Here is a 56,083-nt window from a genome sequence, read left to right as displayed (position 1 = left end):
GAATGGGGGCCTGGAACACTTCGACTTGCTGTGCGCGGTTGTTGCTTTCGTCCGGCTGCTCGACATACACGAGGATATGGTTGCTGCTGTCCTGGACCTCGAGAAAGCGCACGTGGGGGATGCTCAAGGTCGCGCGCATGAGGCTTTCGAGCACTTCGTTATTACCGGCGATTACCCCGTATTCGGAGGCCGGGGCCAACTGGTTGGCGATCAGTTGACCGGTGTGGTTGAGCTCCTGGCGCAAATCCTGGATACGCACGAAGGTAAAGAAGCTGATCAGCAGCAGGGTCAGCAACAGGGCCGGGCCGAGGCTGATGATCTGCGTGCGGGTGTGGATGTCCCAGCTCAGGCGCCGTCTCATGGTGTGCTTTCTCCTTCGGCCAGGGCCAGGGCGGCGGCGGACGGGTCAATCGCTTCGATGCCCAGGGCGCGGGCCACCTGCTGGTTGCCGAGCACGTTGAAGTGATCCGGATAGAGCGTGCGTGGCCAGCGATTGGGGGCCTGGTTGAGCAGCCGCTCGAGCACCGCCAGCCAGTCGTCCTGATCGCTCAGGGTACTGGCCAGGGCGCCGGCCTTGACGAAGCCGGCATTAGGCCCGATCAGCGCCATTTGCCGGCCATAGCTGCTGAGCAGAACGTTTTTCGCCGTTTTCGAGTTGTACAACTGTGGATCGTCGATGCCCAGCAGTACATCGCTGTTTTGCAGAAGACTTTGCAGTGGGCGGCTGTCGCGCAGGTCTGGCCAGGCTTCGGCGATGATCTCCAGGCCCAACGGGCTGGCCGCCTTGCGCAACTCGTCGAGCAGAAACTGGCTGTGCTCGGCATACAGCACGCCCACGCGCTTGGCCTGCGGCAACAGGTAGCGGGTCAGGCGCAGCTGGCGGGCCAGCGGCGGGTCGCTCCATAGCAGGCTCAGGTAAGGCGGGCGCAGGCTGCCCAGACGCTGTTGGGCCTGGACGCGGCTGACGCGCAAGGCCAGCGCCGGTGGACCGGCGCTTTCGCTCAGGCGCCATTCGAGGCTGGCGCCATCGAGCAGGATCAAGCGGGTGGCGGCTTTAATCTGGCTCGGTCGTGGCAGCTCGGCCACCGGTACGAAGCGCACCTGGTCAGCCGGGCGGCGCTCGCGCAAGGCGTCGACGAAGCTGCGCACGCCGGGGTTGTCCTGGCTGGCAGTGAGCAGGATCTCACTGGCCGACAGGCTGCCCAGGGGCCACAGGCAGACCAGCAGCAGCCAGCGCCGCAGGCGGCGCATCAGAACGCCAGCTCCGCACTGAAAGACAGCACGTGACGGCTGTCATAGCGGTTGTCGTAGATGGTCGTCGGCTCGTCATCCAGGCGCTGCTGGAGCATGCCGGCCAGTTCCAGGCTGGTACGATTCCAGCGCAGGTGCTTGACCACGCGTAAGTCGACGCGTTCGAAGCGGTACTGGTTGAGGGCATCGTCGCCGTAGTAGAACAGCGCACTGGACCAACCGCCGCCCCAGTTCCGCAGCCAGCCGGCCGAACCGCTGTTGTGGGCGCTCAGGCGCCGGTCGGCCGGGTTGCTGGCCCAGGCATCGACGTAGGCGTAGGTCAGGCGCAGGCGATCGGCCGGGCTCAGGCGCCAGTCCAGCTGCGCTTCGCTGCCGCTGAAGCGGGCCTTGTTGCTGTTGCTGGCAATGTACTGGTTGTTGCGCAGCGGTTCGCTGATCATGCCGGTGATTTCGTCGTAGAACAGCTTGAGGTCGACGCTCAGGTCGGCATCGGCGAAGTAACCGTTATAGCCCAGTTCCCGCGAGCGCATGCGCTCTTGCTCGAGATCGCCCGGGCCGCGGGTCTTGACGAAGTAATCGGCGTCGCGCTGGCCGAAAGCGCCAGGTTCCAGGTTATTGACCCGGTAGCTCCAGTTGACGTTGTTCTCGAACATGTCCGGCGAGCGCACCGCCTCCGAGTACACCGCGCGCAGGCCATGGCGCGGGGTGATCAGGTAGTTGACCGCCACCCGCGGGGTCAGCGAGCTGCCGGACAGTCGGGCATCTTCGTACATGGCCCCGCCCTGGAGGATCCAGTGCTCGTCGGCGCGCCATTCCAGGTGGCCGAACAGGCGCCAGGTGCTGTCGTCGAGGCTGCCATTGAAGTAGGTCTGCGAGTCGGCGCGGTCGTAGCGGTAATTGGCGCCACTGACCAGGCGCAGGCTGTCGGACAGGCTCAGGGTGTCCTGCACTTCAAGGTCGTAGCGGGTTTCCCGGGTGCTCTGGTCGATATCGCCGCACACCTGCTGCGCGCCGCCGTTGCGCCATTGCTGCTGGACTTGCGTTGCCAGCGCGGTCTCCTCGCTGCTGCCGGCGGGCAGGGGTGAGGTGATGTTGCGCGCCACCTGCTCGGCGTAGTTCGGGTTCAGGCGCCAGAGCTGGGTCAGTTGCGGGCTGAACGACAGCGCCGCATCGCAGGCGCGCCACACCTGTTCACGTTCCCAGTGCTGGGCCGAGCCCTGGATGTACAGGCTATGGTTCGGGTTGAAGTCGATGTTCCAGCGCAGCGAGCCGGCGTAATCCTTGGCGTTGAGGTCGGCGTTGTTGCCGGCGGCAGTAACGTAGGGAAACACTGGTTTATAGGTATAAGGACGCTGGTCACTGCCTTCTTTGGCCGCGAACTGCCACTCCAGGCTCTGGTTGCTGGCCAGGGTGTGGCTGGCGCTGAGGTTCAGGCGGTTCAGGCGGCGGCTGTCGCGGTAGTCCTGGCCCAGGTGGTTCTGGTCGAAGCCGTCGTCCTGCATGCCCGACAATGACAGACGCAGGTCGCCACCGTCCCAGCCCAGGCCCTGGCTTGCGTACCAGTCATTGATGCCGCGCTGGCCACGGGTGACTTTCAAGCGCGTGCCGTGGCTGTCGGCCGGGCTGCGGGTAAGGATATTGACCACCGCCATCAGCGCATTGGCGCCGTAACTGACGGTGTTGGGGCCGCGGAACACCTCGATGCGCTCGATGTCTTCCATGGCCAGCGGGATATCGCTCCAGTCCACCGTGGCCAGGCCTGCGCGGTACACCGAGCGGCCGTCGATCAGCACCTGCATGCGCCGGGCATCGTTGACGTTGCTGCCGTGGTAGTTGACCGTCGGCTGGTTGCCGGCGCCGTAGCCGATCATCATCCCCGGCACCAGGCGCAGCAGTTCGGGTATGTCGCGGGCGCCGCTGGCGCGGATCAGCGCGTTGTCGAGCACGGTCATGCTGCCCGGCACCGCCGCTGGCGATTGCTTGAGGCGGGTGGCGGTGAGCACTTGCGGCAAAGCCTGGCTGTCGACGAACAGGTCGTCAGCCACACTGGGGCCGCTGAGCAGGGCAGTCAGCAGTAATAAAGGGCGTTTGCAGGTCGGGCCAAAAGACACAGTGCGGCCTTGGTAACAGGTTCAAGTCGGGCATGTTAACCGAGTGGTGGGCATTTTCCAGTCATGGCGCGACGCTTCCCAGCGGCGATTCGGTCATCTGCCACTGGCTCTGGCACCGGCGCTCCGTATAATGCGCAGGTCGCCACTTAAATTGGTTTTAACGGATTGGATATGACTGAACAGCAGCCTGTTGCAGTTCTGGGAGGCGGGAGTTTCGGCACCGCCGTGGCGAATCTGCTGGCAGAAAACGGTGTTCGGGTGCGCCAATGGATGCGCGACCCCGAGCAGGCCGAGGCCATGCGCAGCAACCGCGAGAACCCGCGCTACCTCAAGGGCATCAAGTTGCATGCCGGGGTCGAGCCGGTCAATGATCTGCTGGCGACCCTGCAGGCCTGCGAGCTGATCTTCGTCGCCTTACCTTCCAGCGCCCTGCGCAGCGTGCTGGCGCCCCACGCCCAGTTGCTGGGCGGCAAGATGCTGGTCAGCCTGACCAAGGGCATCGAGGCGCAAAGCTTCAAGCTGATGAGCCAGATCCTCGAAGAAATCGCCCCCCAGGCGCGCATCGGCGTGCTGTCCGGGCCGAACCTGGCCCGCGAAGTGGCCGAGCACGCGCTGACCGCCACCGTGGTCGCCAGTGAAGACGAGGCCCTCTGCCAGCAGGTCCAGGCTGTGCTGCACGGGCGCACCTTCCGTGTTTATGCCAGCGGCGACCGCTTTGGTGTCGAGCTGGGCGGGGCGTTGAAGAACGTCTACGCAATCATTGCCGGGATGGCCGTGGCCTTGGGTATGGGCGAGAACACCAAGAGCATGCTGATTACCCGCGCCCTGGCCGAGATGACCCGCTTTGCCGTCAGCCAGGGCGCCAACCCGATGACCTTCCTGGGCCTGGCCGGGGTCGGTGACCTGATCGTCACCTGCTCCTCGCCCAAGAGCCGCAACTACCAGGTTGGTCATGCCCTGGGCCAGGGCCTGAGCCTGGACGAGGCGGTCAGCCGCCTGGGCGAAGTGGCCGAAGGGGTGAACACCCTCAAGGTGCTCAAGGTCAAAGCCCAGGAGGTCCAGGTGTACATGCCCCTGGTCGCCGGCTTGCATGCGATTTTGTTCGAAGGCCGGACCCTGACCCAGGTGATCGAGCTGCTGATGCGTGGCGAGCCGAAAACCGATGTCGACTTTATCTCCACCAGCGGTTTCAACTAAGCAGGAGCAGGACATGAACGATTCTTCAAACCAGACCCAGCGCGAGTCGATCATCTTGCGCGTGTTGTGGATGCTGGTATTCCTGGTGGTCTGGCAACTGGCCGAACTGCTGCTCGGTGGCCTGGTGCTGGTGCAACTGATCTACCGGCTGATCTACGGCGCACCGAGCGCCAGCCTGATGAATTTCGGCGACAGCCTCAGCCAGTTCCTGGCCCAGATCGGCCGCTTCGGCAGCTTCCACAGCGACCAGAAGCCCTGGCCGTTCGCCGACTGGCCAACCCCGCGCGCGCCTGAAGGCGAGGCTGCCCACAGCGTGCCGCCGGCAGCGCACCCGGTGCGCGACGAAGAGCCGAAGCTGTGAAGTTGTGGGTGCTGCGTCACGGCGAAGCCGAGCAGCGGGCCAACACCGATGCCGAGCGCCGTCTCACCGCCCATGGCCGCGAGCAGGTGCTGCGTAGCGCGGCGCAGTTGCTCGGGCAGCCGCTGCAGGTGATTCTCGCCAGCCCCTATGTGCGCGCCCAGCAGACTGCGGCGCTGGTCCACGAAGCCCTCGGCTTCGGCAAACCGGTGCAGACCGTGCCGTGGCTGACCCCCGACAGTGACCCGCACGCGGTAATCAGCGAGCTGGAAAACCTGGGCGTGAACGAAGTGTTGCTGGTCAGTCACCAGCCGCTGGTGGGCAACCTGGTCAGCCTGCTGGCGCATGGCAGCCGCCAACCTCCGGCGCCGATGAGCACCGCCAGCCTGGCCGAACTCGAGGGTGAGTGGCCGCTGGCGGGGCTGATGACCTTGCGTGGCCTGAATCATCCATAAATCCGCTGATCGACCTAGCATTTTTACCAGTTGTCCTGCCCGGTACACCTTGTTAGCGTGCAATCAAGTTGCGGGGCAGGGTGTCCCAGGGAATTGGACTATGAGCAGTAGACATCTGGATCTGGTGTACTCGGCCGACGTGCAGCCGGCGCTCGACAAGGTGCAAAAGCACCAGGCGCTGGACTTTGCCGAGTACCGCATGTTGCAGGACAGCGCCGACGCCAAGCTCGACTACCTGCTGCGCAAGTTCGAAGGCCAGTACGAGCTGGAGCAACTGCGCCAGGCCAGCATTCGCATGTCACACCTGCTGCAGACCAGTTGCCTGGCCCTGCGCCGGCTTGAGCTCGATGTCGAAGACAAGCGTCGCGCCCGCGAAGCCCTCGAGCAGCAACTGGCCTATATGCAGGCCTGCCTGCGCCGCTCGATGGCCAGTTTCGGCGAGTATTGACCTGATTGCCGTCGCCGATGGCTTTTCCGGACATTGCCGCCACGGGTGCGGTTGCCGACAATGAGCCATCACTTCCTTCTGGATTGGCGGCCATGTCGCAGCAGATCTTCTTCGCCCATGCCAATGGCTTTCCCTCGGCCACCTACGGCAAGCTCTTTGCGGCGCTGGCGCCGGACTATCAGGTCAGCCACCTGGCCCAGCATGCCCACGATCCGCGCTTTCCGGTCAACGACAACTGGCAGAACCTGGTCGACGAGCTGATCCATCACCTGGAGCAACAGCCGGGCCCGGTCTGGGGCGTCGGGCATTCTTTGGGGGGTGTGTTGCATCTGCATGCGGCGCTGCGCTGCCCGCAGTACTACCGCGGCGTGGTGATGCTCGATTCGCCGGTGTTGACCCGGGTCGACCAGTGGCTGATCCACGCCGCCAAGCGCATGGGCTTCATCGATCGCATCACCCCGGCCGGGCGCACCCTGGGCCGCCGCGAAGCCTTTGCCGACCGTGACAGCGCACGGGCCTATTTCGCTGGCAAAACGCTGTTCCGCCATTTCGATCCCGAATGCCTGGACGCCTACCTTGAGCATGGCTTGCAGCCCGGCGCAGACGGCTTGCGCCTGCGCTTTGACCCGGCTACCGAGATCAGCATCTACCGCAGCCTGCCGCACACCAGCCCGAGCCCGGCCAAACAGCTGCAGCTGCCCCTGGCCATGGTCCGTGGCAGCCACAGCCGGGTGGTCAAGCGCCATCACGCCCTGGCCGTGCGTGGCATGCCCAGGGGCGAATACCACAGCCTGCCGGGCGGTCATATGTTTCCGCTGGAGCACCCGAGCGATACCGCCAGCCTGATCAAGGGCCTGTTCGAGCGCTGGCAGGACACCCCGACATGAGCACTGAAATGGAAGAAGTACGCCTGAACCTGGGCCATATCGAGCTGGCCGCGCACCTGTTCGGCCCGGCCGACGGCTTGCCGGTGATTGCCCTGCACGGCTGGCTGGACAACGCCAACAGCTTTGCCCGCCTGGCGCCCCGGCTCAAGGGCCTGCGCATCCTCGCCCTGGACCTGGCCGGCCATGGCCATTCCGAGCATCGCCCGGCCGGCGCCGGCTACGCCCTGGCCGACTACGCCCACGATGTACTGCGGGTGGCCGAGCAGATGGGCTGGGAGCGCTTTGCCCTGCTCGGGCACTCGCTGGGGGCGATCATTTCGGTGCTGCTGGCCGGCGCCTTGCCCGAACGCATCACCCGCCTGGCCTTGATCGACGGGGTCATCCCGCCCACCAGCGGCCCGCAGGATGCCGCCGAACGCATGGGCATGGCCCTGCAGGCGCAACTGCGCCTGGACAGCAAGCGCAAGGCCGTGCACTCGACCCTCGAGCAGGCCATCGAGGCACGCATGAAGGGCCTGGTGGCGGTCAGCCGCGAGGCGGCCGAGCTACTTGCCCAGCGTGGGCTGATGCCGGTACCCGGTGGCTACACTTGGCGCAGCGACAGCCGCCTGACCCTGCCATCGCCCACGCGACTGAACCAGGCCCAGGCCATGAGCTTCGTGCAGCGCATCGCCTGCCCGGCGAAACTGGTGGTGGCCGCCGAAGGCATGCTGGCGCGCCACAGCGAGTTGCTCGAGCAGCTACCCTTTGAGCGAGAACAACTGCCGGGCGGTCATCATCTGCACCTGAATGACGAGGCCGGCGCAACCCTTGTTGCAGACTGTTTCAATCGCTTCTTTGGCATTTCTTGACTTGTGACCGGCAACTGTCGAGGCTTGGCGGGTTGAACAGGGAGACAACCATGAACGAGCAAGACAACGCCACATCATTTGACCACCTTGACGCCCCGCGCTCGGTGACGAGCCTATGAGGCTCAAATTGCTTACCCGGGCGGCCATGGCCGGGCTCGGCGTTCTCGCCAGCCTGCCGTTGCTGGCCGACGGCCTGCCGGTTCCGCTGGACGCCAAGGTGGTCGATCAGCGCGCGGCGGTACCGCAGGAGCGCATCTACCCCTTGGGCGGCCTGCGCAAGATCAGCAATCAGCTGCGGGTCGAGGGCAAGATCGAAAGCCGCGGCCAGGTCAGCTCCACCACCTATGAGCTGCCCCGCGAGCGCAGTGCCAACGAAGCCTTCACCGCCGCCCGCGAAGCCCTGCAGAACGATGGCGGTTATCCGTTGTTCTGGTGCCAGGCGCGTGATTGTGGCGAGAACAGCCTGTGGGCCAACGAGGTGTTCAAGAACCGCACGTTGTCGGGTGCCGACGAGCAACAGGCGTTCATTCTGCTGCGCCGCTCCGCCGAGCAGAGCAACACCCTGGTCGCCCTGTACAGCATCACCCGTGGCAACAAGCGTGCTTACCTGCACGTCGAAGAGTTCGTCGCCGATGCGCCCCTGGGCGAGTTGCTGCCCACGCCAGCCACCTTGATGCGCGAACTGCTCGACACCGGAAAGCTCGACTACCCTGACTTGAACGGCGAGCCGCCTGCGGCCTGGGTCAACCTGATCGGGCGCAGCCTGAACAACAACACCACCTTGCGCGTGAGCCTGAGCGGGGCCAAGGCGCAAGACTGGCGTGAGCAACTGGTAAAGGCCGGGGTGCGTCCAGCGCGACTGGAAGTGGGTAGCGCCGAGACTGATGGTTTCCACGTCGAACTGATTCGTTGATCGAGAAACATGATGCCCAATAATGACCGCCTGCTGGTGCAGATCATCCTGCTGGCGCTGCTTGGCGCAGGCCTCTGGGTGATGGCACCGTTCATTTCGGCGCTGCTCTGGGGGGCCATCCTGGCCTACGCCAGCTGGCCGCTGATGCGTCTGTTGACGCGCCTGCTCGGCGGTCGCGAAACCCTCGCCGCAGGGTTGTTGACCACCTTGTGGATATTGCTGGTGGCGTTGCCGCTGGTGTGGCTGGGCTTCAACCTGGCCGACCATATTCGCGATGCCACCGCCTTCGTGCGCGACGTGCAGGTCGATGGCCTGCCCGATGCGCCGGGCTGGCTGGGCAGCGTGCCTTTTGTCGGCGAGCGCCTGGTGGGCATGTGGAACACCATTGACCAGCAAGGCGCGGCGTTGCTGGTCACCATCAAGCCGTATCTGGGCCAGGTCGGCAACTGGCTGCTGGCGCGCAGCGCGCAGATCGGCAGCGGCATTCTCGAGCTGACCCTGAGCCTGGTCTTCGTGTTCTTCTTCTACCGTGACGGGCCGCGCCTGGCGGCGTTTGTCCTGCGCCTGCTGGACCGCCTGATCGGCGAGCGCGCCGAGTACTACCTCGAACTGGTGGCAGGTACCGTGCAACGGGTGGTCAACGGCGTGATCGGCACCGCTGCGGCGCAAGCGGTACTGGCGCTGATCGGCTTCCTGATTGCCGGTGTGCCAGGGGCGCTGGTGCTGGGGATCGTCACCTTCATGCTCAGCCTGATTCCCATGGGCCCACCGCTGGCCTGGGTGCCGGCTACCGCCTGGCTGGCCTGGCAGGGCGAGTACGGCATGGCGGTGTTCCTCGGCCTCTGGGGTACCTTCATCATCAGCGGCGTCGACAACGTGCTCAAACCCTACCTGATCAGCCGTGGCGGTAACCTGCCGCTGGTGATCGTCTTGCTCGGGGTGTTTGGCGGCTTGCTGGCCTTCGGCTTTATCGGCCTGTTCATCGGCCCGACCTTGCTGGCGGTGGCCTACAGCCTGTTGCTCGATTGGTCGCGCAGCGGGCCGGTGGCGCCGCCGCGTACCTGAGTTGGTGGCCTAGAGCTGGGGGGCGGTGTTCTTCACCACCGCCAGCTCCGGGTGGGCGACCAGCTTGTCGATGTGCAGCTCGTCGTTGTTCATCCAGGTTTCGGTCAGCACCCGGTAGTGCTCCATGTCACGGCAGCGCATGCGCAAGCTGTAGTCGAAGTGGCCACTGATCAGCTGGCAGTCGAACACCTGCGGGCAGGCGCGCACGCAGGCCTCGAAGGCCTTTTGCGCGGCGCGCCCGCTCTGGTTGGAGAGGGCCACCAGCACCAGCAGCGACAGCCCCGGCGAAACCATCTGCACATCGATGATCGCGCCATAGCCGCGAATCACTCCGCGCCGTTCCAGCTTGCGCACCCGTTCCAGACATGGGCGAGGGGTGAGGTGCACCAGCGATGAGAGCTTTTCATAGGTGATGCGCCCGTTGTGGCGCAACACATCGATGATCGCTTCGTCGATCCGGTCCAGGGGCGGCGTGGTCTGTGGGCTGTTGACCTTGGTATCCATGCAGGTTCGGCTTCACTTCAAACGGTTGGAAAGAAATTGCTGCAGGCGTTCGCTCTGCGGCTGGTCAAGTATCTCGGCGCTTCCTTGTTCCTCGACCCGGCCCTGATGCAGAAACAGCACCTGGCTCGACACTTGGCGGGCAAAGCCCATCTCGTGGGTGACCATGAGCATGGTACGGCCTTCCTCGGCCAGCGTCTGTATGACTTTCAGCACTTCACCGACCAGCTCCGGGTCGAGGGCCGAGGTCGGTTCATCGAAGAGGATGATTTCCGGCTCCATGGCCAGTGCCCGGGCAATCGCCACCCGCTGTTGCTGGCCACCGGAAAGAAACGCCGGGTACTGGTCAGCGGCGCGGGCCGGCAGGCCGACCTTGTCCAGGTACTTGCGTGCGCGGGCTTCGGCTTCCTGGCTGCTGACCCCGAGCACCCGCCGCGGCGCCATGCAGATGTTCTCAAGCACCGTCATGTGGCTCCACAGGTTGAAGTGCTGGAACACCATGGCCAGGCGCGTGCGCAGGTTCTGCAACTGCGCCGGGTGCGGCGCCCGGCTGCCGGCGCGGCCCTGGCGCATTTCGATGGTCTGCTGATCGAGGGTGATGACCCCGGCATCGGGTTGCTCAAGGAAGTTGATGCAGCGCAGCATGGTGCTCTTGCCTGAGCCGCTGGCACCGATCAGGCTGATCACGTCGCCTTTGCGCGCCTGCAGCGAGACGCCCTTGAGCACTTCATGATCGCCGTAGCGTTTGTGCAGGTCGGCAACGCTCAGTTTTACCGTGGCGTCGGCGGCGACGCTGGCAATGCGCGGGCTTGGACGCGTGCCGTGGGTGTGCTCGCCGGTCGACAAGGCGTGTGCGGTAGTGGTCATGAGTTAGCCTCGGGCAGGAACAAGAAAACCCATCCAGCGCCGCTCGGCCAGGCGAAACAGCCCGACCAGCGCGAAGGACAGCAACATGTACAGCAGTGCCGCGGTTCCGAAGGCCTGGAAGGTCAGGAAGGTGGCGGCATTGGCATCGCGGGCGACCTTGAGGATGTCGGCGATGGTGGCGGTAAAAGCCAGCGAGGTAGCGTGCAGCATCAGGATCAGCTCGTTGCTGTAAGCCGGTAATGAGCGGCGCAGAGCCGCCGGCAGCACCACGAACAGGTTCAGCTTGCAGCCGTGCAGGCCGTAGGCCTGGGCCGCTTCGATCTCGCCATGGGGGATATTGCGAATCGCCCCGGCGAAAATCTCCACGGTGTAGGCGCAGGTATTGAGCACGAAAGCCAGCAGGGTGCAGTTCAGCGCATTGCGAAAGAACTGGTCGAGCAGGGCGTGATCGCGCACCACCTCCAGCCCGTACAGGCCGGTGTAGCAGATCAACAGCTGGATATACAGCGGCGTGCCGCGGAACACGAAGGTGTAGAACTCCACCGGCCAGCGCAACCACAGGCTGCGCGAGACCCGCGCCAGGGCCAGCGGCAGCGACAGGAAAAAGCCCAGGACCATGGTGATGACGAACAGCCACAGGGTCATGGCCAGCCCGGAAAGCCCGGCGCCGTCACTGTAGAGGTAGGCCTGGCCGTATTGCTCAAAGAGTTCGATCATCGTGCCAGCCCCTTGATACCGGTGTTGTAACGCCGCTCCAGGTGCTTGAACAGACGGTTGGAGAGGGTGGTGATCAGCAGGTACACAAGCCCGGCGATGATCAGGAAGTACAGGGTGTTGTTGGTGGTCTTGCCGGCGTTTTGTGCGGCCTTGACCAGGTCGGCCAGGCCGATGATCGACACCAGCGCAGTGGACTTGAGCAGCACCAGCCAGTTGTTGCCAAGGCCCGGCAGGGCGAAGCGCATCAGTTGCGGGAACAGCACCAGGCGAAAGCGTTGCGCGCGGCTCAGACCGTAGGCCGTGGCGGCTTCCAGTTGCCCGGCCGGGACGCTGAGGATCGCCCCGCGAAAGTTCTCGGTGAAATAAGCGCCGTAGATAAAGCCCAGGGTGATGACCCCGGCGGTGAACGGGTCGATCTCGAAGTAGTCCCAGCCGAGCAGCTCGGTCAGGTCGTTGAGCCACAATTGCAAGGTGTAGAAAATCAGCAGGATCAGCACCAGGTCCGGCACACTGCGAATCAGCGTGGTGTACAGAGTGGCCGGTACCCGCAGCAGTTTCAGCCGCGAGAGCTTGGCGCTGGCACCGAACAGGCCCAGTGCCAGGCTCAGGGCCAGCGACAACAGCGCCAGTTTCAGGGTCATCCAGGTCCCTTGCAGCAACAGCGGGCCGAAGCCCTGCAGGCTCAAGGCCTGCCAGCCATGGGAGTGAAGGAAGTCGTTCACGGGAAAAATCTCGGTAGGACGCAGGGCAAATGCGGGCGCGATCAACTCAGGGCGAACTGATCACGCCGGCACGGCTTACTCGTTGTAGATATCCAGGTCGCCGACGTATTTTTTCTGGATTTCGGCGAAGGTACCGTCGGCGTGCACCGCGGCAATGCCTTTGTCGAGCAGGGCCTTGAGCTCGCTGTCGTTCTTGCGCAGGCCCATGGCGATATCCAGGGGCAGGGTCGGGTCCTTGATCGCCGGGCCGCTCTTGAAGTCGGCGCCTTCGGGTTTGGAAAGGAAGTTGAGCTGGGCTTCGAGCTTGTCGGTCAAGGTGGCGTCGAGACGGCCGTTGAGCAGGTCGGCGTAGTTCTGGTCCTGGGCCTGATAAGCCTTGACCTGGGCCCCCAGCGGCGCCAGTTTGGCGCGGGCGTAGGCTTCCTGCAGCGAGCCTTGCAGCACGCCGACCTGCTTGCCTTTGAGCGATTCCGGGGTATCGCCGAAGTCGGCGCTCTTGCGCACGATAACCGAGGTCGGGCTGAGGAACAGTTTGGCGCTGAAATCGATCTGTTTCTGCCGCGCCGGGGTCACCGCCATCGACGACATGATCGCGTCGAACTTGCGTGCCCGCAGGGCCGGGATCATGCCGTCGAATTCGTTATGCACCCAGGTGCATTTGACCTGCAGCTTGGCGCAGATGGCGTTGCCCAGTTCGATGTCGAAGCCTTGCAGGCTGCCATCGGCGGCAACCGATTCAAAAGGGGGGTATTCGGGGTAGACGCCGAAACGGATCTCGGTCCATTCCTTGGCCTGCACCGCACTTGCGCACAGTGGCAGGAGCAGCACGCTGAGGAGCTTTCGCAGCGAAGTCATATGAGTATCCCTGAGTTTTATAGTTGATGTAGGGCAGTGGTGCGCTTCTGGTCTTTTAGTGACTCTCTGGTCGGGCTCAGAATGCGCGATGACGACGTTTTTTTTGTGTCGTTTGCGCCGGCGTCGGCTGCCGGATTTTGCTGTTAACGCGTGAATGGCAGCCGAATCGGCTGGAGCACCTCCTGTTTGAGCTTCGTGTGCAGCGGTTTCCGATCTGCCGCACCGCGGCGCGGCAGAATCGGTCGGCCTCAGGCGCGTTTTTTCTGCAGGTCTGCAACCGGGGCGCGCAGCAGCGCGAACAGGTCTTTCGGGTCCTTGAGCTCCGGCACCAGGGCAATCTCGCTGCCGATGTCCAGGGCCTTGGCGACGTCCAGCACATAGCGCAGGGCCGAGTAGTCCTCAAGAGCAAAGCCGACCGAATCGAACAGGGTCACTTGCTCGGCGCTTTCGCGCCCGGCGGCCTGGCCGTTGACCACTTGCCAGAATTCGGTGGTGGGCGAGTCGGCAGGCATTTGCTGGATTTCGCCTTCGATGCGGCTTTGCGGTTCGTACTCGACGATCACCCGGGCGCGCTCGACGATCTCGCGGTGCAGTTCGGTCTTGCCCGGGCAGTCGCCGCCGACGGCATTCAGGTGCATGCCAGGCTCGATCATGTCCGGGGTGAGGATGGTGGCGTAGGCCTTGTCGGCAGTCACCGTGGTGACAATATCGGCGCCGCGCACCGCGTCGGCGACAGAGCCGGCAACGCTGACCTTGATGGCCGGGAAGGCGGCGAGGTTGGACACCAGCTTGGCGCTGGCCGCAGGGTCCAGGTCATACAGGCGGATGTCGTCGATGCCCAGCAGGGCATGGAAGGCCAGGGCCTGGAACTCGCTCTGCGAGCCGTTGCCGATCAGCGCCATGCTGCGGCTGTTCTTGCGCGCCAGGTAGCGCGCGGCCAGGGCCGAGGTGGCGGCGGTGCGGATGGCGGTGGTCAGGGTCATCTCGCTAAGCAGCACCGGCGCGCCGCTATCAACGTCGCCCAGGGCGCCGAAGGCCATCACTGTGAGCATGCCGCGCTGGGTGTTTTTCGGGTGGCCGTTGACGTACTTGAAGGCGTACAGGTTGGCATCGGACACCGGCATCAGCTCGATCACCCCGTCGGCCGAGTGGTTGGCCAGGCGCGCGCATTTTTCGAAGTCGTGCCAGCGCAGGTAGTCCTCACGGATGTACTCGGCCATCTCGCTGATGCAGGTGCTCAGGCCTTTGCGTGCCACCAGGCGGCTGAGGTCGGTAACGTCGATATAGCGGGTCATGGTGAACTCCTTTGTTGTAATCAGTGACGGACAGGCAGGTGCACTTCGGCGAGCATGCAGCGCGCGCTGCCGCCGCCGATGCGCTCGATATGGTCGATGTTCACCACCACCGGGTGGCTGTGCTGCTCGACCTGCCGGCGTTGTTCTGGGGTGAGCGAGCGCCAGGCGCTGCGCGACATCACCAGCAGTGGCTGGCCTTGCTTGTCGTGGACTTCGAGCATGTTGCCGGCAAAACCTTCGAGCTGGTCGAAGTCCAGGGTCAGGATGTCCTTGCCGGTGTCGCGCAGCGAATGCTCCAGGGCGCGACGCTCATCGGCCTCGGGCAGCGCCTGCAGGCAGACCACCGAGAGCCCGCGGCCGACGCTCATCATCACGTTGCTGTGATAGATCGGTGCCTGGTGGCGGTCGACGGCGTGGAACAGGCACAGGCGATAATCGAGCTGTTCGGCGAACAGGCGCAGGGCCTGGGTGTGGGTGCGCCCGGAGTGGCAGGCGTAGCTGATCCGGTGTTCGCGATCGAGGACCATGCTGCCGGTCCCTTCCAGATACATACTCTGCTGTTCCAACGGGCTCAGATCGATGGTCTGACGGACGGCGAAGCGCTCTTCAAGCACCTTGAGCACGCCCTTGCTGCGCTCCAGGCGGCGGTTCTGGCCCTCCATCGGGTAGAGCACCAGGCTGCCGTCGGCGTGGCTGCTCCACCAGTTGTTGGGGAAGATCGAATCAGGGGTGTGCGGCGCCGGGGTGTCCTGCACCACCAGCACTTCGACACCGTGCTGGCGCAGGGTATCGACGTAGCCATCGAACTCTTCCAGCGCTTTCTGCTGTGCCTGCTGCGGGTCGAGCAGGGCTTGCTGGAAACGGTTGTTGAGGGCGGTGTCCGGGTTGAAGGCGAACCGCGCCGGGCGGATCATCAAGACTGTATTTGTTGTTTGCATCGAGGCACGCATCCGGGGTTGGCTGTGTGCTTATTGTCGACGTGATCAAGGATAAATCCCGGCTGAAGCGCGTTGGACGCTCAGCCGGTAAAGCTGAAATAGTGGGTTTGGCAGCGGATTCTGCTGCGACGGGTCAAGGCCGCTGTTGCTTCAAGGCGAGCAGTTGGCGCGCCAGGGTCAGGGCGGTACGGGCGCTGTGTTCGCCGGGCACGATATGGCTGAAGGGCAGGTCGATCAGGCGGTCGTCGCGCACCGCGCGCAGGTGCGAAAGCGCCGGGTGCTGGCGCAGGTAGGCGCGCTTGCCGGCGGCCGGTGACCACACCGCATCGGCAAGGATGATCACGTCAGGATCGGCGCGCAGCAGGCGCTCGGCATCGACCGTAACCCGGTTCAGCTCCACCTCGGCGTACAGGTTGCGCCCGCCTGCTGCGTCGATCAACTGGGTGATGAAACCGCGCTTGCCTTCGCTTTGCAGGCCGTTGACCTCGCTGTCGAGGTAGAACACCGACAGCGGCGGGCTGTGCCCGGCGATGGTTTTGGCGGCGGCCAGGTCCTGGCGCTGGCGGGTGATCAACTGGCTGGCCCGGGCCTCGCGCTGCAACAGGTGGCCAAGGCTGCGCAGGTCTTGTTCAATGGCGGCAAAGCCGTTTTCCGGCGCTGGCGCGCAGGCGTTTTCCAGCAGGTAGCTGGCGATGCCGTTGGCCTGCAGGGTGGTGCGCGGGGCGACCCCGTCGCGGTCACGAAAGGCGCTGGCAAAGCCGCCGACCAGCAGGTCGTAACCTTGGGCATAGACCACCTCGGTTGCCGGGTAGCGACGCGACAGCAGGGGGACGCCGCGATAGCGTCCGCTGGTCAACGCCTGGGCGTCATCATCTATATAGCTGACGGCGGCCAGCGCCGGGCCGGCGTCCAGGGCCAGCAATAGGTCGGCGGCGTGCTGGTTGAGGGCCAGGATGCGTTGCGGGCGCTCCTGTGGCAGTTGCCAGGTGTGTCCGCAGTTCTGATAGTCCAGGGCCATGGCGCTGCTGCTCAACAGGGCCAGCACGCTGGCGCCCAACCCCCTCATGAGCCCTGGCCGTTGAGCAGCAACTCGGGCACCGGTTGGCCGTCGATCAGGTGCACACGCACCAGGCGCTGAGCGTCTTCGGCGTTGGCTACCCGGTACCAGCAGCGGTCCGGATATACCGTCAGCACCGGGCCGAGGTTGCACGGGAACTGGCAATGGCTGCGGGTCAGCAGCACGCCGTCAGTGGTTTCGATGCGGTTGGCCACCAGCAGCTCGCGGCGCAGGACTTTCCACAGTGGCAGGGCACCGCGTTGTACGCAGCGCGGGCCGGTGCAGAGCATCACATGGCGGGTATGCTCGGGGATCTGCGACCACTCCGGCTTGCTCTGGATTTGCTCTTCGGCGAGGCGGCCGCGGCGACGCTTGGGGGTTGTTGCTGTCATGGACTTCTCGAAAAATATTCGCGAAGCGCACAGGAGGGCCCCGGCCAACACGCGCCAGGCAGCCGGCTCGTGCCCGCCCTCCGCAGGTTTGCCTAAGTGACTGCATGCAGTCGTGGGGCTTCAGGCCGGTCTCCGGGCTTGCGAGGCGTAAAGTCATTCGCCTTCCCGTGCCTGTGGGCACAGTGGCGTGTTGAATGCTTCACTCGCTTACCGTTGCGGGGGCAGCGCCGGACTGGTCGATAACGACGCACCGGCTTCCCGTTTCACCTGACGCACGGCGGCGGCAGGCACCTGAAACTGGCAGGCATCTGACCATCAGCCCAGGCGTTCGTCAACTGCGCCGGTATGGCCCTGGGTGTGCAGGCGCTTGTACAGGGTGGTGCGGCTGATGCCGAGGGCCCGGGCCAGGGCCGAGATATTGCCATTGAGGGCACGCAGGCGCTGGCCGAGATCGTCAGTGTTTGCCGGCGTGGCCAGCACTGGCGCGGCGGGCTTGGCCTCAGGCAGGTCGGCAAAGAAACTGTCGGGCAGGTGCTCCACGGCAATCGGCCGTTCGCCGGCCAACGCCAGGGCCACCTGCAGCACGCTGGCCAGTTGTCGCAGGTTGCCCGGCCAGGGGTGCTGAAGCAGCAGTTCCAGCACTTTGCCGGGCAATTGCGTCGGTGCCCCCGGTTCGCGGTACTGCTGGTGGAGCTGTTCGATCAGGGCCAGGCGGTCGCTGCGTTCGCGCAGCGCTGGCAGCATCAGGCTCAGGCCGGCGATGCGGTAGTACAGGTCCTGGCGAAAATGACCCAGGCGCACCTGTTCGGCGAGGTTGTGGTTGGTCGCCGAGACCACGCGGATATCCACCGGCGTCGGTTCGCCGCTGCCCAGTGGCTGGATGCTGCGAGTTTGCAGAAAGCGCAGCAGGCGTGCCTGGGTGGGCAGCGGCATGTCGCCGATTTCGTCGAGAAACAAAATGCCATGGTCGGCCTTGCGGATCAGTCCGATGTTGCCCTTGTGGTGGGCGCCGGTGAACGCGCCTTTCTCGTAGCCGAACAGCTCCGACTCGACCAGCTCGGCCGGAATCGCCGCGCAGTTCACCGCAATCAATGGCTGCGTGGCGCGGCTACTGGCGCGGTGCAGGGCGGTGACAAAGACCTCCTTGCCGGCGCCGGTTTCGCCCTCGATCAACAGCGGGATGTCTTTTTCCAGCAGCAACCCGGCCTGGCGCAGGGCCTTGTCGATACGCGGATCGCAGCTTGGTTGCGGGCGGTTGAGCGCTGCTGTGGGTGATGCTGTGGGGGCATGCAGCAAGCAATGGAAGCGGTTGCGCCCGGCCACCTGCAGCGCAAATGGCTGGTCAGCCCGGTGGGCCAACAGTTGCGCCAGCGGCGTGCGGAACAACTGCTCCAGGTTCAGTTGCAGTGGGTTCTGCCCAAGCAGACTGTCAGCCCGACGGTTGGCCGCCAGCACCCGGCCCTGGTCATCGAACACCAGCAGCCCGGCCCATTGGCTGTCGAGGTTGTTGGCCCCGGTGTTGAAGCTCAGCTGTTGGTAGTGCCCGGCAAAACGCGCCAGGATCAGGCGGTTCTCCAGGCTCTGGCTCATCATCCGTACCAGGCCCTGAGTTTGCGCCGTCGGCAGGTAGCTGTCGCTGGACACATCGAGCACGCCGATCAGCTGGCGCTCGGCATCGAACAGCGGCGCGGCGGCGCTGGCCATGAAGCGGTTGAGCTTGAGGAAGTGTTCGTCCTGGCTGACATGCACCGCCTCGCCGGTGGCCAGGGCTGTGCCGATGGCGTTGGTGCCCACCCCTTGCTCGCGCCAGCAGGCACCGGCGACAAAGCCGTGGCGCTGGCGCGGGTCGATAAAGCGCCGGGTGCCCCAGGCATCGAGCAACTGGCCGTGATCGTCGCTGAGCATGATCAGGTAGCTGGAGTTACCCAGCAGGTGCGCGTACTGCGGCAGCACCTCGTCGCGAGTGGTGCCCAGCAGCGAGTGCTGGCGTTCGAGCAGCTCGCTGACCTGCACAGTAGATGCGTCGCCGAACTGCGGTTGCGACTGGTGGTCCAGGCCGTAGGCGCGGCAGCGCTGCCAAGACGCCTGGATCAGTTGCGCATGGGCGCTGGTGGATGCGGCCATGGGCCCGTCCTCTGCCGGCGGCAGTGTTGTTGTTTTTGTGTGATCCAGTGTTGTTCAGTCCTGTTCATTGTCAATGCCGCGGCTGTTCAACCGTGCAGTGAAGGTTGTTCATTTGTGTTCAGGAGTGAACCTTGGCAAAGCCACAATCTGCTGAAAATCCTTTGCCGACAACGGCTTGGCCAGCGCTGGCATGAATCTCGCTCTATAGCAGGCGCCTGTCCGCTAACAACAAGAAGGCCGCGCCATGTCGCTCACCCTTGAGCATGTCAGCCGTACCGTGGATAACCAGCTGTGCATCGACGATGCCTGCCTGCGCTTCGAACCCGGCTCGTTCAATGTGCTGCTCGGCCGCACCCTGGCCGGCAAGACCAGCCTTATGCGCCTGATGGCCGGGCTTGATCGGCCGGACCGTGGCCGGGTGCTGATGAATGGCGAGGATGTCACCGGCCGGCCGGTGCGCCAGCGCAACGTGTCGATGGTCTATCAGCAGTTCATCAATTATCCGACCTTGAGTGTGTTCGAGAACATCGCCTCGCCCTTGCGCCAGGCGCGCATGGGCGAAGCGCTGATCCGCGAGAAGGTCCAGCAGACCGCGCAGATGCTGCGTATCGAACCGTATCTGCAGCGCTTGCCGCTGGAGCTTTCCGGTGGCCAGCAGCAACGCACGGCCATGGCCCGGGCACTGGTCAAGGATGCCGAACTGATCCTCTTCGACGAGCCGCTGGTGAACCTTGACTACAAGCTGCGCGAAGAGCTGCGCCAGGAGATGCGCGAGCTGTTCGCCGCGCGCCACTGCATTGCCGTGTACGCCACCACCGAACCCAACGAGGCCCTGGCCCTGGGCGGCACCACCACCATCCTCCATGAAGGGCACATCGTCCAGAGCGGGCCCACTGCTCAGGTTTACCACCAGCCGCGCACGGTGCTGGCCGCCGAGCTGTTTTCCGAACCGCCGATCAACCTGATGCCCGGGCGTATCAACGGCAACGAAGTGAGTTTTGCCGGTGCTGTGCATTTCGCCATGAACGCCGACCTGCGCCGCATCGGCGATGGCGACTACCGCTTTGGCGTGCGCCCGAGCCATATCAGCCTGGTGCCGTCCAACGACGATGACCTGGAGCTGGCGGTGCTGGTGGAGCTGGCCGAAATCAGCGGCTCGGAAACCTTCCTGCATGTGCGCAACGAGCACTTTCGCCTGGTCCTGCACTTGCCAGGGGTGCACGAGTACCACGTCGATGCGCCGATCCGGGTGTTCATCCCCACCCACAAGCTGTTCGTCTTCGACCCCGCCGGGCAACTGGTGCAGGCCCCGGGCTTGCGTGAAACGAGGGTCGCCTGATGGCCGAGATTCGTCTGCAGCAGCTGGCCCATAGCTACAGCCGTGCCCCCCAGGGTGCGGACGACTATGCCTTGCGTGAGCTTGAACATGTCTGGGAGCAAGGCGGCGCCTACGCCTTGCTCGGCCCATCGGGGTGCGGCAAGTCGACCTTGCTCAATATCATTTCCGGGTTGCTCAGCCCGTCCCACGGCCAGGTACTGTTCGATGGCAAGGTGGTCAACGAACTGTCGCCACAGGCGCGCAACATCGCCCAGGTGTTTCAGTTTCCGGTGGTCTACGACACCATGACGGTGTTCGACAATCTGGCCTTCCCGCTGCGCAACCAGGGCCTGGATGAAGCGCGCATTGCCAGCAAGGTGGCCGAGATCGCCGAGGTGCTCGACCTCGGCAGCCTGCTGAAGAAAAAGGCCCGCAACCTCAGCGCCGATGAAAAGCAGAAGGTCTCCATGGGCCGCGGCCTGGTGCGCGACGACGTCTCGGCGATCCTCTTCGACGAGCCGCTGACGGTGATCGACCCGCACCTTAAGTGGAAGCTGCGGCGCAAGCTCAAGCAGATCCACGAGCAGTTCAACATCACCATGATTTACGTCACCCACGATCAGCTCGAAGCCTCGACCTTCGCCGACAAGATCGCGGTGATGTATGGCGGCCAGATCGTCCAGTTCGGCACCCCGCGCGAGTTGTTCGAGCGTCCGCGCCATACCTTCGTCGGCTATTTCATCGGCAGCCCGGGGATGAACCTGATCCCGGTGCAGGTGCAGCCTGGTGGCGTCGGCTTCGCCGGCATTCACCTGGCGTTGCCGCTGGAGTTGCAGGCGCGCCTGGCTGCGACCAGTGCCGTGCGCCTGCAAGTGGGCATCCGCCCGGAATTCGTCCAGGTCTGGGACACCCCGTTCGACGAAGGCTTCAGCGCCCGGGTGGTGGATGTCGAAGACCTGGGTACCTACAAGATTCTCAGCCTCGACCTGCAAGGCGTGCCGCTCAAAGTGCGCCTGGGCGAGGACCGCACGCTGCCCGAGGGCCAGGCCTGGATCAGTTTTCCGGCGCAGTGGCTGATGCTCTATGCCGATGACGTACTGCTGGAGGCCCGGCCATGAACAAAGTGCCCAACAACAAGGCCTGGTGGCTGGTGCTGCCGGTGTTCCTGCTGGTGGCGTTCAGCGCTGTGGTGCCGATGATGACCGTGGTCAACTACTCGGTGCAGGACATTTTCGACCAGTCCAGTCGCTACTTCGTCGGCGCCGACTGGTACCGCCAGGTGCTGCAGGATCCGCGCCTGCACGACTCGCTGTTGCGCCAGTTCATCTATTCGGCCTGCGTGCTGCTGATCGAAATCCCCCTGGGCATCGCCATCGCCCTGACCATGCCGACCAAGGGCCGCTGGTCGTCGCTGTGCCTGATCGTCATGGCCATTCCGCTGCTGATCCCGTGGAACGTGGTCGGCACCATCTGGCAGATTTTCGGCCGCGCCGACATCGGCCTGCTGGGCGCTTCGCTCAACCAGCTGGGCATCAGCTACAACTACGCCGCCAACACTATGGACGCCTGGGTCACGGTGCTGGTGATGGATGTCTGGCACTGGACTTCGCTGGTGGCGCTGCTGTGTTACTCCGGCTTGCGCGCTATCCCCGATGTCTATTACCAGGCGGCGCGCATCGACCGCGCTTCGGCCTGGGCAGTGTTCCGGCATATTCAGTTGCCGAAGATGAAGAACGTGCTGTTGATCGCGGTGATGCTGCGCTTCATGGACAGCTTCATGATCTACACCGAGCCGTTCGTGCTCACCGGTGGCGGGCCTGGCAATGCCACCACTTTCCTCAGCCAGACCCTGACGCAGATGGCCGTGGGGCAGTTCGACCTGGGGCCGGCGGCGGCGTTCTCGCTGGTGTACTTCCTGATCATCCTGCTGGTGTCGTGGCTGTTCTATACCGCCATGACCCACGCCGACAAACAGTAGGGGCCGCCCATGAACCTGCGCAAGACGCTGGCGCTGCTGCTGTACATTCTGTTCCTGCTGGTGCCGATCTACTGGCTGCTGAACATGTCGTTCAAGAGCAACACCGAGATCCTCGGCGGCCTGACCCTGTGGCCGCAGAACTTCACCTTCGACAACTACCGGGTGATCTTCACCGACCCCAGTTGGTACAGCGGCTACATCAACTCGCTGTACTACGTGTGCCTGAACACAGTGATCTCGCTGAGCGTGGCCTTGCCGGCCGCCTATGCCTTTTCGCGCTACCGGTTTCTGGGCGACAAGCACCTGTTCTTCTGGCTGCTGACCAACCGCATGGCACCGCCGGCGGTGTTCCTGCTGCCATTCTTCCAGCTGTATTCCTCCATTGGCCTGTTCGATACGCACATTGCCGTGGCCCTGGCCCACTGCCTGTTCAACGTGCCGTTGGCGGTGTGGATCCTTGAGGGCTTCATGTCCGGGGTGCCCAAGGAGATCGACGAAACCGCCTACATCGATGGCTATAGCTTCCCGCGGTTCTTCGTGAAGATCTTCGTCCCGCTGATTGGCTCCGGCATCGGCGTCACGGCGTTTTTCTGCTTCATGTTTTCCTGGGTCGAATTGCTGCTGGCGCGCACCCTGACCTCGGTGAACGCCAAGCCGATCGCCGCAGTAATGACCCGCACGGTGTCGGCCTCGGGGATCGACTGGGGCGTGCTGGCCGCCGCCGGGGTGCTGACCATTCTGCCGGGCATGCTGGTGATCTGGTTTGTCCGTAACCATGTGGCCAAGGGCTTTGCCCTGGGCCGGGTCTGAGGAGCGCGCTATGGACTGGATGGCCTGGACCCTGCCGACGGCGATCTTCTTCGCCGCGATCGGCCTGTTGCTGCTGGGCATGACGGTGTACGAGCTGCGCCGGCCATGCGTCGAGCGTCGCGGCTTTCTGCCGATTGCCACCACCCGTGGCGACCGGCTGTTCATTGCTTTGCTGGGCAGCGCTTACCTGCATTTGCTGGTAATCGGGCTCAGCGACTGGAACCTGTGGGTGGCCTCGCTGCTGTCCCTGGCCTGGCTGTTGGTGGTGATGCGCTGGGGGTAGCCGAGGGCAATCGGCGCGCCTGGGTGAAAATACTCAATCGGGAGATCACAATGTTCGACAACAACAAGAACCGGCGACATTTGACCCTGGCAGCCCTGCTGGTGCTGGGCAGCTTTCACGCCAGCGCCTGGGCCGATGCCTACGAAGATGCCGCGAAAAAATGGATCGGCAGCGAGTTCAAGCCTTCGACCCTGACTCCCGAGCAGCAGCTCGAAGAGTTGAAGTGGTTCATCAAGGCTTCCGAGCCGTTTCGCGGGATGAAGATCAACGTGGTGTCGGAAACCATCGCCACCCATGAATACGAGTCCAAGGTGCTGGCCAAGGCCTTCAGCGAGATCACCGGGATCAAGCTGACCCACGACCTGCTGCAAGAAGGTGACGTGGTAGAAAAACTGCAGACGCAGATGCAGTCGGACAAGAACATCTACGACGGCTGGGTCAATGATTCCGACCTGATCGGTACGCACTTTCGCTACGGCAAGACTGAGTCGATCACCGACCTGATGGCCAATGAAGGCAAGGACTACACCTCGCCAACCCTGGACCTCAAGGACTTTATCGGCATCTCCTTCACCACCGCGCCGGACGGCAAGGTCTACCAACTGCCCGACCAGCAGTTCGCCAACCTCTACTGGTTCCGCGCCGACTGGTTCGACCGCCCCGACCTCAAGGCCAAGTTCAAGGAAAAGTACGGCTACGAACTGGGCGTGCCGGTGAACTGGTCGGCCTATGAAGACATCGCCAAGTTTTTCAGCGAGGACGTCAAGGAAATCGACGGCAAGCGTGTCTACGGGCACATGGACTACGGCAAGAAAGACCCGTCACTGGGCTGGCGCTTCACCGACGCCTGGTTCTCCATGGCCGGCGGCGGCGACAAGGGCTTGCCCAATGGCCTGCCGGTGGACGAATGGGGGATTCGCGTCGAGGACTGCCACCCGGTCGGTTCCAGTGTCACCCGTGGCGGCGATACCAACGGCCCGGCGGCGGTGTATGCCACGCAAAAATATGTCGACTGGATGCGCGCCTATGCACCGCCCGAGGCCCAGGGCATGACCTTCTCCGAGTCCGGGCCGGTACCGTCCCAGGGCAACATCGCCCAGCAGATCTTCTGGTACACAGCCTTTACCGCCGACATGACCAAGCCGGGCCTGCCGGTGATGAACGCCGACGGCACGCCGAAGTGGCGCATGGCGCCGTCGCCCAAGGGGCCATATTGGGAGGAGGGCATGAAGCTGGGTTATCAGGACGCCGGCTCCTGGACCTTCCTCAAGTCGACCCCGGAGAAGCAACGCCTGGCGGCCTGGCTGTACGCCCAGTTCGTCACCTCCAAGACCGTCTCGCTGAAAAAGACCATCGTCGGCCTGACGCCGATCCGCGAGTCTGATATCAACTCCCAGGCCATGACTGACCTTGCGCCCAAGCTCGGCGGCCTGGTGGAGTTCTACCGCAGCCCGGCGCGGGTGCAATGGACCCCGACCGGCACCAACGTGCCGGATTACCCGCGCCTGGCTCAGCTGTGGTGGAGCCACATTGCCGAGGCGGCCAGTGGCGAGAAAACCCCGCAACAGGCGCTCGACGGCCTGGCCAAGGATCAGGACGCGATCCTTGCTCGTCTGGAGCGTTCCAAGGCCCAGGCCACCTGTGCGCCGAAGCTCAATCCCGAGAAAGATGCCCAGTACTGGTTTGATCAGCCCGGTGCGCCGAAGCCGAAACTGGCCAACGAGAAGCCCCAGGGCGAGACCGTGAGCTACAGCGAGCTGCTCAAATCCTGGGAGGCTGCGCGCAAGTAACCACACAGGCACAAAAAAACGGCACCTTCACAGGTGCCGTTTTTTATCCCGCCATCAGCACTTACTTATGCAGCGCTTCGGCCGCATACAGGGTGTTTTCCAGCAGGCAGGCGCGAGTCATCGGCCCGACGCCACCCGGTACCGGGGTGATCCAGCCGGCGCGGGGCAGGGCGGTCTCGTAGACCACATCGCCCACCAGCTTGCCATCTTCCTGGCGGTTGATGCCGACGTCGATGACGATCGCGCCTTCCTTGATCCACTCACCCTTGACCAGGCCCGGCTTGCCGGCAGCCACTACCACCAGGTCGGCGCGGCCGACGTGACCGGCCAGATCCTTGGTGAAGCGGTGGGTGACGGTCACGGTGCAACCGGCCAGCAGCAGTTCCATGGCCATCGGCCGGCCAACGATGTTGGAGGCGCCAACAACCACCGCGTTCATGCCGTACAGGTCCTGGCCGGTGCTTTGGAGCAGGGTCATGATGCCTTTTGGCGTGCACGGGCGCAGCAGCGGGATACGCTGGGCCAGGCGGCCGACGTTATACGGATGGAAACCATCGACGTCCTTGTCGGGGCGAATGCGCTCGAGCAGCAGCGAGGCATCCAGGTGCGCCGGCAATGGCAGTTGCAGGAGGATGCCGTCGATATTCGGGTCGTCATTGAGGCGATCGATCAGCTCGGTCAGGGCTTGCTGCGTGGTATCGCTGGGCAGGTCGAAGGCCTGGGAGTTGAAGCCGACCTCTTCGCAATCCTTGCGCTTGTGCGAGACATAGACTTGAGAAGCGGGGTCGGTGCCGACCAGGATCACCGCCAGGCCAGGCGTACGCAGGCCTTGCTGGCGACGCTCCACGACACGTTGGGCGATCTGCTGGCGCAGGCTGGCGGCGATCGCCTTGCCGTCGATAAGGTGTGCAGTCATGACGCGTGATTAACCATCGAGAGGGAATAAAAAGAGCGCGCATTCTCGCATGAAGGGGCCCGAGGGCAAAGGCGCTTGGTCTGGCAATTGCCCTAAGCCCTTAAATAAAATGAATTTTTTTTAGAAAACTGTTGACGACCTTTCCACTCGTCTATAAGATTCGTCGCACTTGTCGGGCAGAGCCTAGCACTGGTTAGCAAGGTCAGGCAGAATGAGCAGATTTTTTAGCTTGTTCGGTACGGCTAAAAGTTAATTTGTAATCGTCACAGAAAGCAGATTAAATATGCGCCCGTAGCTCAGCTGGATAGAGCATCCGCCTTCTAAGCGGATGGTCGCAGGTTCGAGTCCTGCCGGGTGCGCCAATCGGCAGCTTTGGCACAAGTAAAGCGGTAACTGCAATATGGTGGACGTAGCTCAGTTGGTAGAGCGCAGGATTGTGATTCCTGTGGTCGTGGGTTCGATTCCCATCGTCCACCCCATATTCCAAAAGGCGCCTGATGAAAGTCTGGCGCCTTTGCTTTAAAAGCGTCATGCGGACGTGGTGAAATTGGTAGACACACTGGATTTAGGTTCCAGCGGCGCAAGCTGTAAGAGTTCGAGTCTCTTCGTCCGCACCATCCAACGTTTCACCGCCCTTCGCTGAAGCGCGTGAATGTTTCAAAAGCAGCTTTGACAGGTGCAAAGCGGCACATGCAATATGGTGGACGTAGCTCAGTTGGTAGAGCGCAGGATTGTGATTCCTGTGGTCGTGGGTTCGATTCCCATCGTCCACCCCATATTCCCAAAGGCGCCCGATGAAAATCCGGCGCCTTTGTTTTAAACGCTTCATGCGGACGTGGTGAAATTGGTAGACACACTGGATTTAGGTTCCAGCGGCGCAAGCTGTAAGAGTTCGAGTCTCTTCGTCCGCACCATCCAAGCTTTCACCGCCCTTCACTGAAGCGCAAGAAAGCCTCGAAAAAGCCGCCTTGTGCGGCTTTTTTCGTTTCCAGGGTTTGATTCCTGCCTGCTGGTTTCCGGCCAAATAGAAAATAGTTTCAGATGGAACTGATTTTCATTTCCCTTTTTGCTTCTCTCGCGTGACCTCTCTTGCAAGATCATTTCAATCTGCAAGGGAGCGCCTCGTGAAGAGCACACAGCCGGCCGCCGTTCAGCGGCTGCAGCCAAACAACAAAAACGCTGCACGCAAGATTGCCTGCAGTGCGCTGACCGCACTGGCTTTGGCGGGCGGCTGCAGCGCCTGGTCGTTGGCCAATGCCGCTGAAAGAGGCGCGACCCAGCAGGCGCCGCTGCGCAAGCATTATGAAATTGCGCCAGGGCAGTTGGCGCCGGCCTTGAACCAGTTGGCCACCGCTACCGGGGTGATCCTCACCTTCGATCCGCAACTCAGCGAGAACCGCAGCACCCAGGGCCTGAGCGGCGAGTACACCCTCAAGGAGGCTTTCGACCTGCTGCTGATGGGCACTGGCCTGTGGGTTGAGCGGCTCAAGGATCATACCTACGTGCTGCGCATGCACGAACGCAGCGACAGCGCGCTTGAAGTCGGCCCGACCATGGTCGGCGCCCTGGCCGAGCGGCCCGGGGCAATCCAGAGCAGCCGGGAAGTGCATGCCGAGCGCCAGGACCTCAACAGTGTGGTGCGCTCGATACCCGGTACTTACACCTTGCACTCACGCAGCCAGCCGGGGGTGTCGGTGAACATTCGTGGCCTGGCCGGCCTGGGCCGGGTCAACACCATGATCGATGGCGTCACCCAGACCTTTCGCAATAATGCCGGCCACGGCTCGGGTGGGCCGATGGCCTTTGTCGACGCCAACCTGCTGGCCGGGGTCGATGTACAGCGTGGTTCGGTGGACGGCGCCGAAGGTGCCAACACCCTGGGCGGCTCGGCGAACTTTCGTACCTTCGATATCGATGACATCGTCAAGCCAGACCACCGTGTAGGCCTGCGCACGACTTATCGCACCGGTAACAACGGCTACGGCAACACCCGCATGTTTGCCGCCGGTGCCCGCACCCGTCCGGAAGATGTCGAGGGTGTCTACGGTCTGGTCGCCGCGGTGAGCAGCACCCAGACCGGCGAGTACAAGACCACCAACGGCCAGTCCAACGAATACGACACCACCAAGCAGAACCCACGCTCCGGCTTGCTCAAGCTGCGCCTGCAGCCCAACGACATGCACCGCCTTGACCTGAGCGGGGTGAAGTACCGCAACGAGTTCTATCACAACTACCCCTGGCAACTGGACAACGAGACCTATCGCGCCAAGTACGCCTACACGCCCTACAGCGAATGGGTGAACCTCACGGTCAATGCCTACCAGAACAAGACCGAGCTTGAGTACCCGCCGGTAGAAGAGTCCCACTACATTGGCCGCAAAACCCGCGACGACGCCCATGGCTTTGACCTGACCAACGTCAGTCGTTTCAATCTTGGGCCGGTGGAGGCGAGCTGGAGCAATGGCGCGCGTTACTACACCGACGACTTCGTTGCCCAGACCCCGGAGAAACGCGGCGCCAACCCCGAAGGCAAGCAGGCTACCCATAGCCTGTTCAGCACCCTGGAATTCAACTACGACATCTATGCCCTGACCCTGGCCGGCCACTATGACGGCTACAAGGTCAGCGGCCATGTGCCCAAGTGCTCGATCATTGGCCAGTGCCGCGGCATCGATGGCGGTGACGTGGATATCACCCGGCGTGAACACAGCTTCAACCCGCGGGTGGGCTTCGCAGTCAAGCCTTATGACTGGATGCAGCTCTACAGCAGCTGGTCGCGCACTTCGCGGGCGCCGCGGGTGCAGGAAATGTTCTTCGAAAAAGTGCCGCTCGAGGCCGATGCCAGCGACGCCGATGGTGTCGGCGCCAACCCGTTCCTGCGTCAGGAACGTTCGACCAACTACGAGTTCGGGGTCAATTTCAGCCGCGCCGGGCTGTTCAGCAACGACGACTACGGGCAACTGAAGATCAACCGCTTTATCAGCAAGATCGATGGCTACATCACCCCGCAGTCGTTCGACATCCTTGATGACGACGGCGAAGAGTCGGCGAAGATGAACTGGGTCAACTGGCCGGAAGAAGTGCGCATGAGCGGCTATGAGCTGGAAGGGCGCTACGACGCCGGCTTCTTCTACGCCAATCTGTCGTGGACCAAGGCCACGACCAAGTCGCCGACCACCTCCGGCATCGAGCTGGAAGACATCAACAGTCAGCCGGACCGTTTCTGGACCCTCGACCTTGGCACCCGCTGGTTTGACGAACGCCTGGTGCTCGGCGCCCGTGGCGAGTACGCCGGCCCGTCGGAAACCAGCTGGGACTGGTACGAGACGAAAAAATCCAACTCCACCGGGGTGATCTGGGACCTGTACGGCAGCTACCGGGTGCAGGACAACCTGAGCCTGTTCTTCAACGTCGAGAACGTCGGCAACAAGGTCTACAACAACAGCGCATCGGTGGACTACCTGATGTCGGCGGTGATGGACCAGGGCAACGGCCGTGGCCGCACCACCTCGTTCGGCTTCACCCTCGAATACTGACAGGACCCTTCATGTTCAAGTCTTCTTTTATAGGGGCAGGGCTGGCGCTGCTCGTCGGTTGCGCCAGCGTCAATGCGCCGGTGGCCGACAGCGCCTACACCCGGGTCGAAAGCCATATTCCCGAATGGGGCGCGATCATCGAGTTGGGCAGTGGCAAGCAGGTTTCGCCGACGCAACTGCTTGATGAGCTGGCGCCAGCGCACACGGTGATGGTCGGCGAAGTGCACGACAACTTCGCCCATCATCTGATCGAGCAATGGCTGGCGACCCACCTGGCCAAGCGCCGGCCCCAGGGGGCGGTGGTCCTGGAGATGCTCGACAGCGACCAGCAGCGCCCGGTCGCCGAAGTCCAGGCCTGGCTGGGCCAGGGCAATCAGGTGCGTAGCCAGCGCCTGCAACAGATCATCCATTGGGACCCGCGCTGGAGCTGGGAGCAGTACGGCACGCTGATGGCAGCGCTGATGCCAGCGCCAGCGGCACTGCTGGCCGGCAACCTGTCGGGCGCCGAGCGCAAGCGTCTGATGGCAACAGCGCCAGCCAACCCCGACGGTCTGTTCCCGTCGCCCGCCATCGCCGCCCGCCAACGCCAGCAGATCAGGCAGATGCACTGCGGGCAGATCGATGCCGCGCGCATGAATGCAATGCTGGCGATCCAGCACGCCCGCGATCAGCGCATGGCGCAGGTGCTCGATAACGCCCAGGCGCCGCGACTGCTATTGGCGGGTGTGCTGCACACGCTCAAAAGCCTGGGCGCCCCGCAATACCTGGGGCAAGGGGCGAGTGACCCGGGGCTGAAAGTACTGGTGATCGCTGAGCAGGATCATCGCCTGAGCGCCAGCGACGCCGACTACGTCTGGATGTTGCCGAGCGCGGATGCCGAGGGCGCCGCCCTGGTTACCGACGCGGGTGGTTGCGACCAGCCCGCCCATTGAAGCCTTCATTACAAGGAATTAGCCATGACTGAACTGACTGAAAGCGGATTAAACCCGCTGTGCCTGGACCTGCCCGCCGTGGAGGTAGCCGCACAGCTGCATAGCCTGGGCCTGGTGCGCACGTGTACGCCGGCTAACCATGCCGTGATCGAACAACTGGGGCGTTATCCGCAATCCGACGATATCAGCGAAGCGGGGCTGGTGATTGGCGAGGACGGCCTGGACCTGCGCTTGAATCTGCGTGCCTGGTACTGGATCGGCATGGCTCATGATGCCGGTGGCTACCGCCTGAGTCTCTTCGATCGCCACGGCAAAGTGCTGCTGCGCCTGGCCTCGACCGAGCAGTCGTCGATGGCCGGCTGGGCAGGACTGTATGAGCGGTGCATCGACAAGCCGGCAGTTTTCAGCGAGCCGCCTTCGTTCAGCAAGCGTGATCTGCAGGTGCCCGGCCTTGTTGAGGAATGGGCGGCGATGGCCAACGTCCATGAGCACTTTGCCCTGCTCAAGCGCCACGGCCTGACCCGTTACGAAGGTAACGCCCTGGTCGCCCCGGATTTTGCCCGGCAACTTTCGCAGGCCAGCCCGGTGGCGATGTTCCGTGAGCTGGCCGCCAGCGCGCTGGAGCTGATGCTGTTCGTCTACAGCGCCGGTAGCGTGCAGATCTTTACCGGCCGGCTGACGGGTGTGAGCGAGTCGGGCGCCGAGCTGCTGTTTGACATGCCCGCCAGTGACCAGGCGGCGGCTACCTGCTTCAGGATCGCCGATGCGCCGGATGCGCAGATCTGGCGGGTTTACAAACCGAACCAGGTCGGCGGCGTCACCAGCCTCGAGTTTTTTGATGCCGAGCAGCGTCTGATTGTCCAGGTCTTTGCTCGTCGTCCGGCGGGGCAGCCTGAACAACCGGCCTGGCGTGAGTGGCTGGATGCCCTGGAGGCGGCGCGATGAAGGCTTTGCTGCTTGGCGTGCTGGCGGCCTGTGCGGTCATGACCGTGCAGGCCGAAACCGCCGATACGCTGGTGATCGGCAGCGACCTGGCGGAAATTGTCGAGCGCCTGGGCGGTACTTCGCGCCTGGTCGGGCGCGATGATTCCAGTCGCTTTGCGCAGGCCATCGCCAACCTGCCGTCGGTGGGGTACATGCGCCAGCTCTCGGCAGAAGGGGTGCTGGCGCTCAAGCCGCAACGGCTGCTGATCAGCGATGCTGCCCGTCCGGCTATCGTGCTGCGCCAGTTGAGCGGCCTGGGGCTTGAAGTGCTGAGCATTGCCCGCGGCAAGGGTGTCGGCGATATCCCGGCAAAGATCGAGCAGGTGGCGGCGGCCATGAACCTACAGGCGCAGGCGCAACCGTTGCTTGATGAGCAGCGCCAGTTGGCTGGGCAGTTGGCCAAGACGCCGGCGCTCAAAGGACCGAAGGCGCTGTTCATTTTCAATCATGCCGGCATGACGCCGCTGATCATGGGGCAAGGCACCGAAGCTCAGGCGGCACTGGCGCAGGCGGGGATCGAAAATTGCGCGACCTTCAATGCCTACAAGCAAGTGGCGGCTGAAGCCATGGTGTCGCTGGCGCCGGATTTCGTCATCGTCAGCCGCGCCGGGCTGGCGGCACTTGGGGGTGAAGACAACCTGTGGAAACTGGGCGGCCTGGCCCATACCCCGGCCGGACAGCATCGGCGCTTGGTGCAGGTCGATGACCAGGCGCTGCTCAACCTCGGGCCGCGCACGGTGCAGGCCATGCTGCAGCTACGCCAGGACGCAGGAGCGCTGTTTCCATGAGGCGCGCAAGCAGCGTCTCGCTGCCGATACTGATGCTGATGCTGGCAGGGCTGTGCGCCCTGCTGGTGGTGTGTTCGCTGGTCGGTAGTATCGGCTTGTCGCCACGGATTGTGTTCGGTGATCTGCCCACCGCCCTGGAGTGGCAGGTCTGGAGCGAAGTGCGCCTGCCGCGTCTGCTGCTGGCAGTGCTGGTGGGCTCGACCCTGGCGGTGGGCGGCACGGCGATGCAAGGCCTGTTTCGCAACCCGCTGGCCGACCCGACCCTGCTCGGCCAGGCCAGCGGCGCCGGGCTGGCGGTGTCGATCTGGGTCGTACTGTTCAATGGCCGCTTTGCCGGGCTGGAGCTTTATGGGCAGTTTTTCGCAGGCTTTATTGGCGCGTTGCTGGTGACCCTGGTGATTTTTCGTATTGGCCGCGGCTACAAAGGGCGCGAGTCGACCATCACCTTGTTGCTGGCCGGCTTGGTCATCAACACCCTGACCGGTGCCCTGGGCGGCATCCTCACCTTTGTCGCCAGCGAGGAGCAGTTGCGCCAGCTGAGCTTGTGGGGCATGGGCAGCCTGAGCAGCGCCGAGTGGTCGACCGTATCGGTGGCCGCCCTGGTCTTGCCCCTGAGCTTGTGGGTGCTGGCGCGCTGCGCGGGCGATCTGGACTTGTTTCAGCTGGGCGAGGTGTCTGCGCACGCCGCCGGGCTGGATGGCGACCGGTTGAAAAACCGTGTGGTGCTGGCTTCGTCGCTGGGCGTGGGCCTGTGCGTGGCGCTGAGCGGCATCATCGGCTTTATCGGCCTGCTGGTGCCGCATTGCCTGCGCCTGTATTTCGGCCCGGGCCACCGTTTGCTGATTCCGGCTTCAATGCTCTGCGGAGCGATCCTGTTGCTGGTCGCCGATACTCTGGCACGCAGTCTTACCAGCCCGGCGGAAATCCCCGTCGGCCTGGTCACCAGCATTATTGGTGGGCCGTATTTTCTCTGGTTGTTACTCGGTCGCAAGGTGCGGGAGTTTTGACATGCTTGAACTGATCAATGTCAGCCTGGAGCGTCCTTTTGCCCTGGCGCCGTTCAGCGAGCGGGTACGGGCAGGTGAGCTTCTTGGGTTGATCGGCCCCAATGGCGCGGGCAAAAGCACGCTGTTGTCGTTGATATCCGGTTACCTGCAACCGGCGGGCGGGCAGGTCGAGTTGCTCGGTCGAGCGTTGCCCGCTTATTTGCCCGGGCAACTGGCGCGCCGGCGCGCGCTGGTGACGCAGCAGATGGACAGTGCTTTCGATTGGCGGGTCGAAGAATTCATTCGTCTCGGTCAGCAGCACCCTGGCGAGCCGTGCCCGGGCATTATCGATGCGCTGGATGTCCGTCACTTGCTTGGCCGGGGAGTGTTGTCGCTGTCTGGCGGCGAGCTGCAGCGGGTAACCATTGCCCGGGCCATGAACCAATTGGCAATCAGCCCGCTGACTGACGCCTGGGACGATGGTCGCGGCTGCCTGCTGTTGCTGGACGAACCCACCAGCGCCCTGGATTTCGGCCAGCAGCAGAACCTCATGCGGGTGTTGCGCACGCTGACCCGTTCGCCGCGTATTGCCGTGGTCTGTGTGTTACACGACCTGAACCTGGCTGCGCGCTACTGCGACCGCCTTTGGCTGCTCGAAGGCGGCCGGCTTTGCGCCAGCGGCGCGCCGGCCCAGGTGCTCAGCGAGCAGCGCATTGCCCAGGTGTTTGGTGCGCAGGTACGGGTAACGGCGGGTAAACACCACCAGGTGAGCATTGAGCTGGCGCCGTAAGTGGCGTCTAGCGCTGACTCAACGTAACCCAGTAGCGTGAGCGCCGCAGCACCTGCACGGACAATGACAGGGGCAGGGCGTCGAGCACCGCATCGGTGTCGGCCAGCGGATAAACGCCGGAGATACGCAACGCAGCGATCTCGTCGCTGCAGCGCAACAGGCCAGGCCGGTAGCGGCTGAGTTGCTCGACAAAGGCATCCAGGCGCATGTTGTCGGCCACCAGCAAGCCCTTGCTCCAGGCCGGTTCGGCCGAGGTGCCGGTGGCCGGTTCGATGCGGGTCGGGGTGAAGCGCGCGCGCTGCCCGGGAGCCAGGCGCAGGGGGTTGGCGGGTGATTGCCGCGCCTGCACCTCGACTGCACCGTCGAACAGCTCGACCTGCGTGGCTGGCTCTTGCAGCTCGACACTAAAACGCGTCCCCAATGCCCGTACCTGGCCATGTACGGTGTAAACGCTTAACGGGCGTTGATTGGCGTTCGAGGGGTGGCCACTGCGGATCAACAGGCGCCCGGCGAGCAGTTGCACGCGCCGCTGGCGGCTGTCGAACAGCACGGCGATTTCGGTACTTGCGTCGAGGGTCAATTGGCTGCCGTCTTCCAGCTCGATGTGTTGTGGGGCGCTGGCACCATTGCGGTAGGTCAGTTCCGGGCCGGGCTGCCAGACGTTGCGATAGGCCAGTTGCCCGGCGCAGCCGAACAGGCCGAGCACCGCCAGTGCCTTGAGCGCTTGCCGGCGACTGCGGCCCTGGCTGCCCCGGGAAAGGCTCTGGTAGCCGGCATGTGGCTCCAGCCCGGCCATGCGTCGACGCAGGGCCTCGATGTGCAGCCAGGCACGTTCGTTGTCCGGATGGGCGGCGCGCCACTGCTCAAGCGCCCGCTGCTGCTCGGGGCTGAGTGCGCCTTCCATGGTTTCGGTGAGCCACTGTGCGGCTTCGCGAGTAGTACGCGGGTTAAAGGGGGAGGGGGTCATGGCTGGTCAGCAAAAAAGCAATGCTGGTTGGCCCGCACCAGGTACAGCTTTACCGAGCGGCTGCTGACCTGCAGGCGTTCGGCGATTTCGGCGATCTTCAGGCCCTGCAGGTGCGACAGTAAGAAGGCTTCGCGGACCTTGGCCGGCAGGGCGTCGAGCATGCGATCGAGCAGGGCCAGGGCCTCAAGTGCCAGCACGCGGACTTCGGGTGACGGTTCAACTGCTTCAGGCAGGCTGGCCAGTGTTTCCAGGTACGCCTGCTCGACCAGGCGGCGGCGATAGACATTGGCCATCAGTCGCCGCGCCACGGTCGAGAGAAACGAGCGGGGTTCGCGGATCCTGAACAGGTCTTTGGAGCCGAGGATGCTCAGGAAGGTATCGTGGGCAATGTCGGCGGCATGTTCCGGGCAGCCGATACGGTTGCGTAGCCATCGGTGCAGCCAATTGTGATGGTCGTTGTACAGGGTGCTCAGGCACGTATTCAGTCCAGGTGTAGCGGGGCGGGTGTCCATCGGGTGCGTGGCCGGCGTAAAGCGGAACGGACGCCCATTATAGCGAGAATGATTATCAATTGATAATAATTGTTATTGAGAAATGCTGGTCACCGGCTGGCCGTGAGCGGATTTGCCGGGCGGCCCAGCTGCCGCAGTGCCTGCTTGCACGCTTTCGTCGCAGACTACCTGGCTGATGGCTCTGGACAGTGAGCCTTTGAAGATCGGAGTGAGCTCGTTGTCGGCCTCGGCGTCCTGAAGGTCCTCCAGCGAAGCTCCCGAGCCCATGAAGCGTACTGTGCGTGCGCTGCAATCGAACTGGCGGGCACTGTAGCTGGTCCCGCTGATGCCGACACGCTGGGTGATTACAGTGCGCTGGGAAGGATCACCCGACACGCTCACGATCGAGTAGCGGGCGTCTTGATCGAAGGAGGTTTGCAGCACTGTAGCGCTGACGAGGGAACAGCAAAGTGCCAGGCAACAGCCAGAGATGAGTTTGATCAGCACGGGTACTTCCTTGCATTGGCGCTGTGATTTTGCAGGAGGTGCCAAGCGATAATGAATCGTATTAACGATGTGGCACGTTGCTAGCTTAGTGGGCAAGCTATTCCTAGACAACGGCCCACCCCCCATTGTTCATGAAATTTCCGACAATCGGGGTGGATTATTCATGCATGTTTTGACGGCCTGGTGACAATCGACGAAAAGCTGATAAATTTCAGCCGGTTGAAACAGCAGTCGGGGGTCCGGTTGCGAAAAGGAAAAACACCATGATTTCACCGGAACGTCAGGCTGTAGCCTTGCAGCGCTATCTGGACGCCAACCCGCAGATGCGTGAGGAAATTGCCGGGCTCAGCGAGCACGAGCAGGCTCAGCAGGTCCTCTGGGCCTTCGAGGATGCCGCGCAGGAGCAGGGGGTCGAACCCTGGGAGCTGACCTTGCAACTGATTGCCGAGTCCGACGAGGAGCTTGCGGCCCTGCGCCTTGAGGTGCACCGCGAAGTGGCCGAGGCGTTGGGTATGGAATGGGAAGAGTATTGCGCGTTCAACGAAATCGAGTGACAGGCTTGAGGCCGGGACCCGGTTTTGTAGTGTTTTGACAAGGTTTTCTGCAGTCCAGGGGCTGAATCGTCATGACTGGCATTGTGGCGTTCAGGCCAGGGCCTGCGTGAGTTGAGCGACCTTCGGCGGTTTTTTCGCCGAGGGCTTTGAATTAAATGGACCGGCGTACTTTCTCGTCGTCCTGAACGGGGTGACTTCTGGTCTTTGAGCCACTAGAATGCTTGCCCTTGATTCTGGAGTCGGGTATCGCCGGCTAACGTCTGTGCAACGAGGAATATCCATGCAAGTTTCTGTTGAAAATACTTCTGCTCTCGAGCGCCGCATGACCATCGCCGTTCCGGCCGAGCGCGTCGAGACCGAAGTCAACAAGCGTCTGCAACAGACTGCCCGTCGCGCCAAGGTCCCAGGCTTCCGTCCTGGCAAAGTGCCGATGAGCGTGATCCGTCAGCGCTACGAAGACGCCGCCCGTCAGGAAGCCTTCGGCGACCTGGTCCAGGCTTCCTTCTACGAAGCCGTGGTCGAGCAGAAGCTGAACCCGGCTGGCGCCCCTGCCGTCGAGCCAAAATCTTTCGAAAAGGGCAAAGATCTCGAATACGTCGCCATTTTCGAAGTATTCCCTGAGTTCACCGTTGCCGGTTTCGACTCGATCGCCGTCGAGCGCCTGAGCGCCGAAGTGGCTGACGCCGACCTGGACAACATGCTCGAAGTGCTGCGCAAGCAGAACGTGCGTTTCGAAGCCGCTGACCGCGCTGCCCAGAACGAAGACCAGCTGAACATCGATTTCGTCGGCAAGGTCGACGGTGAAGTGTTCGCTGGCGGTTCGGCCAAGGGCACCCAGCTGGTACTGGGTTCCGGCCGCATGATCCCGGGCTTCGAAGAAGGCCTGGTCGGCGCCAAGGCCGGTGAAGAGCGCGTTCTGAACCTGACCTTCCCCGAGGACTATCAGAACCTGGACCTGGCTGGCAAAGCCGCCGAGTTCACCGTTACCGTCAACAGTGTTGCCGAGCCAAAGCTGCCTGAGCTGACCGAAGAGTTCTTCGCCCAGTTCGGTATCAAGGAAGCAACCCTGGAAGGTTTCCGCACCGAAGTTCGCAAGAACATGGAGCGTGAACTGCGTCAGGCGATCAAGACCAAGGTCAAGAACCAGGTAATGGACGGCCTGCTGGCTGCCAACCCGATCGAAGTCCCGAAAGCCCTGCTGGAAAACGAAGTGAACCGCCTGCGCGTTCAAGCCGTTCAGCAGTTCGGTGGCAACATCAAGCCTGAGCAACTGCCGGCCGAGCTGTTCGAAGAGCAAGCCAAGCGCCGCGTCGTGCTGGGCCTGATCGTCGCCGAAGTGGTCAAGCAGAACGAACTGAAGCCGGACGAAGACCGCGTTCGCGAAATGATCCAGGAAATGGCTTCGGCTTACCAGGAGCCTGAGCAGGTCGTCGCTTGGTACTACAAGAACGACCAGCAACTGAACGAAGTCCGTTCGGTTGTGCTGGAAGAACAAGTTGTGGATACTGTTCTGCAGAAAGCGACTGTGACCGACAAATCGGTCTCGTACGAAGAAGCCGTAAAACCAGCCCAGGCACCTGCCGCCGCTGAGTAATACGCCAGCTTCGTAGGAAAACACCACAAGCCAGCCTTCGAGCTGGCTTGTGCGTATTCAAGACATGACTATTTGGGAGTGAGTGCAGGACATGTCCCGCAATTCTTATTATCAGCAGAGCTCTGACATCCAGGCCGCAGGCGGCCTGGTCCCGATGGTTATCGAGCAATCCGCTCGTGGCGAACGCGCCTATGACATCTACTCGCGCCTTCTGAAGGAGCGGGTGATCTTCCTGGTCGGCCCGGTAGAGGACTACATGGCCAACCTGGTAGCGGCGCAGATGCTGTTCCTTGAAGCGGAAAACCCGGACAAGGATATCCATCTCTACATCAACTCGCCGGGCGGTTCGGTGACTGCCGGCATGTCGATCTACGACACCATGCAGTTCATCAAGCCGGACGTCTCGACCATCTGCATCGGCCAGGCCTGCAGCATGGGCGCCTTCCTGCTGGCCGCAGGTGCCAAGGGCAAGCGTCACTGCCTGCCGAACTCGCGGGTGATGATTCACCAGCCACTGGGCGGTTTCCAGGGCCAGGCCACGGATATCGAGATCCACGCCAAGGAAATCCTCTCCATCAAGTCGCGTCTGAACGAGCTGCTGGCCTACCACACAGGTCAGGACCTGGAGACCATCAAGCGCGATACTGAGCGCGACAATTTCATGAGCGCCGAGCGCGCAGCCGAATACGGCCTGATCGACTCGGTCTACGACAAGCGGCAACTGGCCTCCTGAATCCGGGTGCCAGAGCAGGCGGGCGCGCATTGCGCCTACCTGCGGACTTGAAAAAGCCCGCAATTGCCTTCATCTTGTGTTGCAAGCCTACCGGATTGGATCGATCGAATGACTGACACCCGTAACGGCGAGGACAACGGCAAATTGCTCTATTGCTCCTTCTGCGGCAAAAGCCAGCACGAAGTGCGCAAGTTGATTGCCGGCCCCTCGGTATTTATCTGCGACGAGTGCGTCGACCTGTGCAACGACATCATCCGTGAGGAGGTGCAGGAAGCCCAGGCCGAGAGCAGCGCGCATAAACTGCCTTCGCCGAAAGAAATCAGCACCATCCTGGACCAGTACGTCATTGGTCAGGAGCGTGCGAAAAAGGTACTGGCGGTAGCGGTGTACAACCACTACAAACGCCTGAATCAACGCGACAAGAAGAACGACGACGTCGAGCTCGGCAAGAGTAACATCCTGCTGATCGGTCCGACGGGCTCGGGTAAGACCCTGCTCGCCGAAACCCTCGCGCGTCTGTTGAATGTACCGTTCACCATCGCCGATGCCACCACCCTGACCGAAGCCGGTTACGTGGGTGAGGACGTCGAGAACATCATTCAAAAACTGCTGCAGAAGTGCGACTACGACGTGGAAAAGGCCCAGATGGGCATTGTCTACATCGACGAAATCGACAAGATCTCGCGCAAGTCGGACAACCCGTCCATCACCCGCGACGTTTCGGGCGAGGGCGTGCAGCAGGCGCTGCTCAAGCTGATCGAAGGCACGGTCGCTTCGGTACCGCCGCAAGGTGGCCGCAAGCACCCGCAGCAGGAATTCCTGCAGGTCGATACGCGTAACATCCTGTTTATCTGTGGCGGTGCGTTCTCGGGCCTCGAAAAGGTCATCCAGGCGCGTTCCACCCGCGGCGGCATCGGCTTTGGTGCCGAAGTACGCAGCAAGCAGGAAGGCAAGAAGGTTGGCGAGTCGCTGCGTGAAGTCGAGCCTGACGATCTGGTCAAGTTCGGTCTGATCCCGGAGTTCGTCGGTCGTCTGCCAGTTCTGGCGACCCTCGACGAGCTCGACGAAGCTGCCTTGATGCAGATTCTGACCGAGCCGAAGAACGCCCTGACCAAGCAGTATGCCAAGCTGTTCGAAATGGAAGGCGTGGACCTGGAGTTCCGCAGTGATGCGCTCAAATCCGTGGCCCGCAAGGCCCTGGAGCGCAAGACCGGGGCCCGTGGCCTGCGTTCGATCCTCGAAGGCATCCTGCTCGACACCATGTACGAGATTCCTTCGCAGAAGGATGTCAGCAAGGTGGTGATCGACGAGAGCGTCATCGATGGCTCTTCGCAGCCGCTGTTGATCTACGAGAACAGCGAGCCGCAAGCCAAGGCTGCACCCGACGTCTGAGTCGCCACGCGGCTCGATTCAAGCAAGGGGCCTTCGGGCCCCTTTGCTTTTCCTGTCGCAGAGCTTGTTTTTTTGCGGGCCTGCCCCCACATTAACTCCACGCTCAAAATCCATCGGTTTCCGGCCATAAGGCCGCTGTAGAGGCGAAATCATGAAGACCACCCTCGACTTGCCTCTCTTGCCATTGCGCGATGTCGTCGTCTATCCGCACATGGTCATCCCACTGTTCGTGGGGCGCGAGAAGTCCATCGAGGCCCTTGAGGCCGCGATGACGGGCGAGAAGCAGATTCTCCTGCTGGCCCAGAAGAACCCCGCTGACGACGATCCAGGCGAAGACGCCCTGTACCGCGTCGGTACCATTGCCACCGTCCTGCAACTGCTGAAACTGCCCGATGGCACCGTCAAGGTGCTGGTCGAAGGCGAACAGCGCGGTGCGGTCGAGCGTTTCAACGAAGTCGACGGCCACATTCGTGCCGAAGTTTCGCTGATCGACGAATCCCAGGCTGCCGAGCGCGAGTCTGAAGTCTTCGTCCGCAGCTTGCTGTCACAATTTGAACAATATGTTCAGCTGGGCAAGAAAGTCCCGGCTGAAGTCCTGTCGTCGCTCAACAGCATCGATGAGCCCGGGCGCCTGGTCGACACCATGGCAGCGCACATGGCGCTGAAGATCGAGCAGAAGCAGGAAATCCTCGAGATCCTCGACCTGTCGGCTCGTGTCGAACACGTGCTGGCGCTGCTGGATGCCGAAATCGACCTGCTGCAGGTCGAGAAGCGTATCCGTGGCCGGGTCAAGAAACAGATGGAGCGCAGCCAGCGCGAGTACTACCTGAATGAGCAGATGAAGGCCATTCAGAAAGAGCTCGGCGACAGCGAAGAAGGTCACAACGAAGTCGAGGAGCTGAAAAAGCGTCTCGACGCTGCCGGCCTGCCGAAGGACGCCTACGCCAAGGCCCAGGCCGAGCTGAACAAGCTCAAGCAGATGTCGCCGATGTCGGCCGAAGCCACTGTGGTGCGCTCGTACCTCGACTGGCTGGTGCAGGTGCCGTGGAAGGCGCAGAGCAAGGTGCGTCTGGACCTGGCCAAGGCCGAGGAAATTCTCGACGCCGACCATTACGGCCTGGAGGAGGTCAAGGAGCGCATCCTTGAGTACCTCGCAGTGCAAAAACGGGTGAAAAAGATCCGTGGTCCGGTACTGTGCCTGGTCGGGCCGCCTGGCGTGGGTAAAACCTCGCTGGCCGAGTCGATCGCCAGTGCCACCAACCGCAAGTTCGTACGCATGGCCCTCGGTGGCGTGCGCGACGAGGCCGAGATTCGCGGTCACCGCCGTACCTATATCGGTTCGATGCCCGGTCGTCTGATTCAGAAAATGACCAAGGTTGGCGTACGCAACCCGCTGTTCCTGCTCGACGAAATCGACAAGATGGGCAGCGACATGCGCGGCGATCCGGCCTCGGCGTTGCTGGAAGTGCTCGACCCCGAGCAGAACCACAACTTCAACGATCACTACCTGGAAGTCGACTACGACCTCTCGGACGTGATGTTCCTCTGCACCTCGAACTCGATGAACATCCCGCCAGCCTTGCTGGACCGGATGGAAGTCATCCGCCTGCCGGGTTACACCGAGGACGAGAAGATCAACATCGCGGTCAAGTACCTGTCGCCCAAGCAGATCAAGGCCAACGGCCTGAAAAAGGGCGAGCTGGAGATCGACGTCTCGGCGATCCGCGACATCATCCGCTACTACACCCGCGAAGCCGGCGTGCGGGGCCTGGAGCGCCAGATCGCGAAAATCTGCCGCAAGGTGGTCAAGGAGCACGCCGGCCTCAAGCAGGTGGCGGTGAAGGTTACTGGCGAGCAGCTCGAGCACTACCTGGGCGTGCGCAAGTACCGCTACGGCCTGGCCGAGCAGCAGGATCAGGTTGGCCAGGTCACCGGCCTTGCCTGGACCCAGGTGGGCGGCGAACTGCTGACCATTGAAGCTGCAGTGATTCCGGGCAAGGGTCAGCTGATCAAGACCGGCTCGCTCGGTGACGTCATGGTCGAGTCCATCACTGCCGCGCAAACCGTGGTGCGCAGCCGCGCCCGCAGCCTGGGGATTCCTGCCGACTTCCACGAGAAGCGCGATACCCACATCCACATGCCCGAAGGCGCCACGCCCAAGGATGGTCCAAGTGCCGGTATCGGCATGTGCACCGCCCTGGTTTCGGCCCTGACCCAGATCCCGGTGCGTGCCGATGTGGCCATGACCGGCGAGATCACCTTGCGTGGTCAGGTGCTGGCAATCGGTGGTTTGAAGGAAAAACTGCTGGCCGCTCACCGGGGTGGAATCAAGACGGTGATCATTCCGGAAGAGAATGTGCGTGATCTGAAGGAAATTCCTGAGAATATTAAGCAGGATCTGCAGATTAAACCGGTCAAATGGATTGACGAAGTCCTCCAAATTGCGCTGCAATACGCCCCGGAGCCCTTGCCCGATGTGGCTCCGGAGATTGTCGCCAAGGATGAAAAGCGCGACAGCGATTCCAAGGAAAGAATCAGCACACATTAGTACGTATTTGGCTGGGGGGCTTTCTTGACAGTATTTTCAGGCCCTTGTTATAAAGCGGCACTTAAGTGTCAACAGGCCACCCAGCGCTCGTTTAGCTTTTCATTACATACTTAGAAACAAACTCAATAGAGATATAAGGGGACTTAGAGTGAACAAGTCGGAACTGATTGACGCTATCGCCGCATCTGCTGATATTTCGAAAGCTGCCGCTGGCAAAGCGCTGGACGCAGTAATCGAATCCGTCACCGGCGCCCTGAAGGCAGGTGACTCCGTGGTACTGGTAGGTTTCGGTACCTTCTCGGTCACCGACCGTCCAGCTCGCACCGGCCGCAACCCGCAAACCGGCAAGACTCTGGAAATCCCTGCCGCCAAGAAGCCTGGCTTCAAGGCTGGCAAGGCTCTGAAAGAAGCCGTCAACTAAGTCGCTTCCTTCAGGCTCACGCCTAACCGAGCCGGGCTCACGCCTGGTCCGGCTGCCGAGCGCCGGGAGGCCTGATACCAGGTTCCCGGCGCTCGGCCAGTTACGAGAAGGCGCATCCTCGGATGCGCCTTTCTTCTATCAGGACTCTACCCACGCTCCACGGTTGGTTCATTCAGTACAACCGTTTCTGGGGGACGCATGCTGCAGAATATCAGGGACAATTCACAAGGTTGGATTGCCAAGACCATCATCGGTGTCATCGTAGCCTTGATGGCACTGACCGGCTTCGATGCCATCTTCCAGGCCACCACCCACAGCCAGGACGCTGCCAAGGTCAATGGCGACAAGATCAGCCAGAACGAGCTGAGCCAGGCCGTCGACATGCAACGTCGACAGCTGATGCAACAGCTGGGCAAGGATTTCGATCCGGCCATGCTCAACGAGCAAATGCTGCGTGAAGCCGCGCTCAAGGGCTTGATCGATCGCAAGTTGCTGCTTCAAGGCGCCGAAGACGCCAAGTTCGCTTTCTCCGAAGCTGCCCTCGACCAACTGATCCTGCAAACCCCTGAGTTCCAGGTGGACGGCAAGTTCAGCCCCGAGCGCTTCGATCAGGTCATTCGCCAGATGGGCTACGGCCGTCTGCAGTTCCGCGAAATGCTGGCTCAGGAAATGCTCATCGGCCAACTGCGCACCGGCCTTGCCGGCAGCGGTTTTGTTACCGACGACCAGGTCGACGCTTTTGCCCGTCTGGAAAAACAGACCCGTGATTTCGCTTCGCTGACCTTCAAGGCCGATCCGGCCGCGGTCAAGGTTACCGACGAGCAGATCAAGGCGCACTACGACGAACACGCCAAGGAGTTCATGAGCCCCGACCAGGTCGTCATCGACTACATCGAGCTGAAGAAATCCGCGTTCTTCGACCAGGTTGAAGTCAACCAGGACGAGCTCAAGGCGCTGTACGAGAAAGAAATCGCCAACCTGGCCGAGCAGCGGCATGCCGCGCACATTCTTGTTGAAATCAATGACAAGGTGAACGAGGGGCAGGCCAAGGCCAAGATCGAAGAAATCCAGGCGCGCCTGGCCAAGGGCGAAGACTTTGCCACCCTGGCCAAGGAGTTCTCCCAGGACCCGGGCTCGGCCAGCAATGGCGGTGACCTCGGTTATGCCGGCCAGGGCGTTTATGATCCGGCCTTCGAAGACGCGCTGTATGCGCTGAACAAGGACCAGGTCTCGGGCCCGGTGCGTACCGAATACGGTTTCCACCTGATCAAACTGCTCGATGTGCAGGCGCCTGAAGTGCCAAGCTTCGACAGCCTGAAAGACAAGCTGACCCGTGAGCTGAAAACCCAGCAGGTCGAACAGCGCTTTGTCGAAGTGACCAAGCAGCTGGAAGACTCGGCCTTCGAAGCCTCCGACCTGGCCCAGCCGGCGCAGGAACTGGGCCTGAAGGTACATACCTCGCCAGCGTTCGGTCGTGAAGGCGGCGAAGGCATCACCGCCAACCGCGCGGTGATCCAGGCGGCATTCAGCACTGAAGTGCTGGAAGAAGGCTCCAACAGCACGGCGATCGAGCTGGATCCGGAAACCATCGTGGTGCTGCGCGTCAAGGAACACCGCAAGCCTGAGCAACTGGGCCTTGAAGTGGTCTCCGAGAGCATCCGCAAGCACCTGGCCAAAGAGCAGGCGACTGCTGCCCTGAAGACCAAGGCCGATGCCCTGATCGCCGGTCTGCGCGACGGCAAGATTGCCTTGGCGGCCAGCCAGGACGGTCAGGCCTGGAAGGTTCAGGAGGCGGTATCGCGTAGCCAGGACGGTATCGACCCGGTCGAGCTGCAGGCACTGTTCCGCATGAGCAAGCCTGAAGCCAAGGACAAGCCGGTGTACGCCAGCGTCACCCTTAACGATGGTAGCCTGGTGGTACTGCGTCTGAACGGCGTCAACGAAGGCACAGCGGCCACTGAAGAAGAGAAAGCGAGCTACCGCCGCTTCCTCGCTTCGCGCGCCGGCCAGCAGGACTTCGCGGCATACCGCAAGCAGCTGGAAGCCAAAGCGGATATCACTCGCTACTGAGTGCTGGATGCTTGAAACAGAAAAGGCCGCTTATGCGGCCTTTTTTGTTTTCAGGGTCTAGGGATGCACTGGCTCCTGTGGGAGCTGGCTTGCCAGCGATCGAGCGCGAAGCGGGCGTAATCCAGGCGACGCGACTAGGCCGGCGTCGGCACCAGAAACGCCGCCTCCAGCAACTGCCGGGTATACGCATGCTGCGGGTCGGCAAAGATGTCCGCCGCCACCCCTTGCTCCACCACCTGGCCTTGCTTGACCACCATCAACTGGTGGCTGAGCGCCTTGACCACCGCCAGGTCGTGGCTGATGAACAGGTAGGTGAGGTTGTACTTGCTCTGCAATGAGCGCAACAGCTCGACCACCTGGCGCTGCACGGTGCGGTCCAGGGCCGAGGTCGGCTCATCGAGCAGGATAAGTGCCGGTTTGAGCACCAGTGCCCGGGCAATGGCGATGCGCTGGCGTTGGCCGCCAGAGAACTCGTGCGGGTAACGGTGCCGCGCCTGCGGATCAAGGCCGACCTCTTGCAGGGCGGCAATGATTGCCTGCTCCTGCTCGGCGGCGCTGCCCATGCGGTGGATGCGCAGGCCTTCACCGACGATGTCGCTGACGCACATGCGCGGGCTGAGGCTGCCGAACGGGTCCTGGAAAACCACCTGCATCTGCCGGCGCAGCGGGCGTACCTGCTGCTGGGTCAGGTGCTCAAGGCTCGTGCCCTGAAAGCGGATGCTGCCCTGGCTGCCCAGCAGGCGCAGGATCGCCAGCCCCAGGGTCGACTTGCCCGAACCGCTTTCGCCGACAATGCCCAGGGTCTGGCCCTGGGGCAGGTCGAAGTTGATGCCGTCCACCGCCTTGACGTAATCGACGGTGCGTCGCAACAGACCCTTCTTGATCGGGAACCACACGCGCAGGTTCTCGACCTGCAGCATCGGCGCGCCGGGCGGGTTGCCGGCCGGGCCGCCGCTGGGCTCGGCACCGAGGAGCATCTGCGTGTAGGGATGCTTGGGGTGGCGGAACAGTGCTTCACAGTCGGCTTGCTCGACGATCTGGCCCTTTTGCATCACGCAGACCCGGTGGGCAATGCGCTTGACCAGGTTGAGGTCGTGGCTGATCAGCAGCAGCGCCATGCCCAGGCGTGCCTGCAGGGACTTGAGCAACTCGAGGATCTTCAACTGCACGGTGACGTCCAGCGCCGTGGTCGGTTCGTCGGCGATCAGCAGGTCAGGCTCGTTGGCCAGGGCCATGGCAATCATCACACGCTGCCTCTGGCCGCCTGAGAGCTCGTGTGGCAGCGCTTTGAGGCGTTTGTGCGGCTCGGGTATGCCGACCATCGCCAACAGCTCCAGGGTGCGCTCGGTGGCCGCCTTGCCGCGCAGGCCCTTGTGCAGCAGGAGGATCTCGTTGATCTGCTTTTCGATGTTGTGCAGCGGGTTGAGCGAGGTCATCGGCTCCTGGAAGATCATCGCCACGCGGTTGCCGCGTATGCGCCGCATCTTTTTCTCGTCGAGGGTCAGCAGGTCTTGCCCTTCGAACAGGATGCTGCCGCTCGGGTGGCGGGCCAGCGGGTAGGGCAGCAGGCGCAGGATCGAGTGCGCCGTCACCGACTTGCCCGAACCGCTTTCACCGACCAGGGCCAGGGTTTCGCCGCGGCGGATGTCGAAGCTGACACCTTCGACCACCCGCTGGGATTGATCGCCGGTGACGAACTCGACGGCCAGGTCACGGACTTCGATCAAGGTTTGCTTGCTCATCTCATTTCCTCGGGTCGAAGGCATCGCGGGCGGACTCGCCGATGAACACCAGCAGGCTGAGCATCAAGGCCAGCACCGCGAAGGCGCTCATGCCCAGCCAGGGCGCTTGCAGATTGGACTTGCCCTGGGCCACCAGTTCGCCCAGCGACGGCGCGCCGGGCGGCAGGCCGAAGCCTAAGAAGTCCAGGGCGGTCAGGGTGCCGATGGCGCCGGTGAGAATGAACGGCATGAAGGTCATGGTCGAAATCATCGCGTTGGGCAGGATATGCCGGTACATGATCGCGCCGTTCTGCATGCCCAGCGCCCGTGCCGCGCGCACGTACTCAAGGTTGCGCCCGCGCAGGAACTCGGCGCGCACCACATCCACCAGGCTCATCCACGAGAACAGCAGCATGATCCCCAGCAGCCACCAGAAATTCGGTTGCACGAAGCTTGCGAGGATGATCAGCAGGTACAGCACCGGCAGCCCCGACCAGATTTCCAGGAAGCGTTGCCCGGCCAGGTCCACCCAGCCGCCGTAAAAACCCTGCAGGGCACCGGCGATCACGCCGATGATCGAGCTGAGGATGGTCAGGGTCAGGGCAAACAACACCGAGATACGGAAACCATAGATGACCCGCGCCAGCACGTCGCGGCCCTGGTCGTCGGTGCCCAGCCAGTTCTGCGCCGACGGCGGGGCGGGGGCCGGGACCTTGAGGTCGTAGTTGATGCTCTGGTAGCTGAACGGGATCGGCGCCCACAGCACGAAGCTGTCCTTGGCGGCGAGCAGTTCGCGGATGTACGGGCTCTTGTAGTTGGCTTCCAGCGGGAACTCGCCGCCGAAGGTGGTTTCCGGGTAGCGCTTGAGCGCCGGGAAATACCATTGGCCGTCGTAGCGCACGGCCAGTGGCTTGTCATTGGCGATCAGCTCGGCGCCCAGGCTCAGGCCGAACAGGATCAGGAACAGCCACAGCGACCACCAGCCGCGGCGGTTGGCCTTGAAGCGCTCGAAGCGCCGGCGATTCAGAGGTGACAGGTTCATCTCAGTGCTCCCGGCTGTCGAAGTCGATACGTGGGTCGACCAGGGTGTAGGTCAGGTCGCCGATCAGCTTCACCACCAGCCCGAGCAGGGTGAAGATGAACAGGGTGCCGAAGACCACCGGGTAGTCGCGGTTGATCGCCGCCTCGAAACTCATCAGGCCTAGGCCATCGAGGGAGAAGATCACCTCGATCAGCAGGGAGCCGGTGAAGAAGATACCGATGAACGCCGACGGGAAACCGGCGATCACCAGCAGCATGGCGTTGCGAAACACATGGCCGTAGAGCACGCGGTTAGGGCTCAGGCCCTTGGCCTTGGCGGTGACCACGTACTGCTTGTTGATCTCGTCGAGGAAGCTGTTCTTGGTCAGCAGGGTCATGGTCGCGAAGTTGCCGATCACCAGGGCGGTGACCGGCAGCACCAGGTGCCAGAAGTAATCGAGCAGCTTGCCGGCGGTGCTCAGCTCGTCGAAATTGTTCGAAGTCAGGCCGCGCAGCGGGAACCAGTCCAGGTAGCTGCCGCCAGCAAACAGCACGATCAGCAAGATGGCGAACAGGAACGCCGGAATGGCGTAGCCGATGATGATCGCCGAGCTGGTCCAGACGTCGAAGTGGCTGCCGTGGCGGGTGGCCTTGGCGATGCCCAGGGGGATCGACACCAGGTACATGATCAGCGTGCTCCACAGCCCCAGGGAGATCGACACCGGCATCTTCTCGACGATCAGGTCGATGACCTTGGCATCACGGAAGAAGCTGTCGCCAAAATCCAGGTGGGCGTAGTTCTTGATCATGATCCACAAGCGTTCCGGCGCCGATTTGTCGAAGCCGTACATCTGCTCGATTTCCTTGATCAGGGCCGGGTCCAGGCCTTGGGCGCCGCGGTAGTTGGAACCGGCCACCGAGACTTCGGCACCCCCTCCGGCAATCCGGCTGGTGGCGCCCTCGAAGCCTTCAAGCTTGGCGATCATCTGCTCGACCGGGCCGCCTGGGGCGGCCTGGATGATGATGAAGTTGATGATCAGGATGCCCAGCAGGGTCGGGATGATCAGCAGCAAACGGCGAAAGATATAGGCCAGCATGCTATTTCGCCCCTTCGGCCGCTTGCGCCTCGGGCGCCGGGTTCAGCGGCACCACCGGCTCGACATCCGGCTTGATCCACCAGGTGTTGATGCCGATGTCGTATTTGGGCGACACCTTGGGGTGGCCGATGTGGTTCCAGTAGGCCACGCGCCAGGTCTTGATGTGCCAGTTGGGGATCACGTAGAAGCCCCATTGCAGCACCCGGTCGAGGGCGCGCGAATGCTCGATCAGGCTTTGTCGCGAATCGGCGTTGATCAACTGCTCGACCAGGGTGTCGATGGCCGGGTCTTTCAGGCCGATGAAGTTGCGGCTGCCGGGGTTGTCGGCGGCGGCGCTCTGCCAGAACTCGCGTTGCTCGTTGCCCGGCGAGTTGGACTGCGGGTAGCCGCCGACGATCATGTCGAAGTCCCGTGAGCGCAGGCGGTTGATGTACTGCGAAACATCGACCCGGCGAATCACCAGGTCGATGCCCAGGTCGGCGAGGTTGCGCTTGAACGGCAGCAGGATGCGTTCGAACTCGGTCTGGGCCAGGAGAAACTCGATCGACACTGGCTTGCCCTGGGCGTCGACCATCTTGTCGTCGACGATGCGCCAGCCGGCGTCCTGCAGCAGCTTGTAGGCTTTGCGCTGCTGTTCGCGGATCATGCCGCTGCCATCGGTGACCGGGTTGGCGAAGGGCTGGGTGAACACCTGGTCGGGGATCTTGCCGCGCAGCGGTTCGAGAATTTTCAGTTCGGCGGCGTCGGGCAGGCCGGTGGCGGCCATGTCGGAGTTCTCGAAGTAGCTGCGGGTGCGGGTGTAGGCGCCGTTGAACAGCTGCTTGTTGGTCCATTCGAAGTCCAGCAGCAGGCTCAGCGCTTCACGTACCCGCACATCCTGGAACAGCGGGCGGCGGATGTTGTAGACGAAGCCCTGCATGCCGGTCGGGTTACCGTTGGGCAGCTCTTCGAGGATCAGGCGTTTCTGCCGTACGGCCGGCACGTCGTAGGCGGTGGCCCAGCTCTTGGCGGCGGTTTCCAGGCGGTAGTCGAACTGGCCGGCCTTGAGCGCTTCGAGGGTGACGGCGCTGTCGCGGTAATAGTCGGTGGTCATCTCGTCGAAGTTGTAAAAGCCGCGATTGACCGCCAGGTCCTTGCCCCAGTAGTCCTTGACCCGCTCGTAGCGAATCGAACGCCCCGGCTTGACCTCGGCGACCTTGTACGGGCCGCTGCCCAGGGGAACTTCGAGGTTGCCCTTGGTGAACTCACGGTTTTCCCAGAAGTGCTTGGGCAATACCGGCAACTGGCCGAGGATCAGCGGCAGCTCGCGGTTGTTGCTGTGCTTGAACGTGAACAATACCCGCTGCGGATCTTCGGCGATCACTTCGGCGACGTCGGCGTAGTAACCGCGGTACAGCGGTGCGCCGTGCTTGATCAGGGTGTTGAAGGTGAACACCACGTCTTCAGCCTGCATCGGCTGGCCGTCATGAAAACGTGCTTCGGGGCGCAGGTAGAAGCGTACCCAGCTGTTGTCCGGAGCTTTCTCGATCTTGCCGGCGACCAGGCCGTACTCGGTGAAGGGCTCATCCAGGCTTTGGGTCATCAGAGTGTCGTAGATCAGGCCGATGTCATCGGCGGAAACACCCTTGTTGATGAACGGGTTGAGGCTGTCGAAGCCGCCGAAGCCGGCCTGGCGGAAGGTGCCGCCCTTGGGCGCGTCGGGGTTGACGTAGTCGAAGTGCTTGAAGCCTGCCGGGTATTTCGGCGCTTCATCGTAAAGGGTCAGGGCGTGTTGCGGTGCAGCCAGTGCCTGGCCACCGAGGCAGGCCAGCAGCAGCGCGCAGGCCTTCAGGCGCAGGCGGGACATTGGCATCATTGGGCTTTCTCCGAAGGCTTGATCCACCAGCTGTTGAGCCCCAGGGTATAGGGCGGCGTGGCCACAAAGGCAAAGCGATTGCGGTAGGCCAGGCGGTGGTTGTCGAGATACCAGTTGGGAATCATGTAGTACTGCCACAGCAGCACCCGGTCCAGGGCGCGGGCGGCGGCCACTTGGTCTTCACGGCTCTGGGCGGCCAGCAGGGTGTCGAGCAGGTGATCGACCACCGGGTCTTTCACGCCAGCATAGTTCTTGCTGCCCTTGGTCGAGGCCTGGCTTGAGTGAAAGTACAGCCATTGTTCAAGGCCCGGGCTCAGGGTCTGGTTCAGGGTCATCAGAATCATGTCGAAGTCGAACTGGTCCAGGCGTTGTTTGTACTGGGCCCGGTCTACCGTGCGCAAGCGTGCTTCGATGCCAATGCTGGCGAGATTTTCGACATAAGGTTGCAGGATCCGTTCAAGGTTCGGATTGACCAGCAACAGCTCCAGCTTCAAGGGTTGCCCGGCGCTGTTGAGCAGGCGTTGGCCATTGAGCTTCCAGCCGGCCTGGCCGAGCAGCTCGAGGGCCTGGCGCAAGGTCTGGCGGTTGATCCCTCGGCCGTCGGTGTGGCTCACCGAATAGGGCTCGGTGAACAGCGCCGCAGGCAGATGTTTGCGGTAGGGCGCCAGCAGCAGCCACTCCTTGCCCACCGGCAGGCCGCTGGCGGCGAATTCGCTGTTGGGGTAGTAACTGGTGGCGCGCTGGTAGGCGCTGCTGAACAGGGCGCGGTTGGTCCACTCGAAGTCGAGCATCAGCCCCAGTGCCTGGCGAACCCGCGCATCGCTGAAGGTCGCCCGGCGACTGTTCATGAACAGGCCCTGGGTCTGGGTCGGGATCTTGTGCGGGATCTGTGCCTTGATCACATCGCCGCGGCGCACCGCCGGGAAGTTGTAGCCGTTGGCCCAGTTCTTCGCCTGGTGCTCGATGTAGATGTCGAACTCACCGGCCTTGAAGGCTTCGAAGGCCACTGCGCTGTCGCGATAGAACTCGTACTCGACGCGGTCGACGTTGTACTTGCCGCGGTTCACCGCCAGGTCCTTGCCCCAGTAGTTCTTCACCCGCTCGAACACCAGGCGTCGCCCGGGCTGCACCTGGGTGATGCGGTAGGGGCCACTGCCCAAAGGCGGCTCGAAGGTGGTGGCCTTGAAGTCGCGGCCTTTCCAGTAGTGTGCCGGCAGCACCGGCATCTCGCCCAGGCGCAGGATCAGCAGCGGGTTGCCGGCGCGCTTGAAGACAAAGCGGATGCGTCGCGGGTTGAGGATATCGACGCGTTTGACTTCCTGCAGGTTGGTCCGGTAGATCGGATGGCCTTCCTTGAGCAGGGTGCGATAGGAGAACGCCACGTCGCTGGCGGTAATTGGCTTGCCATCGTGAAAGCGCACTTCGGGGCGCAGGTTGAACACCACCCAGCTGCGGTCTTCGCTGTACTCGACCGAGCCTGCGATCAGGCCATAGCTTGAAGTGGGCTCATCACCGGAGGGGTCGTACTGGCCGGTGCCGACCATCAGGGTTTCGTTCAGCTCGCTCACCCCGTACTGCAAGAAGTTCGGCGTGGTGACCGGGCTTGAGCCCTTGAAGGTGTAGGGGTTGAGGGTGTCGAAGGTGCCAAATGCCATGGCGCGCAAGGTGCCGCCCTTGGGCGCTTGCGGATTGACCCAGTCGAAGTGGGTGAATTTGGCTGGATACTTGAGCGTGCCGAACTGGGCGTAACCGTGGCTTTCGCTGATTGTTGCGCCCGCGGGAAAGCTCAAGGCCAGGCTGAGTGACAGCAACAGGAGGGGACGTATCAAGTCGAGATCCGATCCAGGCGGCTTGGGCTTTATTCCAGCTACAGTAACAGCTTGTATCGACTGGAAAAAGAGTGCCGCGTGGGGCGGGGCAGGTGGCTCCGGTCAGTGACCGGAGCACGAACCTCAATGGTTGAGGTAGACGGTCAGGGTCTGGCCTGGCTTGAGGGCGTGGCCGCTGCGTGGGTTCCAGCGCTTGAGATGCTGCATCTCGACGTTGAAGCGCTTGGCCACCAGGTACAGCGAGTCGCCTTTGCGCACCTTGTACTGGGTGGATTTCTTCTGGTTCTTGGCGCCAACCGGCTGGGCGTTCTGCATCACCAGGGTCTGGCCGGCCTTGAGGTTCTTGCCGGAAAGCTTGTTCCAGCGCTGCAAGTCCTTGACGCTGACCTTGTTGGCCTTGGCGATGCTGGCCAGGTTGTCGCCACGCTTGACCCGGTAACGGCTGTTACGGGTTGTGGTGGTGCGCGGCGCCGCTTCGGCCATGGCAGCTTCGAACACGGCCTTTTTCGGCTGCAGGGTCAGCAGCTCTTCAGGCTTCATGTTCGACAGCGAAGCGGTCAGCAGTTGCGCCTTGGCGGTCGGCACCAGCAGTTGCTGCGGGCCGTCGACGGTCATGCGCTTCTTGAAGGCCGGGTTGAGCTGGAACAGTTCGTCTTCGTCGATCTCGGCCAGGGCTGCGACCCGTGACAGGTCGAGGCGGTCCTTGATCGCCACGGCTTCGAAGTAGGGCTCGTTGGCAATCGGGTTGAGGTTGACGCCATAGGCTTGCGGCGTCATCACCACCTGCGACAGGGCCAGCAGCTTGGGCACGTAGTCGCGGGTTTCCTGCGGCAGCGGCAGGTTCCAGTAGTCGGTTGGCAGGCCGAGCTTCTCGTTGCGCTCGATGGCGCGGCTGACCGTGCCTTCACCGGCGTTGTAGGCGGCCAGGGCCAGCAGCCAGTCGCCGTTGAACATGTCGTGCAGGCGGGTCAGGTAGTCCAGCGCGGCGTTGGTCGAGGCGGTGATATCGCGACGGCCATCGTAGAAGCGGGTCTGGCGCAGGTTGAAGTAACGCCCGGTGGACGGAATGAACTGCCACAGCCCCACCGCATGGGCCCGGGAGTAGGCCATGGGGTTGTAGGCGCTCTCGATTGCCGGCAGCAGCGCCAGCTCCAGCGGCATGTTGCGCTCTTCGAGGCGTTCGACGATGTAGTGGATGTACAGGCTGCCACGGTCGCCGGCGGTTTCGAGGAACGAAGGATTACTGGCGAACCACAGGCGTTGCTGTTCGATGCGCGGGTTGACCGCAACTCCGTCCTGCAGCACGAAGCCCTGGCGCATGCGCTCCCAGACGTCCTGGGGGGGCTGCTCGACGACCGGCTTGACCGGTACGACCAACGGCTTCTGCTTGGCCCGGGCCTGGTAGTTGTGCGCGCGAACGCTGTCGGATTCGTCGACTTGACGGGTGCTCTGGCAGCCCACGAGGGTGGCGGCCAGGGCCAGCGCACTGGCTTGGGCCAGGCGCGTCAGGGCGACGGAATTGAAGGTTCTGCGGCTAGTGGACGACATTGGCTGGGACGAAGTTCCGGGCAAAAATGTCGGGGGATTCTAGAAAGCGGCCCCCCAACGGTCAACCTTTCAGAACTTTCCGTCACCAGCAGCGGCTGTTTAGAACGTATCTTTCCAAGCACGCAACCCAGCAAAAACAGCACTTGGCGTAGGGTTTAAGTGGTCAATCCGTTCGTCTAGTTTTTCTTTAACGGATGTTTCGGTGGTCCGCAGAAAGGGGTTGGTGAGCTTTTCCAGGGCCAGGGTTGATGGCAACGTGATGCGATCTTGTGCCCTAAGCTGGGTAACGTCGGCGAAGCGTTGGGCAATGTGCGGGTTTTCAGGCTCCACCGCCTGGGCGAAGCGCAGGTTGCTCAGGGTGTATTCGTGGGTGCAATACACCAGGGTGGCGGCGGGCAGCGCGGCCAGGCGCTGCAGGGAGTGGTGCATCTGCTCCGGCGTGCCCTCGAACAGGCGCCCGCAACCGGCGGCGAACAGGGTGTCGCCGCAGAACAGCACCGGGGTGGTTGTTTGCGGGCAATAATAGGCAATGTGTCCCAGGGTGTGTCCAGGCACCGCGATAACCTGGAAATCCAGGCCCAGAACGCGCACGCTGGCGTTGTCCTCCAGGGCCTGGTCACGGCCAGGGATGCGCTCGTGGGCCGGGCCGTAGACGGTCGCGCCGGTGTGCGACTTGAGCTGCTCGACGCCACCGACATGATCGTGGTGGTGATGGGTAATGAGGATGTCGCTCAGTTGCCAGCCGGGATGGCGCTCAAGCCAGGCCAGGACCGGCGCGGCATCGCCTGGATCGACCACCGCGCAACGCTGGTTGGCAGCATCTTGCAACAACCAGATGTAGTTATCGTTGAAAGCGGGCAGGGCATCGATCTGTATCATGGTGCGATTCGCCAAACGGTGGACATGGGTGCATCTTAGTAGCTATGCGCGCTGTCGAGAACCTTCAAGGGAGACTGCAATGACCGATCAAGCCTTCGCCCAGGCCGATCCGCAGTGGCTGGAGCTGATCAGCCTGGCCCGCGACTGGTTCGCCGGCCCGTTGGGGCAAATGATGCTCAAAGAAGAGCAACGCCTGCTCGAAGAGGAACTGGGGCGTTACTTCGGCGGTTACCTGGTGCATTACGGCCCCTGCGCCGAAGCACCGCCCAAGGCCCCGCAGGTGCAGCGTAACGTGCGCCTCGGCGCGCCGCTGCCCGGGGTCGAGATCGTCTGTGAAGAACAGGCCTGGCCACTGAGCGAACATGCCGCCGACGTCGTGGTGCTGCAACATGGCCTGGACTTCAGCCTGTCGCCCCATGGCCTGCTGCGCGAGGCCGCCAGCAGTGTGCGCCCGGGTGGTCATTTGCTGATCGTCGGCATCAACCCCTGGAGCAGTTGGGGCGTACGCCGGGTGTTCGCCCATGATGCCTTGCGCAAGGCGCGCTGCATTTCCCCGTCGCGGGTTGGCGACTGGCTCAACCTGCTGGGTTTCGCGCTGGAGAAACGCCGCTTCGGGTGCTATCGTCCGCCGCTCGCATCCCCCGCCTGGCAACAGCGCCTGGCCGGCTGGGAGCGGATCGCCGGTGGCTGGCAGAGTGCTGGTGGCGGTGTCTACCTGCTGGTGGCGCGCAAGATGGTGGTC

General features: G+C 62.8%; 52 protein-coding genes, 5 tRNA genes and 1 riboswitch (2 of these 58 running past the window's edge). Of the genes, 33 read left to right on the top strand and 24 right to left on the bottom strand.

What is annotated here, in order from left to right:
• The 3 genes in view from UB48_RS26160 to UB48_RS26150 are tightly spaced (each overlapping or abutting the next) and all read right to left on the bottom strand, a layout consistent with a single transcriptional unit that may run on beyond the window.
• A protein-coding gene (locus UB48_RS26160; protein WP_045202183.1) for an ATP-binding protein crosses the window boundary here: on the bottom strand, positions 1–361 show its start. The gene continues 1,568 nt to the left of window position 1, outside the view; only the first 361 of its 1,929 coding nucleotides appear in the window; it begins with the start codon at positions 359–361; its stop codon lies off the left edge, out of view.
• Complete coding sequence (locus tag UB48_RS26155) at positions 358–1,251, bottom strand: ABC transporter substrate-binding protein (protein WP_045202181.1); 894 nt, start codon at positions 1,249–1,251, stop codon at positions 358–360. The genes UB48_RS26160 and UB48_RS26155 overlap by 4 nt, the downstream gene beginning before the upstream one ends.
• A complete protein-coding gene (locus UB48_RS26150) occupies positions 1,251–3,362 on the bottom strand; it encodes a TonB-dependent siderophore receptor (protein ID WP_045202179.1) in 2,112 nt (703 codons plus the stop codon). Before UB48_RS26150 ends, UB48_RS26155 begins: the two co-directional genes overlap by 1 nt.
• 171 nt (positions 3,363–3,533) lie before the next feature.
• Here UB48_RS26150 and UB48_RS26145 point away from each other — a divergent pair, with 171 nt between their 5' ends.
• The 8 genes from UB48_RS26145 (at position 3,534) to UB48_RS26110 (ending at position 9,536) form a co-directional block, all read left to right on the top strand.
• On the top strand, positions 3,534–4,559 hold the full coding sequence (locus tag UB48_RS26145; protein WP_045202177.1) for an NAD(P)H-dependent glycerol-3-phosphate dehydrogenase: 1,026 nt from the start codon (positions 3,534–3,536) through the stop codon (positions 4,557–4,559).
• Between the two features lie 13 nt (positions 4,560–4,572).
• Entirely contained in the window at positions 4,573–4,920 is a 348-nt protein-coding gene (locus UB48_RS26140; protein ID WP_045202175.1) for a DUF4389 domain-containing protein, read from the top strand.
• Positions 4,917–5,372 carry a phosphohistidine phosphatase SixA gene (gene sixA / locus UB48_RS26135; protein WP_045202173.1) on the top strand — a complete coding sequence of 152 codons (456 nt, stop codon included), beginning with the start codon at positions 4,917–4,919 and terminating at the stop codon, positions 5,370–5,372. The genes UB48_RS26140 and sixA overlap by 4 nt, the downstream gene beginning before the upstream one ends.
• Before the next feature lie 100 nt (positions 5,373–5,472).
• Positions 5,473–5,820: a hypothetical protein gene (locus UB48_RS26130; RefSeq protein WP_045202171.1), complete on the top strand. Its 348-nt coding sequence runs from the start codon at positions 5,473–5,475 to the stop codon at positions 5,818–5,820.
• A 92-nt stretch (positions 5,821–5,912) separates the two neighbouring features.
• The gene (locus tag UB48_RS26125; protein ID WP_045202169.1) at positions 5,913–6,707 is read left to right on the top strand and encodes an alpha/beta fold hydrolase; all 795 of its coding nucleotides are present in this window, start codon (positions 5,913–5,915) and stop codon (positions 6,705–6,707) included.
• Positions 6,704–7,558, top strand: coding sequence for an alpha/beta hydrolase (locus UB48_RS26120; protein ID WP_045202167.1), 855 nt, complete (start codon positions 6,704–6,706; stop codon positions 7,556–7,558). The genes UB48_RS26125 and UB48_RS26120 overlap by 4 nt, the downstream gene beginning before the upstream one ends.
• Positions 7,559–7,703: 145 nt before the next feature.
• Positions 7,704–8,471, top strand: a complete 768-nt coding sequence (locus UB48_RS26115) for a DUF4892 domain-containing protein (protein WP_249744445.1) — start codon at positions 7,704–7,706, stop codon at positions 8,469–8,471.
• A 12-nt stretch (positions 8,472–8,483) separates the two neighbouring features.
• On the top strand, positions 8,484–9,536 hold the full coding sequence (locus tag UB48_RS26110; protein ID WP_045202231.1) for an AI-2E family transporter: 1,053 nt from the start codon (positions 8,484–8,486) through the stop codon (positions 9,534–9,536).
• 9 nt (positions 9,537–9,545) lie between these two features.
• On the opposite strand, the gene UB48_RS26105 is transcribed toward UB48_RS26110, so the two are convergent.
• The 10 genes from UB48_RS26105 to UB48_RS26060 all read right to left on the bottom strand — a co-directional run bounded on the left by UB48_RS26105 (position 9,546) and on the right by UB48_RS26060 (position 19,004).
• Complete coding sequence (locus UB48_RS26105) at positions 9,546–10,040, bottom strand: Lrp/AsnC family transcriptional regulator (RefSeq protein WP_010224632.1); 495 nt, start codon at positions 10,038–10,040, stop codon at positions 9,546–9,548.
• 12 nt (positions 10,041–10,052) lie between these two features.
• Positions 10,053–10,904 carry an ABC transporter ATP-binding protein gene (locus UB48_RS26100; RefSeq protein ID WP_275560879.1) on the bottom strand — a complete coding sequence of 284 codons (852 nt, stop codon included), beginning with the start codon at positions 10,902–10,904 and terminating at the stop codon, positions 10,053–10,055.
• Positions 10,905–10,907: 3 nt separating this feature from the next.
• A complete protein-coding gene (locus UB48_RS26095) occupies positions 10,908–11,621 on the bottom strand; it encodes an ABC transporter permease (RefSeq protein WP_045202163.1) in 714 nt (237 codons plus the stop codon).
• The gene (locus UB48_RS26090; RefSeq protein ID WP_038996184.1) at positions 11,618–12,343 is read right to left on the bottom strand and encodes an ABC transporter permease; all 726 of its coding nucleotides are present in this window, start codon (positions 12,341–12,343) and stop codon (positions 11,618–11,620) included. Before UB48_RS26090 ends, UB48_RS26095 begins: the two co-directional genes overlap by 4 nt.
• Positions 12,344–12,418: 75 nt before the next feature.
• Positions 12,419–13,198 (bottom strand): ABC transporter substrate-binding protein, encoded by a 780-nt coding sequence (locus tag UB48_RS26085; RefSeq protein ID WP_045202161.1) that lies wholly within the window; start codon positions 13,196–13,198, stop codon positions 12,419–12,421.
• A 248-nt stretch (positions 13,199–13,446) separates the two neighbouring features.
• Complete coding sequence (locus UB48_RS26080) at positions 13,447–14,493, bottom strand: ornithine cyclodeaminase (RefSeq protein ID WP_045202159.1); 1,047 nt, start codon at positions 14,491–14,493, stop codon at positions 13,447–13,449.
• Between the two features lie 20 nt (positions 14,494–14,513).
• On the bottom strand, positions 14,514–15,431 hold the full coding sequence (gene ctlX / locus UB48_RS26075; protein WP_045202227.1) for a citrulline utilization hydrolase CtlX: 918 nt from the start codon (positions 15,429–15,431) through the stop codon (positions 14,514–14,516).
• 133 nt (positions 15,432–15,564) lie between these two features.
• Positions 15,565–16,497 carry an ABC transporter substrate-binding protein gene (locus UB48_RS26070; RefSeq protein ID WP_045202157.1) on the bottom strand — a complete coding sequence of 311 codons (933 nt, stop codon included), beginning with the start codon at positions 16,495–16,497 and terminating at the stop codon, positions 15,565–15,567.
• Positions 16,494–16,880: a ferredoxin gene (locus UB48_RS26065; RefSeq protein ID WP_045202155.1), complete on the bottom strand. Its 387-nt coding sequence runs from the start codon at positions 16,878–16,880 to the stop codon at positions 16,494–16,496. Before UB48_RS26065 ends, UB48_RS26070 begins: the two co-directional genes overlap by 4 nt.
• A 105-nt stretch (positions 16,881–16,985) precedes the next feature.
• A riboswitch (cobalamin riboswitch) is annotated at positions 16,986–17,190 on the bottom strand.
• A 5-nt stretch (positions 17,191–17,195) separates the two neighbouring features.
• Positions 17,196–19,004: a sigma-54-dependent Fis family transcriptional regulator gene (locus tag UB48_RS26060; protein WP_045202153.1), complete on the bottom strand. Its 1,809-nt coding sequence runs from the start codon at positions 19,002–19,004 to the stop codon at positions 17,196–17,198.
• Positions 19,005–19,248: 244 nt separating this feature from the next.
• Here UB48_RS26060 and UB48_RS26055 point away from each other — a divergent pair, with 244 nt between their 5' ends.
• From UB48_RS26055 to UB48_RS26030, 6 genes are read left to right on the top strand one after another with little or no spacing between them, the layout of a single operon-like run.
• A complete protein-coding gene (locus UB48_RS26055; RefSeq protein WP_045202150.1) occupies positions 19,249–20,343 on the top strand; it encodes an ABC transporter ATP-binding protein in 1,095 nt (364 codons plus the stop codon).
• Positions 20,343–21,440, top strand: a complete 1,098-nt coding sequence (locus UB48_RS26050; protein ID WP_045202148.1) for an ABC transporter ATP-binding protein — start codon at positions 20,343–20,345, stop codon at positions 21,438–21,440. Before UB48_RS26055 ends, UB48_RS26050 begins: the two co-directional genes overlap by 1 nt.
• The gene (locus tag UB48_RS26045; protein ID WP_045202147.1) at positions 21,437–22,300 is read left to right on the top strand and encodes a carbohydrate ABC transporter permease; all 864 of its coding nucleotides are present in this window, start codon (positions 21,437–21,439) and stop codon (positions 22,298–22,300) included. Before UB48_RS26050 ends, UB48_RS26045 begins: the two co-directional genes overlap by 4 nt.
• 9 nt (positions 22,301–22,309) lie before the next feature.
• Complete coding sequence (locus UB48_RS26040) at positions 22,310–23,110, top strand: carbohydrate ABC transporter permease (protein ID WP_045202146.1); 801 nt, start codon at positions 22,310–22,312, stop codon at positions 23,108–23,110.
• 10 nt (positions 23,111–23,120) lie between these two features.
• Positions 23,121–23,393, top strand: coding sequence for a DUF2160 domain-containing protein (locus tag UB48_RS26035; RefSeq protein ID WP_045202145.1), 273 nt, complete (start codon positions 23,121–23,123; stop codon positions 23,391–23,393).
• Between the two features lie 50 nt (positions 23,394–23,443).
• Positions 23,444–25,183: an ABC transporter substrate-binding protein gene (locus UB48_RS26030; RefSeq protein ID WP_045202144.1), complete on the top strand. Its 1,740-nt coding sequence runs from the start codon at positions 23,444–23,446 to the stop codon at positions 25,181–25,183.
• A 61-nt stretch (positions 25,184–25,244) separates the two neighbouring features.
• Here UB48_RS26030 and folD read toward each other — a convergent pair whose 3' ends face one another.
• Positions 25,245–26,099, bottom strand: a complete 855-nt coding sequence (gene folD, locus UB48_RS26025; RefSeq protein ID WP_045202143.1) for a bifunctional methylenetetrahydrofolate dehydrogenase/methenyltetrahydrofolate cyclohydrolase FolD — start codon at positions 26,097–26,099, stop codon at positions 25,245–25,247.
• Positions 26,100–26,384: 285 nt separating this feature from the next.
• On the opposite strand from folD, the gene UB48_RS26020 reads away from it, so the two are divergent.
• The 11 genes from UB48_RS26020 (at position 26,385) to UB48_RS25970 (ending at position 34,115) form a co-directional block, all read left to right on the top strand.
• Positions 26,385–26,461: transfer RNA gene (locus tag UB48_RS26020), tRNA-Arg, on the top strand.
• A 41-nt stretch (positions 26,462–26,502) separates the two neighbouring features.
• A tRNA-His gene (locus UB48_RS26015) sits at positions 26,503–26,578 on the top strand.
• A 53-nt stretch (positions 26,579–26,631) separates the two neighbouring features.
• Positions 26,632–26,716, top strand: a tRNA-Leu gene (locus UB48_RS26010).
• 83 nt (positions 26,717–26,799) lie between these two features.
• A tRNA-His gene (locus UB48_RS26005) sits at positions 26,800–26,875 on the top strand.
• A gap of 53 nt (positions 26,876–26,928) precedes the next feature.
• Positions 26,929–27,013 (top strand) — tRNA-Leu (locus UB48_RS26000).
• 210 nt (positions 27,014–27,223) lie between these two features.
• The gene (locus UB48_RS25995; RefSeq protein ID WP_052676588.1) at positions 27,224–29,635 is read left to right on the top strand and encodes a TonB-dependent receptor; all 2,412 of its coding nucleotides are present in this window, start codon (positions 27,224–27,226) and stop codon (positions 29,633–29,635) included.
• Between the two features lie 11 nt (positions 29,636–29,646).
• Positions 29,647–30,567: a ChaN family lipoprotein gene (locus UB48_RS25990; protein WP_045202141.1), complete on the top strand. Its 921-nt coding sequence runs from the start codon at positions 29,647–29,649 to the stop codon at positions 30,565–30,567.
• A gap of 24 nt (positions 30,568–30,591) precedes the next feature.
• Positions 30,592–31,512: a ChuX/HutX family heme-like substrate-binding protein gene (locus tag UB48_RS25985; protein ID WP_052676586.1), complete on the top strand. Its 921-nt coding sequence runs from the start codon at positions 30,592–30,594 to the stop codon at positions 31,510–31,512.
• Positions 31,509–32,339, top strand: a complete 831-nt coding sequence (locus tag UB48_RS25980; protein WP_045202139.1) for a hemin ABC transporter substrate-binding protein — start codon at positions 31,509–31,511, stop codon at positions 32,337–32,339. Before UB48_RS25985 ends, UB48_RS25980 begins: the two co-directional genes overlap by 4 nt.
• Positions 32,336–33,346, top strand: a complete 1,011-nt coding sequence (locus tag UB48_RS25975) for an iron ABC transporter permease (RefSeq protein WP_045202137.1) — start codon at positions 32,336–32,338, stop codon at positions 33,344–33,346. Before UB48_RS25980 ends, UB48_RS25975 begins: the two co-directional genes overlap by 4 nt.
• Position 33,347: 1 nt before the next feature.
• Positions 33,348–34,115: an ATP-binding cassette domain-containing protein gene (locus UB48_RS25970; RefSeq protein ID WP_045202135.1), complete on the top strand. Its 768-nt coding sequence runs from the start codon at positions 33,348–33,350 to the stop codon at positions 34,113–34,115.
• A 7-nt stretch (positions 34,116–34,122) separates the two neighbouring features.
• On the opposite strand, the gene UB48_RS25965 is transcribed toward UB48_RS25970, so the two are convergent.
• From UB48_RS25965 to UB48_RS25955, 3 genes are all read right to left on the bottom strand, one after another.
• Positions 34,123–35,082: a FecR domain-containing protein gene (locus UB48_RS25965; protein WP_045202133.1), complete on the bottom strand. Its 960-nt coding sequence runs from the start codon at positions 35,080–35,082 to the stop codon at positions 34,123–34,125.
• Positions 35,079–35,594, bottom strand: coding sequence for a sigma-70 family RNA polymerase sigma factor (locus tag UB48_RS25960; RefSeq protein ID WP_045202131.1), 516 nt, complete (start codon positions 35,592–35,594; stop codon positions 35,079–35,081). The genes UB48_RS25965 and UB48_RS25960 overlap by 4 nt, the downstream gene beginning before the upstream one ends.
• 72 nt (positions 35,595–35,666) lie before the next feature.
• On the bottom strand, positions 35,667–36,080 hold the full coding sequence (locus UB48_RS25955) for a hypothetical protein (protein ID WP_052676584.1): 414 nt from the start codon (positions 36,078–36,080) through the stop codon (positions 35,667–35,669).
• A gap of 263 nt (positions 36,081–36,343) precedes the next feature.
• On the opposite strand from UB48_RS25955, the gene UB48_RS25950 reads away from it, so the two are divergent.
• The 7 genes from UB48_RS25950 (at position 36,344) to UB48_RS25920 (ending at position 45,392) form a co-directional block, all read left to right on the top strand.
• Positions 36,344–36,634, top strand: a complete 291-nt coding sequence (locus tag UB48_RS25950; RefSeq protein WP_045202129.1) for a DUF6388 family protein — start codon at positions 36,344–36,346, stop codon at positions 36,632–36,634.
• A 280-nt stretch (positions 36,635–36,914) separates the two neighbouring features.
• The gene (gene tig, locus UB48_RS25945) at positions 36,915–38,228 is read left to right on the top strand and encodes a trigger factor (RefSeq protein WP_045202127.1); all 1,314 of its coding nucleotides are present in this window, start codon (positions 36,915–36,917) and stop codon (positions 38,226–38,228) included.
• 91 nt (positions 38,229–38,319) lie between these two features.
• Positions 38,320–38,961, top strand: coding sequence for an ATP-dependent Clp endopeptidase proteolytic subunit ClpP (clpP, locus tag UB48_RS25940; RefSeq protein WP_010224369.1), 642 nt, complete (start codon positions 38,320–38,322; stop codon positions 38,959–38,961).
• 108 nt (positions 38,962–39,069) lie between these two features.
• Positions 39,070–40,353 carry an ATP-dependent Clp protease ATP-binding subunit ClpX gene (clpX, locus tag UB48_RS25935; protein ID WP_010224368.1) on the top strand — a complete coding sequence of 428 codons (1,284 nt, stop codon included), beginning with the start codon at positions 39,070–39,072 and terminating at the stop codon, positions 40,351–40,353.
• Positions 40,354–40,504: 151 nt separating this feature from the next.
• Positions 40,505–42,901 carry an endopeptidase La gene (lon, locus tag UB48_RS25930; RefSeq protein WP_045202125.1) on the top strand — a complete coding sequence of 799 codons (2,397 nt, stop codon included), beginning with the start codon at positions 40,505–40,507 and terminating at the stop codon, positions 42,899–42,901.
• A gap of 148 nt (positions 42,902–43,049) precedes the next feature.
• Complete coding sequence (locus UB48_RS25925) at positions 43,050–43,322, top strand: HU family DNA-binding protein (RefSeq protein ID WP_045202124.1); 273 nt, start codon at positions 43,050–43,052, stop codon at positions 43,320–43,322.
• A gap of 198 nt (positions 43,323–43,520) precedes the next feature.
• A complete protein-coding gene (locus UB48_RS25920) occupies positions 43,521–45,392 on the top strand; it encodes a SurA N-terminal domain-containing protein (RefSeq protein WP_045202122.1) in 1,872 nt (623 codons plus the stop codon).
• A gap of 134 nt (positions 45,393–45,526) precedes the next feature.
• Here UB48_RS25920 and UB48_RS25915 read toward each other — a convergent pair whose 3' ends face one another.
• The 7 genes from UB48_RS25915 to gloB form a co-directional block, all read right to left on the bottom strand.
• Positions 45,527–47,134, bottom strand: coding sequence for an ABC transporter ATP-binding protein (locus UB48_RS25915; protein ID WP_045202120.1), 1,608 nt, complete (start codon positions 47,132–47,134; stop codon positions 45,527–45,529).
• 1 nt (position 47,135) lies between these two features.
• Entirely contained in the window at positions 47,136–48,155 is a 1,020-nt protein-coding gene (locus UB48_RS25910; protein WP_045202118.1) for an ABC transporter permease, read from the bottom strand.
• Position 48,156: 1 nt separating this feature from the next.
• Positions 48,157–49,230 (bottom strand): microcin C ABC transporter permease YejB, encoded by a 1,074-nt coding sequence (locus tag UB48_RS25905; protein WP_045202116.1) that lies wholly within the window; start codon positions 49,228–49,230, stop codon positions 48,157–48,159.
• Position 49,231: 1 nt separating this feature from the next.
• A complete protein-coding gene (locus UB48_RS25900; protein WP_045202114.1) occupies positions 49,232–51,085 on the bottom strand; it encodes an extracellular solute-binding protein in 1,854 nt (617 codons plus the stop codon).
• Positions 51,082–52,911: an extracellular solute-binding protein gene (locus tag UB48_RS25895; protein ID WP_045202218.1), complete on the bottom strand. Its 1,830-nt coding sequence runs from the start codon at positions 52,909–52,911 to the stop codon at positions 51,082–51,084. Before UB48_RS25895 ends, UB48_RS25900 begins: the two co-directional genes overlap by 4 nt.
• Positions 52,912–53,037: 126 nt before the next feature.
• Positions 53,038–54,462: a LysM peptidoglycan-binding domain-containing protein gene (locus UB48_RS25890; protein WP_045202112.1), complete on the bottom strand. Its 1,425-nt coding sequence runs from the start codon at positions 54,460–54,462 to the stop codon at positions 53,038–53,040.
• A gap of 99 nt (positions 54,463–54,561) precedes the next feature.
• Positions 54,562–55,341: a hydroxyacylglutathione hydrolase gene (gene gloB, locus UB48_RS25885; protein WP_045202110.1), complete on the bottom strand. Its 780-nt coding sequence runs from the start codon at positions 55,339–55,341 to the stop codon at positions 54,562–54,564.
• Between the two features lie 79 nt (positions 55,342–55,420).
• On the opposite strand from gloB, the gene UB48_RS25880 reads away from it, so the two are divergent.
• Positions 55,421–56,083, top strand: partial view of a class I SAM-dependent methyltransferase gene (locus tag UB48_RS25880; protein WP_045202108.1) — the 5' portion only. Its footprint extends 96 nt past the window's final position; only the first 663 of its 759 coding nucleotides appear in the window; its start codon is at positions 55,421–55,423; its stop codon lies beyond the right edge, outside the window.

Origin of the sequence: Pseudomonas sp. 2(2015) (assembly GCF_000955865.1) — a bacterium.
Classification (GTDB): Bacteria; Pseudomonadota; Gammaproteobacteria; order Pseudomonadales; family Pseudomonadaceae; genus Aquipseudomonas.
This window is presented reverse-complemented; position numbering and strand designations above follow the sequence as displayed.

What these genes read in the sequence shown, in the direction of transcription:
- UB48_RS25910 (WP_045202118.1), bottom strand. Translation starts at nt 48,155, where the DNA reads ATGAACCTGTCACCTCTGAATCGCCGGCGCTTCGAGCGCTTCAAGGCC.
- UB48_RS26100 (WP_275560879.1), bottom strand. Translation starts at nt 10,904, where the DNA reads ATGACCACTACCGCACACGCCTTGTCGACCGGCGAGCACACCCACGGC.
- UB48_RS26055 (WP_045202150.1), top strand. Translation starts at nt 19,249, where the DNA reads ATGTCGCTCACCCTTGAGCATGTCAGCCGTACCGTGGATAACCAGCTG.
- UB48_RS26035 (WP_045202145.1), top strand. Translation starts at nt 23,121, where the DNA reads ATGGACTGGATGGCCTGGACCCTGCCGACGGCGATCTTCTTCGCCGCG.
- UB48_RS26065 (WP_045202155.1), bottom strand. Translation starts at nt 16,880, where the DNA reads ATGACAGCAACAACCCCCAAGCGTCGCCGCGGCCGCCTCGCCGAAGAG.
- UB48_RS25920 (WP_045202122.1), top strand. Translation starts at nt 43,521, where the DNA reads ATGCTGCAGAATATCAGGGACAATTCACAAGGTTGGATTGCCAAGACC.
- UB48_RS26040 (WP_045202146.1), top strand. Translation starts at nt 22,310, where the DNA reads ATGAACCTGCGCAAGACGCTGGCGCTGCTGCTGTACATTCTGTTCCTG.
- UB48_RS26095 (WP_045202163.1), bottom strand. Translation starts at nt 11,621, where the DNA reads ATGATCGAACTCTTTGAGCAATACGGCCAGGCCTACCTCTACAGTGAC.
- UB48_RS26130 (WP_045202171.1), top strand. Translation starts at nt 5,473, where the DNA reads ATGAGCAGTAGACATCTGGATCTGGTGTACTCGGCCGACGTGCAGCCG.
- UB48_RS26030 (WP_045202144.1), top strand. Translation starts at nt 23,444, where the DNA reads ATGTTCGACAACAACAAGAACCGGCGACATTTGACCCTGGCAGCCCTG.
- UB48_RS25890 (WP_045202112.1), bottom strand. Translation starts at nt 54,462, where the DNA reads ATGTCGTCCACTAGCCGCAGAACCTTCAATTCCGTCGCCCTGACGCGC.
- UB48_RS26070 (WP_045202157.1), bottom strand. Translation starts at nt 16,497, where the DNA reads ATGAGGGGGTTGGGCGCCAGCGTGCTGGCCCTGTTGAGCAGCAGCGCC.
- UB48_RS25965 (WP_045202133.1), bottom strand. Translation starts at nt 35,082, where the DNA reads ATGACCCCCTCCCCCTTTAACCCGCGTACTACTCGCGAAGCCGCACAG.
- lon (WP_045202125.1), top strand. Translation starts at nt 40,505, where the DNA reads ATGAAGACCACCCTCGACTTGCCTCTCTTGCCATTGCGCGATGTCGTC.
- UB48_RS26155 (WP_045202181.1), bottom strand. Translation starts at nt 1,251, where the DNA reads ATGCGCCGCCTGCGGCGCTGGCTGCTGCTGGTCTGCCTGTGGCCCCTG.
- UB48_RS26045 (WP_045202147.1), top strand. Translation starts at nt 21,437, where the DNA reads ATGAACAAAGTGCCCAACAACAAGGCCTGGTGGCTGGTGCTGCCGGTG.
- UB48_RS25915 (WP_045202120.1), bottom strand. Translation starts at nt 47,134, where the DNA reads ATGAGCAAGCAAACCTTGATCGAAGTCCGTGACCTGGCCGTCGAGTTC.
- UB48_RS26115 (WP_249744445.1), top strand. Translation starts at nt 7,704, where the DNA reads ATGGCCGGGCTCGGCGTTCTCGCCAGCCTGCCGTTGCTGGCCGACGGC.
- UB48_RS26085 (WP_045202161.1), bottom strand. Translation starts at nt 13,198, where the DNA reads ATGACTTCGCTGCGAAAGCTCCTCAGCGTGCTGCTCCTGCCACTGTGC.
- UB48_RS26105 (WP_010224632.1), bottom strand. Translation starts at nt 10,040, where the DNA reads ATGGATACCAAGGTCAACAGCCCACAGACCACGCCGCCCCTGGACCGG.
- tig (WP_045202127.1), top strand. Translation starts at nt 36,915, where the DNA reads ATGCAAGTTTCTGTTGAAAATACTTCTGCTCTCGAGCGCCGCATGACC.
- ctlX (WP_045202227.1), bottom strand. Translation starts at nt 15,431, where the DNA reads ATGCAAACAACAAATACAGTCTTGATGATCCGCCCGGCGCGGTTCGCC.
- clpP (WP_010224369.1), top strand. Translation starts at nt 38,320, where the DNA reads ATGTCCCGCAATTCTTATTATCAGCAGAGCTCTGACATCCAGGCCGCA.
- folD (WP_045202143.1), bottom strand. Translation starts at nt 26,099, where the DNA reads ATGACTGCACACCTTATCGACGGCAAGGCGATCGCCGCCAGCCTGCGC.
- UB48_RS25975 (WP_045202137.1), top strand. Translation starts at nt 32,336, where the DNA reads ATGAGGCGCGCAAGCAGCGTCTCGCTGCCGATACTGATGCTGATGCTG.
- gloB (WP_045202110.1), bottom strand. Translation starts at nt 55,341, where the DNA reads ATGATACAGATCGATGCCCTGCCCGCTTTCAACGATAACTACATCTGG.
- UB48_RS25960 (WP_045202131.1), bottom strand. Translation starts at nt 35,594, where the DNA reads ATGGACACCCGCCCCGCTACACCTGGACTGAATACGTGCCTGAGCACC.
- UB48_RS26125 (WP_045202169.1), top strand. Translation starts at nt 5,913, where the DNA reads ATGTCGCAGCAGATCTTCTTCGCCCATGCCAATGGCTTTCCCTCGGCC.
- UB48_RS25970 (WP_045202135.1), top strand. Translation starts at nt 33,348, where the DNA reads ATGCTTGAACTGATCAATGTCAGCCTGGAGCGTCCTTTTGCCCTGGCG.
- UB48_RS25950 (WP_045202129.1), top strand. Translation starts at nt 36,344, where the DNA reads ATGATTTCACCGGAACGTCAGGCTGTAGCCTTGCAGCGCTATCTGGAC.
- UB48_RS25985 (WP_052676586.1), top strand. Translation starts at nt 30,592, where the DNA reads ATGACTGAACTGACTGAAAGCGGATTAAACCCGCTGTGCCTGGACCTG.
- UB48_RS26145 (WP_045202177.1), top strand. Translation starts at nt 3,534, where the DNA reads ATGACTGAACAGCAGCCTGTTGCAGTTCTGGGAGGCGGGAGTTTCGGC.
- UB48_RS26140 (WP_045202175.1), top strand. Translation starts at nt 4,573, where the DNA reads ATGAACGATTCTTCAAACCAGACCCAGCGCGAGTCGATCATCTTGCGC.
- clpX (WP_010224368.1), top strand. Translation starts at nt 39,070, where the DNA reads ATGACTGACACCCGTAACGGCGAGGACAACGGCAAATTGCTCTATTGC.
- UB48_RS25905 (WP_045202116.1), bottom strand. Translation starts at nt 49,230, where the DNA reads ATGCTGGCCTATATCTTTCGCCGTTTGCTGCTGATCATCCCGACCCTG.
- UB48_RS26120 (WP_045202167.1), top strand. Translation starts at nt 6,704, where the DNA reads ATGAGCACTGAAATGGAAGAAGTACGCCTGAACCTGGGCCATATCGAG.
- UB48_RS26110 (WP_045202231.1), top strand. Translation starts at nt 8,484, where the DNA reads ATGCCCAATAATGACCGCCTGCTGGTGCAGATCATCCTGCTGGCGCTG.
- UB48_RS25980 (WP_045202139.1), top strand. Translation starts at nt 31,509, where the DNA reads ATGAAGGCTTTGCTGCTTGGCGTGCTGGCGGCCTGTGCGGTCATGACC.
- UB48_RS25900 (WP_045202114.1), bottom strand. Translation starts at nt 51,085, where the DNA reads ATGATGCCAATGTCCCGCCTGCGCCTGAAGGCCTGCGCGCTGCTGCTG.
- UB48_RS26080 (WP_045202159.1), bottom strand. Translation starts at nt 14,493, where the DNA reads ATGACCCGCTATATCGACGTTACCGACCTCAGCCGCCTGGTGGCACGC.
- UB48_RS26050 (WP_045202148.1), top strand. Translation starts at nt 20,343, where the DNA reads ATGGCCGAGATTCGTCTGCAGCAGCTGGCCCATAGCTACAGCCGTGCC.
- UB48_RS26060 (WP_045202153.1), bottom strand. Translation starts at nt 19,004, where the DNA reads ATGGCCGCATCCACCAGCGCCCATGCGCAACTGATCCAGGCGTCTTGG.
- UB48_RS25990 (WP_045202141.1), top strand. Translation starts at nt 29,647, where the DNA reads ATGTTCAAGTCTTCTTTTATAGGGGCAGGGCTGGCGCTGCTCGTCGGT.